The sequence below is a fragment of the Anaerobiospirillum sp. NML120449 genome (genome assembly GCF_023051105.1).
Lineage (GTDB): Bacteria > Pseudomonadota > Gammaproteobacteria > Enterobacterales > Succinivibrionaceae > Anaerobiospirillum.
This window is the reverse complement of sequence record NZ_JALKIL010000015.1, coordinates 1-57,671: the sequence shown is the minus strand read 5'-3', so window position 1 is coordinate 57,671 and position 57,671 is coordinate 1. Positions and strand designations below refer to the sequence as shown.

The following is a 57,671-nucleotide window of genomic DNA, read 5'->3' as shown; positions in this document are numbered from 1 at the left end:
CCAGAACTCAGCTCTGGATGCACGACCCGTAAAAATAAAGGTCTTAAAGATGCATCTGATGCACGCATTTGCTATTGGCATAACGCCTCCTGATAAAACTCTGGCAAAACTGCCACCGCCCCATCCAAAGCCCGGATCTAAACCACAAGCTGGCAATGGCCCTGACCAGGCCAGGCCAGGGCTCAGTATCATGCCCATAGCCCTGGGCTCAGGGCTCAGGCTCAAGCCTGGGACCATGTCCATGCTCAAGCCCTGGCCCGGGGCCAGAGCTACGGCCACAGCTACAGCATATAAAGCTCTGCACTGCACAGCCTGACAGTAATTCATCCATGGCAAGACTGCCCAACAGGTGCTATGACATGAGCAAGGTCGAAGACAGAAGCCAGGTCCGGCTCAATACCTTCATTTAACAGGCAATATTCAGCCCATGCTGTTAACAGTGCATATGCACACAGGCCATGGTGCAAGGGGCTTTGCCGGCATGCAAGGTGAATAAGCCACGTAACAAAGTATGCAGACATAAGCATGAACAGGCAATAGCCCGGCATCTGCCCGAGGCTGCAACAGCATGGTCAAACTCAGCATGACTGAGCTGACAACAGCTCTTCGCACCTGGCTCGGTAAGCCCTCCTCTGAGCTTGTGAAACAGCCGCTAAGATGCCGCAAGCCATATTGTTCAGGCACAAAAAACCCGGACACAGGTCCGGGCTTTCTGTATGGGTATGCGGCATTCAGATGCAGCATTACTGATACGTCTGGGCATAGTATACAGCTTAGTGAAATTTTCTGCCGCTTTTGTCAGACTCATTCTTACCCTGATTTAATGCAGCTTCTACATCCTGCTGTGAGGCCTTGCTGCCCATGGCAACATTGTTCTCCAGATTATTAACGACGCTCATGCTGGAGGCTGCGTCCCGGGAGGCCATGTCTGCAGCATTGTGGGCTGCATTGCTAAGTGCCTGCTGGGCTGCACTCTGAGCAGCCTGATCCTGGCCCTGTTCACCTGCCAGAGGCTGGACCTGAACCTGGCCATGCTCCTGAGTTGATGGGTGTGTGTTCCTGTCTGCAGTCAGGCCCCTGGATAGGGTCATGGTCCTGGCTGCAGTCAGGTCCCTGGATAGGGTCATGGTCCTGGCTGCAGTCAGGTCCCTGGATAGGGTCATGGTCCTGGCTGCAGTCAGGCCGTTTGCTGCAGTCGGGGTCTGACTGTAGTCTGCTGATGCTTATTGGCGGGAGCGGGCAGAGTTGTGCAGCGCTGCGTCAGTTGGGCACAGTATTGCACTGATGAGCCTGGCCAGGCGGCTATTGACGCTGCGGCTGCCATGGTCAGCTTCAGCGCCTGATGTTTTCAGAATGGCTATGGCTGTTTCAGAGATAAAAAAGCCCGGATAAACCGGGCATTTTTATTATTTGCGTTTGGTAGTGCGGCGGGCACGACGTGCCGGTGCAGCCTTGGCAGGTTGCTCTGCAGCTGGCTCAGCGTCAACTGCAGATCTGGCTTTTGCAGCTGACTTTGAGGAGGCAGCGGCTGCCGGAGCAGCTGCGGAGGCATTTGCAGCTTCAGGCTCTACTGGTACAGCCTCTACAGGCACGGCTTCGACCTCAAGAACACTGGCAGATGCGCCGGTCAGGGCAGAGCCGGTAAGCTCGGATGCGGCCATGGTTGAAGGCGCAGCCGGCAGAGCTGGAACTTCCTGAGCCTGAGGTGCGGCCAGAGTACTGTTACCGCTCCAGGCACGCTGCAGGCGTGAGGAGGTGGTAACAATACGGGTACTGGCATTGCCCAGCAGGGTAGCATTGATGAGCTTGTCATCCTTTTCCCTGTCCTCGATGTTCAGGCTCTCGAAGAAATAGTCAGGTGGCAGGGTAACCTGCTGCTGACGCATGAGAGAGCGCATCTCAGGGGTAAGACGACGGCTCATTAAAGAGCGGGCTTCGGCACTGGGCACAAAGGTATTACGCTCATTACGGACAACACGAATGACAGGACCCTGTGCATCCTGAGCCTCCGGTGCCATGGAAATGCTTCCCATAATCAGGGTATTACCCTGGGAAAGAATCTCCTGCTTGAGAGCCTGGCCCTTATCCCTGAGCTCGGCACGCATGGCAACATTAGCCTTGCGCTCCTGCTCCATTACAGCAGCCTGCTCATCATCTTCAGCCATACGGTTACTGCAGATCAGACCTGGGGCCTGCTCTTCAGGAATACTGCCTTCAAGAGTTGATGGCAGAGCCTGAGGTTCAACAGGCTCAGGGGCTGGAAGCTGCTCCTGAGGAACACGGAAAGTAATACGTGTTGATGGGCTGACCTCAAGTGTGGTCTGATTGCTTTTGACCTCTTCGCCACTGCGTACAACCTGAGCCATCAGGCCTGAAGAACGCAGAGTGCTTCCGTCGGCACCAAGACCGGCTGCTGCCATGGAACGTGCAATATGAGCTGCAATACCCATGGTGGTGGAACCGGAAAGCTGGTGTCGGGTGATACGGGCACCGTGCAGTCCTTTATCAACGCTGTTGGACTGGTAGGATGTGTCAGGGGTGATCTGTAACTTGGTCATGGCTGGTGGAGTGCCAATGTGCGGAGCTGGCAGGCACTGGGCATAGGAAGGGCCCTTGCCAAAAGCCGAGCGCACAGGGCTGTTATTTGCCTGAGTGAAGTGATTACGTACTCTGGCATTTTCGCCCCTGGCATATAATGAATTAAATACTTCGTACTTGCCTGGATTACGACGCGACAGCACTGGACCAGGGGCAATGCCAAAGCGGCTGCTGGAGGTGGTGCGACGACGTGACTGTGCATTGCTGACCGGCTGCGCGTTGGCGGCACGTGGCAGAGTGAACAGTCTTGGAACAGGGATATACATGCGGTTACCCTGCTCACCAGTCTGGTGACGGTCATAGGCCAGATCATGAGCGCTGTTGGCTACACGGCGGAATGAACGTGCCATTTCGGTGTACTCAAGACCTGAGAAACCATAAGCAGGAACACGCATTACCGGAGCTCTGAAATTTTCATAGCTGCGCTGGGTAAGACCGGTATTGTGCTTAAGAGAACGAGGTTCGTTGGCAGTTGGAATCCAGGAAGCCGGAGACAGCTCTGCCTGATAGCTCTCAGGAATATTAAGCTCCTGATGAGCAACCTCGGTACCATGTACCTGAGAGGTGAAATCGTCTGTAGAAACCTTGCCTGAAGCAGCACCTGATACCAGACTTGTCCTGTCTGCGTTCAGATTACTGTCAGGATAGCCAAAGGACTCAGAAGCATCTGAAGGTGCATAGGCAGCGTTATCATCAATAGATGAGCCACGTACCGGGCTTATAGACTTGTCAGCAACAGCACTTACTGAACCGCCAGGAATATGCTGTGTTACAGAACTGTAGTCATAGCCTCCAGCACTTAGTGATGGGGCATCTCCACTGTAATGTGCGGCATTGAGGGTCTGCAGGGAGCTGCCATCATCAGAGCTGATACCTGCAAGAGGATTGATCTCATGGGCAGCTGATCCGTAAGCCACTGCTGTACCGGATGACAGCACTGACGAGCCCTTTACTTCAGAGGGGCTGCCGTTCTGTGATGCAGCCTTATCTGAGTAAGACTCCTTGTTCTGGGCCCTCTTACTGCCCTTATTGTCAGCAGTGTTCTGGCTGCTGTGGGCGTCACGGCCGTCATTGCGCTCGCCGGAACGGTCACCAGCGCGGTCGTTATTGTGCTCAGTGGTGCGCTCACCTGCGCGGTCATTGCGATCACTGGCGCGCTGTCCAGAGCGATCGCTGCTGCGACCGCTGTCACGATCTGATGATTTGTCGTGTGACTTCTTGCCCGAACGGGAGGCAGAACCTTCTGAGGCTGATGGGGATGCAGACTGCGCAGCGCCTGCTGATCCGGCGTTTTCTGATGGAGCCTGAGAGCCATAGGTAGGCATGGCGGCAATGCCCTGACCGGCCTGAGCTGCGGCAGCGGCTTCACGGGCCTGCTGCTCACGAAGAATCTGAGCAAGGGCGTTGACAGTCTCGGCTGCGGCCGGGCCGTCTGCTCCATAGGCAAAGTCCTCAACAGCAGCGGTCTCTGTTATTGAGAGATCGTCAAAACCACTGTCTGGCATGCCACCGAAAGACTGACCGTCATCAATCATGGCCTCAAAGCCCGACAGGCTGGAGCCATAAGCTGAATCCTGATAGCTTACAGCAGATCCCAGATCCTGCTGCCAGGACTGTGAGTCTGTTGAGGCTGCGGCAGTGACCTTTCCCTGGTTGCCAGACTGAGAGCCTGAACCTGACCGGGATGAGGCCGCATCAGAGGCAGCATGCTTTTTTCTCTTGTTGCTTCTGTTGTCCTCGTGGGATGCCGATGAGCTTTTTGGCATGTTATTACCTTGTACGGTGCGATTAATCTTTTGCTGAAAAATGAAACCCTGCGCCAGGCAGGGTTAGTCATTCCTGACTGGGGTCAGGACCCGGCGCAGATGCCTCGCTGGCAGCTCCGCCCTTTAGCGAAACAGGCCTGCGGAATATGGGTGCCGCAGGGACAGGGGCAGTAATTGCAGCCCTGTCATATCCATACGGCTGAAAGTCCCGTGAAGTGACTGTGCTGTTATCACCAGGTCAGGTCAAACCTGACGGAAACATCAACCCACCTGGACAATAGTGCTGCAGGTGAGCATATCACTTGATGTGTGAACGGTCTTTGTAGCCGTATTGCCGGAGCGACCGGGCCTGTAAGTTATATCAGGCTCTGCGCTCTCTGCTGGCAGCCTGCTCAGCTTCCTCTTCCTTGTCTTTCTGCTTTTGCAGAGCGACATTGGCCAGCTTGCGGCGCTGTTCGAGATCAGGGTAAGGGTCATTGCCCTTGAGGGTATTTGGACGAACGCCATCAATACCATTTACCTTGATATCGTGAGCCAGAGACTCATCTTCAGAGCCCAGAGCAGTGGCGACCAGAGCCAGTGGCAGACGCTCGATATCAAGACGGATATTGGTGCCGTAGAAACCGTCAAGCAGGCAGCGGTAGAGGTGGGTTTCTGCCTGATTTAAGGCAACAGGTGCGCAGTCATAGGTCTGGGCATCGTTGGCAGTCCAGAGATCCTGGTTGGACAGCAGAGTCTGCTCATCCATTAAGAGGCTCTCGATATTTGGCAGATACAGACGCAGGTTGTGCAGAATGGCAAAGGACTTCAGATCAATGGAGCCCAGATACTGACACTGGCTGTTGGCAACCCAGTCAACCTCACAGACCTCACGAATATGTGAAAGCGGGGTCATGATAGCCATGGTGCCTTTGATTGGAGGCAAAGCCACAGCGGTAGAGATATTGTCCATAAAGACAATACGGTCAGGACGCAGCTGCAGTGAGGCCATTTCGTCAATAGCGCAGGCAAAGAGCTTCATGCCGCCAACACGGGCACGCAGGTCATCATCAAAGAGGACAATACGTACCAGAGATGGTGGCGGAATGATACCGAGCTGGAGAATGTCCTTGCGGTATGGGTTGAGCTCGAGGTAGTCGCGCAGGAAGTCCAGAAGCAGTGGAGTGTACTTCTCAAACCAGGTGGTATCGATACCACGGATAGGAATCTGACGGGTAAGGAAGTTGGAGTCGCGGTTTTCACAGAGCCACTTGGAAACAGCAACCACACGCTCAAAGTCGATCCAGTCAAGATTGGACAGACCATTGATAACGTTGAGGGCAGAGTCGGTAAGCTCTGGAATTTCCTGAAGGATGAGGCTCAGGCAGCGGATAGCAGACTGATACTCAACCAGGTGACCGGCCCAGGTGGCCAGCTCTTCAGGAGTCTCAAATACCAGATGTACCGGAACCTTAACGGCGCCAATATCGTCAAAAGTACGATCTACAAACTCTACATGACCAGCAGGAAGAGGAGCACTCCATTCCTTGCAGAAATTGATAAATGCAGTCTGATTCTCAGCTACATCCTCGTCTCTGGTTGGAGCACCAAGATAAAGGTGGGTAGGAAAATCCTCAGGTACATCACGCTTGTCATTTACATGACTGGCCAGCCAGCTGATCACTTTGGCGCGATAGTAGTTGTTAATCTCGCTGCGAATAATGCTACGGTTTTTCAAAATGAACTTCCTATGGTCTAAACGTGCCCAGGACATCCTGTCAGCTCTGATGCACCACTAAGGCTTAGGTTTAGCAAAGTAGCCTTACCAAACTAAACCAAAGCCTCAGACAGTACCTGCGGAGGCAATACCCTGTAATGGTATCAGGAAAAGGGATTTTTCCCTTTATCCAAATGCTCTCCGGGGCGCGCTGCGCCTGGATCCGTAATGCGGGCGCAGGGAGGCACAATAATCTTCAGTCCAGCAATTATAGCATATGGCCATATCTACAAAACTGCCTGACCGGTAAAAGGCGCTTTACGCCTTTTTTTGCGGCATTCCTCACACTTTTCCCCGTGAAAACACAGTCGCCGCAAAACATCCAGCCCCTTTAAAAGGCTGTCTTCTCCCTTTCCATCAGCATTAGCTCAATCCAGCTCCTTATACAGACAACATAACTTGAGTCGACGGGATAAAGGAGCTTACCAGGTGCTTGTGTGACATATATGGGGATGCGTATTTGCATCGGTAATATATCTGCAAAGATGCAATTACGCTGTCCCCATAGCCCAGCCCTGCAAACGGACCTGTCCAGCCAGGATGAATGCAACAGGGACGGTAACCGGTCATGCATGAAGCAAGGCCAGACATAAGCTGAACAGATTAGAGACAAAAGAACGGCATTATTTTACCTGTTATACGGTCAAAACCAGACAAAGAAAAATACATACAGTATCAGATGTGCACCAGTAATTATCCTGGCCCGTCCCAGCAGGCCCGCCCCCATAAAAGCTCATGAACACAGTCAAAAGCACAAACAATAACATCCCGAAGCACCGTCACGACTAAGACCTTAGCTATGGCCACAGCTACGACAGCCCTTGTCATGACTGTCATCACTGCCACGAACTCAGCCGCCCTGTCCCGCACAGTGCAATACCAGCCACACTGCAAGGCCAACAAGCAGCCAGCCTTGCAGCTGTCATATACATGCGAATGTCACGACTACCTTGATGCGGAAGCTGAAAGTGCCGCTACAGGTCAGGTTCAGGTGCAGTACACATGGAGATGCAGATCCAGATGAATTTAAAGGGGAAGAGTAAAGATGTGCCCTGACCTGCCCATGGCCTTGCTGCCCCTGGTCTTGCTGCCCCTGGTCTTGCTGCCCCTGGCCCAGCCATGCGAGGCAGTGATTATGAGCACAATGCAGTATCTGATTTCGTAATGGATACGGATAAGTGTTGACGGCTATACTGGCAAAGCCCTCTACATCTGTAATGCTGCTGCATTATCAGCAGATTTGCGGGACTGACCATAAGGCCCATGAGAGAGCAGAAAAGTCAGGAGATCAAGGAAGATGTGAGGCTGCAATTTCAGGCAATAAGCACGGGGGCCTGACGCCGGACAAGCTATGGCGCAGCAGAGAAACACTAATAAAGGAGGGTCAGATCAGGCTTACCTGGCAAAGGGGTTATGAGGACGAAAGGGGTTATGAAAGGACGGAATTCAAAGGAAGACTGGATTCCGGGGATGAATGGGGCTGGGAAAGCGAGGCCATGGCTCCTCGTGAACAAGAGGGCTGGCCGGGGAAATACAAATAAAAGCCCCATGGACCGGTGGTGTAAGGGCAGATGTGCTGCTAAAACGGGTTTAGCCATGTGGCCTGACAGACTTGATGCCTGGCAATCCTGCGTCTGTGGCCGGGTTGCAGATATGCAGAAATCGGGTCAGGTCCCACGTCCCACCCTCATCGGCTGCTTCGTCAATACCATGGTAGTAACAATACAACGTGAATTGTGCACCTGTAAGTTATGCTGAGCGTGAATGATAAATAACAAATACTCCGCTCCTGGAGCTTAAACGTGACAGGTTCCTTTTCGACAATACAATGTCGACTCGCTGGTATTCGCCCAAAACAGCAGACTACCGACTGAAAACCGATATGCTGCGCAATGTCAAAGACTAAGGCCTGCCGCCTTGCGGCTTCTGGCACACCATGCTCTGACTGGTCTGTATGAAGTCAGGAGGCCTACTCCTCAATCAGATCAGCACTCCAGTTAAACTGCTGAATGCTGTTGTCCACCTTGCGAAGCTCGGAGCAAAGAATGTCCAGCTTCTGCTGATGGGCCTTGATATCAACAGCAGGCAGAATCTTAATTTCACCGCCTCGGGCACGCATATTACTGGTTCGTGCCACATCAAGAATGTCCCTGCAGTTTCTGATCTTAAGGTTAAGAATGTCACGACGGGACAGGTACCAGGTCACAGGCTTGCCCTCAAGCATGCTGCGGCTGTTGGTCATATTGATTGAATAGATAAGATGCTCAAGACGCTGGTACAGTGACTCAAGCTCGGTAAAAAGTGACTCCGGGTTCTCAAGAGGCTCTGAGCCTTCCTGCATCAGAGCAGCGCTCATGGCTCTGGAACGCAGCTGGTTAATCTGGCGCTGCAGATCAGCTCTTTCCTGAAGTGCTTCAGCGAGTTTCACCTTCATCTACTCCTAATTCAGATGGCACTTACTGCCAGTCAAAAATCCAATTGCCTGAAAGTCCAGGGCCTCGTGACCTCAAGAAAGGCATCTTAAAACAGCATGCCTGCACTCCTGCAATCCTTTATACGGCGTCAGTCACGTACTCATGATCTTCATAAATTAAAACGACTACAGGCAAAAGTCGAACAAACAGAAAAAACGGGCTTACCTCATGATAAGCAGCCCTTTGTTTTTACCTGCAATGTGTTGCTGCACTGCAGGGCCGGAGGGGCCGGACTGGACTGGACTAAAGAGCAATAAGCTCTCATACCAGGACGGGCATTTTAGCATATTATTGCTTTTTAACCATATCGCATCCTGACAGGGGTCCAACCCTCCCTCTTTATATCCATGATGCCCTACCTGCCTGCAGGCAGGCAGCCTGTTCAGTTTCCATACCGGCCCCTCGGTTCTCAAAATTCACTACAGCTTCATCCGGTCCATGTATTAGTGTGCTTTATGTGCACTTTGTGTCATGAACAGATCATTTTGCGATTTCCTATGAACAGTCAGCATGCCTGCGCAGCTCTCTTATAACCTTAAACCATAGTTGCAGTCCCATACCGTTGGGACGGAAAAGAGCTCATTGCTTTTCAAAGCCTGCCTGCAAAGCTATAAGTTTTTTTGCTCTGCCCCTGCTTAAAGTTGCGTGACAAAATTATGGTCATTAGTGCCGAAACAGTGCCTTTTCATATCTATGGAAATTTCATGCGTATTTTGTGATAAATAGCCTTATTGTGCACCAATTTCATGCATGTTGCTATATTTAGGTGCCGTAAACGCTATCCGAAAAAGCCCGCTTTTTATTAAAGTGATTTATTTTTGCTGTTTGGAAACCTGCTGAGGGGCCTTTCCAGAAATTTACTGGTACTTTTCGTCTGATCCTGCAGATAGGGATGCCGTTTTGTGCCATTGATTATGACATGCTTGGATCCAAGTTAAACTACGGATCCTGTCCTGATCTTTTATCCGGGTATGCCTGGGGCTGTAAATAAAAATGGCACAGAAAAAAATCACTCAAAGAGATGTAAAGAGAGCCAGATCACAAATAATGATATTTGTAATGTGGCAATTTTGATGATTGCAGCGCCCGTTTTTCTTATGACCATCTGTATCTGTGCTCTCAAACTTGCGTTATGATGACTGGGAGTCAATAAATCTCTGATGCTGAGTTAGCACCGTACGTGACATCATGTGAAAACGGCTGCAGTGGCAGCTTGTCCGACAGATCACCTCTGCTGGTGAGCGTCAGAGTAACTTTTGGCGGATATACCTTAATTAATATGAAATGCTTTTGCCCGCAGCAGTTTCTGCTTATATGAGGATCAGTCCTTACCGCCTGCGGGAGAGTGTACCGCTGTATGATTGCAACAGGCTCACAGTGCCCTTTCTTGTCTACAAGTCTGCGCTGCCCTGCCTGCCAATCTTCAGAACTGTGAACTACGGTTGTGTGCCAGGAAGCAACTGCTGTTTAAACGATACAGAGCTGTTACTGCGCATAAGGTAATTCCACTTCAGCATAATGGGGGCCCTGCATGGAAGCTTGCCACAGGCAGTTACCCGTACAGGTAAAGCCTGCTTTGCTTCCGGGAATGACGACTGCAGACAGGCGGTAATTAGTTATTGTGTATTGATGGTCAGCTGCTCACATCAGCTGCAAAATCATCTCTGCGCGACAGCTATTGCTGCTGTGCGCCCGTGACAGTCAACTCTGTCCGCTGCGGTTAGCCACTTAGCCATCTGTTCCCAGTATGGTACATATCTTTTCAGGTCTGTTGAAAAACAGACTGTGCTGCCTTTGAGGTCCCGTCCCTGCTTTCTTTCATCCACATCTGGATGTCCTGTGTCCTTCTGTCCTTTCCCAATATCAGGGGGAGTATCTGCATGCTAAGACTGGAGTAAACCATGGTCTTGCCCGGGTATTCCTCACATGGACCGATCGCGCAAAGATCATTTCAGTGTGCGAAAGAGAACAGTTGTTATCATTCAGCAATATGCAGAGCATGAACAGGCTCTGCTACACAGGCGGTCTACAGACGACCTGTCATATGCTTAATGATGCATATGTAATTTCAGCAGGATCAGCTCATAGAGCTGAAAAGACAAGGCCTGAATGAAACGGGAAGCTCTGACGTCAAAGCGAGACATGCTGAAAAACACTTTGTAAAACAGAATGTAAATCAGAATGTCAGGAAGCACAAAATTCCGTATCGGATGCACTTTCGCAGGAAACTGGCACGGGGCCGGGTATGCCCGGTGACCTGAGGAACAGGTCAGAGCCGGAGCGACTGAGGGCAAAAGCTCAAGTGGTGAAGTTATGTCAACCAACGATAATTTAACCCGTAAGGGCATCTTTATAGCTACAGGCTATTTATGTGCCGGCGTAGTGGTTGCAATTTTCGCAAGCCTTTCTCTGTGGGCAACCTTCTTTGACAGAGAGTACACAATTGCTTCAATTGTAGTCAGTGCTACCTTTATCGCCGGTATTATTGCCGGAATGCTGATTTTACGTCCGCTTATTCCAAGGGTAGGCGTAAAGGCTGTATTTGAGCAGGATGTACTGATCATGATGATTGGCCTTCTGTTCATGTCTCTGGCCATGAATCAGGCAATGCTTATCGTTGGCCTGCTCATCAGCGGTGTTGGTATGAGCTGGTACTTCACCGCCAATTTCAACGTTCAGGTAAAGGCTGCCTCCCAGGGCGGCAGTTCAGCCATGTCACTGGCTGCCTGGGCAGTTGGTCCGGTAGTTTCTGTTGCAGTTCTCAATATATTTGACCAGTATGGTCTTCTGACCCTGCGACTTGTTTACGCTCACTTCATCGTAATCGCTTTCTGGGTTTGGGTTCAGCGTCTTGGCCTGCACATCGACTACTCCGATGCACCTAAATTCGTACTTCGTATCCAGAAAGATGGCGTTGACTACAGCCATCACCACAGCAAGCCAAAGTCCAGGCCTTCCCCAGATGCCGATATCAATCTTGATGCCCTGAAGTCCATGGGTGGCTACATTCACTCTGACAGCACTGAAATCAAGGACGGCGATGCAGCTCCACCTGCCCCGAAGCAGAACGACAACAAGCGCATCTGATTAAGCAGTCCGGCTCTTCAGCCTGATTTGAAAACAGGTTCTGATCAGAATCCACGGGTACAGGTCACCACGATTCTTTACCCTGCAATAGATTGATTTTCTGCCTTAAGTACCATCCAGGATACTGTTAATTGCCAGTACATCCCTGATCTGATAACTGCCAGTACAGCCTCGATCGGATCTCTTTTTCAGTACGGGCTTATACATACCACCATGAGGCCTTTGATCCCGTGGTATAGCCTGATGTCAGGGCAGAGCATTTTGTGAAGATTAAATATGCCCCTCTTTAAAATTTTTAGCATGGTGGCGATGTTGCTCGGCATGGCCGGCAGCGCCGCCATGGCCGCAACTGGCGACAGCTCCGCCATTATCACCACTACTACTGTTTACGGCATCCGCTATGAGATGATCATCTTCGGTCTCATCCTCCTTGGTGTAGCCGTGTTTTACAACAAGACCATGCATGTTGCCCTGATAGGTTTGCTGGCTTTGTGTTTCTACAAGTATGAATTCCTTGTTGACTTCTCGGTGATTCATAAGCTTTTTGGTTATACCAACGCCGATGGTGAATGGGTAAAAGGCTCATGGAATACCTACCTCAACCTCGCTCTGATGCTGCCTGGCTTTGCTATTCTGGCTAACATCTTTGAGGAATCCAAGTTCCCTGCCGTGCTGCCACGTTACCTGCCTAAGGGCATGGGCGGTGCCATGGTTCTGTTACTGTTCGTATTCATACTCTCAACCTTCCTTGACAATATTGCTGCTGCAATTATCGGCTGCTCCATGGCCGCAACTCTCTACAAAGGAAAGGTACACATCGGTTATATCGCCGCTATCTGTGCTGCCTCCAATGCAGGTGGTGCAGGATCGGTAGTGGGCGATACTACTACTACCCTGATCTGGATCTTCGGTAAGGATCCACTCGTCCTGGCCCATGCCTTTATCCCTGCAATTTCCGCTTTCATAATACTGGCATTCTTTGGTGCCCGTCAGCAGCATCTGTATACACAGGACGTCTTTGTTCCACAGGGCGGCGTACGTGTCGAGACCCGTCGTATTGCCCTGGTTGGTCTGATTCTGGCCGGTGCCATTATCTTCAACTACTTCCTTGAGTTCCCTGCCCTTGGTATCTGGATCGCCATTCTGATTGGCACTCCTTTTGTGAAGATCAACTTCCGTGAAGGCCTGACCGCCATTGAGTCCACAGTATTCCTTATTGCTCTGGTATTCTGTGCCGAGCTCGTGCCAATCGACTCCGTACCTGACGCTTCCATCCTGTCCACCATGGCCATCGGCTTCGTATCCTCGGTATTCAACAACATACCACTCACCCAGCTTACTCTTATCAAGGGCGGCTACGACTGGGCACTGCTGTCCTATGCTGTAGGATTCGGCGGCTCCATGATGTGGTTTGGCTCCTCTGCCGGCGTTGCCGTATGTAATGTCTTCCCTAAGGCCCGCTCATTCATGAACTGGCTGCGTTACGGCTGGCACATTCCTTTTGCATTCCTTGTTGGCTTTGGCGTCTACCTCATTACTCTTGGCTGGGACCCAATGAAGGGCAACCCACCAGATCAGATGCCTGCTCCTATTACCAGTGAAGAGGCTGTAGGTAACACCCGTATCAACAAGAATGCTCTGCCTGCAGGTGTAACCGTAGCTCCTGAAGCCGCCCCTGCTGCCCCAGCAGCTCAACAGGCCCCAGCAGCTCAACAGGCCCCAGCAGCTCCACAGGCCCCATCCGCTGCCACTCCATCCTCTGAAGCCGGAGCCCAGTAACAAACAGGCGCATTAAAGGCTCATAAGGTCACAATCTCTGGCCAAAAGGCCAACATAAAGGGCTGACCAGCTCAGCCCGCCTTGATTCAGGGCAGCATCACGCTGCCCTTTGTTTTGCCCAAAATCCCGCCCTTCCTCACAACACATTTCCTCCGCTTATCAATCCCAGTACAGGGCAATGATTGCACTGACAGCTGAAGTAACAGCGACTATTTTCAGCCTTTAAATTGAAATTTCCACAAATATTAATTACAAAGACCTGAAACAAGGGCTTCTGATGAAGAGTTTTCCATTCTGAACTGACGAATGTTACACAGAATTTAACAGGATACCGCCCTTAATGGTGTATCTATGGAATCTCCAGTTCAGCCTGTTTTTGTGCCAGCCACACGGCATGTGTATCTATGTATCACTGGTTATAAGGGACCGTTCATAAAGAAGTAAACAACCAGGGAAAAATTCCATGGTGTCACATTTGAAAGTTACTTTTTGTTAAGGAATCTGTCATGGCAGTTTATGTCAATACCAATGTATCGAGCTTGAATGGCCGTAGATATCTCAATAATGTGCAGAATCAGCTGACTACTACATACCAGAGACTCTCCTCAGGTCTGAGAATTAATTCTGCCAAGGATGACGCAGCTGGTTTACAGATTAGCTCCCGTTTAACCACCCAGATTAACGGTCTGAACCAGGGCAACCGCAACAGCTCTGATGGTATTGCCCTTGCCCAGACTGTTGAGGGCGCCATGGACGAAATGGGCAACATGCTGCAGAAGATCCGCACTCTGGCAGTGCAGGCCCGCAACGGCACCAATACTGCCGAGGATCGTACTGCCCTGAGTAAGGAGGCCTCCTCACTGGCTCAGGAAATCACCCGTATTGCTCAGAAGACTACTTTTGGTGGCCAGGTGGTTCTCGACGGCGCCCACGGCCTTCTGACCAAGCCACAGAATGCACAGGGCACCTCAATTGGTGAGCTTACCCTTCAGGTAGGCGCCAATAAAGGCGACACCATTTCATTCCAGATTCAGTCAATGAAGTTCTCTCAGATCGCATTAGGTGGCGGAGTTGATGCTAACAACGGTCTCAAAAAGTATTATGACGACAAAAATGCAAAGATTCTGTTCTCTACTGCTGATAATATCGATGCAGCTATTTCCAGCCTCGACAAAATGATTGCCAAGGTTGAAGGCAGCCGCGCAGACCTAGGTGCAATCCAGAACAGGCTGGAATCTTCCATCAGAAACCAGGCAAATGTTTCTGCCAACCAGGCAGATGCCCGCTCACGTATTCGTGACGCTGACTTCGCCGAAGAGTCCGCCAACCTGAGCCAGCAGTCCATCATTCAGCAGGCTGCTACTTCCATGCTGATGCAGGCTAACACCCGTCCTCAGCTGGGTCTGTCCCTGTTAGGCTAACAGCTCGTCACCGGACAGCACTACCGAGGCGCAGCCTCTGGTGAACACAAGGCCCTCTGCCGCTAAGGCAGGGGGCCTTGTTGCTTTGGAATTACGATATCCTCCACGTGCCAATGAGTTGTCTGCAGAACGCGCCTCTGCCGAAGGAGCAAAGCCCCCAGTCTATTTGAGTCATTTAAAAATGTATATAGACATTTCCATGCATCACAAGTACTTAACGTATGCAAATATTGACATCAACTAAAAAACGCAAAGAAATACGATAGGCACGTGCTCCTGGCACATATTTGCAGTATCTATGAAACCATGCTGATCGGCATATATTTACTAAAATTGCTCACATCATGTATCTATATGTAATGTATCTCGTGTAACCGTTCTCAAACTCGATGATAATCAAGGGCAAGCCCTAATTAATTTCACAGTTGCAAATTACTTTTTGTTAAGGAATCTGTCATGGCAGTTTATGTCAATACAAATGTCTCAAGCCTGAACGGCCGTAGATATCTTAATAATGTGCAGAATCAGCTGACCACTACATACCAGCGCCTGAGCTCAGGTCTGAGAATTAATTCTGCTAAGGATGACGCAGCTGGTCTGCAAATCAGCTCCCGTTTAACCACCCAGATTAACGGTCTGAACCAGGGCAACCGCAACAGCTCTGATGGTATTGCTCTTGCTCAGACCGCCGAAGGTGGTATGGACGAAATCACAGGCATGCTGCAGAAGATCCGTACCCTCGCAGTTCAGGCCAAGAACGGAACCAACACAGGTGATGATCGTAAGGCCCTCGGTAAGGAGGCCTCTGCTCTGGCTGCTGAGGTAAACCGTATTGCCCAGCAGACCACTTTCGGTGGCAAGAAGATCCTGGACGGCGCCGGCGCTGCCTCCTTATTCACAAAGGGTGCAGGCGACTACGAGGGTAAGTTAACCCTGCAGGTAGGTGCAAACAAGGGTGATACTATCGACTTCACCGTAAACGGCATGAAATTCTCCCAGATCGCCAGTAAGGGCGGTATTGAGGCAGCAAAGGTTGAAGACATCATCAAGAATGGCATTGTCCTCCTGTCTGATTCAACCAAGATCGATGGCATTATCGAAGGTATGGACAAGATGATTGCCGCTGTAGATGCCCAGAGAGCCGGCCTAGGTGCAATCCAGAACAGACTGGAATCTTCCATCAGAAATCAGGCAAACGTTTCTGCCAACCAGGCTGATGCCCGTTCACGTATTCGTGACGCAGACTTTGCCGAAGAGTCCGCCAATCTGAGCCAGCAGTCCATTATCCAGCAGGCTGCCACTTCCATGCTGATGCAGGCTAACACCCGTCCTCAGCTGGGTCTGTCCCTGTTAGGCTAATAAGCCATAATAGGACGACTCTACTGGAGGCGTAGCCTCTGGTGCACACAAGGCCCTCTGCCGAAAAGGCAGGGGGCCTTGTTGCTTTCAAGACCATCAGCAAGAACTGACTAACAATCGTTACAGATTTATAATTTTAAAATATTATTTCATTGCGCTGATTACGTAAGTAATAACTATGCATTAATCGTAACGAAGCTCTGGAAATGCTTATTTACGTGGGTTCTTACATCATCTTGTAGCATCTATGCATACGCAAATTTTTGTATGTTTTTGCAACATTTTTGCATCATATTCCTCTATATGTCATATTGGGAAAAGGGTCGTTCATACAGGTAGATGACATTCTGGATTTACCTTAAATGTCATAATTGCAAATACTTTTTGTTAAGGAACCTGTCATGGCAGTTTACGTAAATACCAATGTATCAAGCCTGAATGGCCGCCGCTATCTGAATAATGTGCAGAACCAGCTCACTACTACGTATCAAAGACTCAGTTCTGGCCTGAGAATTAATTCTGCAAAGGATGACGCAGCTGGTCTGCAAATCAGCTCCCGTTTAACCACCCAGATTAACGGTCTTAACCAGGGCAACCGCAACAGCTCTGATGGTATTGCCCTTGCCCAGACCGCTGAAGGTGGTATGGACGAAATCACAGGCATGCTGCAGAAGATCCGTACCCTGGCAGTTCAGGCCAAGAACGGCACCAACACAGCTGAAGACCGTCAGGCCCTTGGTAAGGAGGCCTCAGCACTGGCCGCCGAAGTTAACCGTATTGCCCAGCAGACCACCTTCGGTGGCAAGAAGATCCTGGACGGCGCTGGCGCTGCCTCCTTATTCACAAAGGGAGCAGGCGACTACGAGGGTAAGTTAACCCTGCAGGTAGGTGCAAACAAGGGTGATACTATCGACTTCACCGTTAACGGCATGAAACTCTCGCAGATCGCCAGTAAGGGTGGTATTGATGCTGCTGGCTACGGCAATATCGTTAACAACAAGGGTGTTGTTCTCCTGAGCGACGCAACCAAGATCGATGGCATTATCGAAGCCATGGACAAGATGATTGGTGCTGTTGATGCTCAGAGAGCTGGCCTAGGTGCAATCCAGAACAGACTGGAATCTTCTATCAGAAACCAGGCCAACGTTTCTGCCAACCAGGCTGATGCCCGCTCACGTATTCGTGACGCTGACTTCGCCGAAGAGTCCGCAAACCTGAGCCAGCAGTCCATTATCCAGCAGGCTGCAACCTCTATGCTGATGCAGGCCAACACCCGCCCACAGCTGGGTCTGTCCCTGTTAGGCTAATAAGTCACAATATGACGACTCTACTGGAGGCATTGCCTCTGGTGCACACAAGGCCCTCTGCCGCAAAGGCAGGGGGCTTTGTCGTTTATGTTCTCAATACCCGATAACCCAGGCTCACCGGCACCACTGTACTGGCTGCCATGGAGTTTTGGAGCATGATTATGAGTTCAAACGCGGAGCTCATTAAGAACAAAGGGCAACTTTCCCTGAGGAAGGTTGCCCTTTTATTTAAGCAGTCAGTGACGGCTGAAAACTATTTTGAGTTCTCGCTGTCGACGCTGCGGCAATTGATGTAGCTGATGATACCGGCCAGCAAGTCAGCCATGAAATCAGGTACGGCCTCTGGACCACGGTTATTCAGGTCATGAACAATCATGGTAGCCAGCAGCATCTTGCCTCGGGCTGCAATGGCGCGCTGAGTGAAGTTAAGAGCATCTACCTTGAGGTATTCATACTCATCAGCGGTCAGCGGTACATTGCGCTTGAGGCAGGCACGCTGGTAAATAAGCTCCAGAGTACGCAGCTCCTTTATCTCATCGTCAAGATGCTTCTGGTAGGTATCCTTGATGGCATTACGCTCATTTGAAGAAAGTTTGCCACCAGTTGCAGCTGATGTAACCATGGTAGAAGCTACAGTAGCAGCTGCTGCCTGTGCAGTCACGCGATTGCGCAGATTCTGCGGTACAGGACATGAAGTTGCAGTGTAGCTGCCACCGGCAGCGGTTGCAGCCGGGGTAGCGCCTGACTGAGCAGGATGTCCCTTGAGCATATTGTTGCGCATTACACGGGTCTGCAGCTTCTGATACAGGTTCTTGGCCTGCATGGTAGCTGATCTGACCAGAGATACTGAAGCCGAGAAGCTGGCACGCCATGTTGAATCAGCCATGCTAGGAGCAGATGAGCTGATGGTGTAAGAATCAGCTGCTCTGTCCAGAGCTTTCTTGAGGCGGGCGATATCGTTCATGGTCATGTCATCTGGATTGAAGCCCTGATCAGTAGGGATCTTGAAGGTGTAACGTGCATCACCCTTATCAGACAACAGCTCAGACTCACGGCCACGGGACAGGAGGAAGTCATTGCGTGCCTTAATGTAGACAATTCTCAGTAGAACTGCCAGCTGTGACATTGCGCCCTCAGGCTCATTGGCAATAGTGGAAATAATGCTGTAGAGCTTGTGATCAGGTCCCTGACCGACAAGAGTATCGTCATTGTGTGACTCAATTGGTGACCAGTCTTTCAGTCCCTCAACAAAGCGTGCCTGGGCCTCCTCATGGGCGCGGGCCTGAGCAGCCTGCATACGTGCAGCCTCCTCTGCAGCCTGAGCCTGTGCAGCTGCAGCCTCCTCAGCTGTGGCATCAGCCTCTGCAGCCTGCAGAGCAGCACGGGCAAAGATAGCCTCCTGCGCTTTCTCTACAGCCTTGATCTGGGCCTGCAGAGTATTGCAGCGGCTGCGCATACGCTTGATTTCAGATGCCAGCTTTTCCCTGTAGTTCACAGTGTGCAGGTTTGTCTGGTTGCTGAAAGCAGCCTTGAGGTATACATGAGCAAAGCCATGGTTGAACAGGAAGATTTCAAGCCATGCACCAGGCAGGAACACTACGTGGTTCACGCTGTTGGCCTTGAGAGCAGCAAATCGTGCTGCAATATCATCAGCCTGTGGGAATGCTGCGTTTCCTGCTTCACCGAGACGGTTTAAGTTCTCCATTGCTGAGAGCTGGGCATTATGACGTCTCTTGTCCAGAGAAGCAGGCAGCTCCAGATTCTTAAGCACTGATGAAGCACCCTGATCCTCATCACAGAGAATGAGGTAATCGATACCCATACGCTGAGCCAGCTCAATGAGTATGTTCAGGCTGGTACCTATAAAGCGCACAATGTGCAGACCGGCACGCTTGAGGTTAATACCCATCTCATGAGCCATGTTGGTCAGAGTCAGGGTATCAGTAGAGCCCTCAACGAGCAGCCAGAAACGGGCCTCAAGTGCATCAGGACAGTGGGTGCTGATGAAGCTTGCAGTATTGCTGTCATCGAGAGTAAGACTGAACTCATCACCAAGTGAGTGAACAGTACGGGCTGATGAGAGGTCAACAAAGTCATCGAACTCATCATCCTGATCCTCCTGTTCAACAGCAACGACCATCTCGCTTGCAGCGCCCGCGCCAGTCATTTCAGAACTTTCAGCAGCTTCTGATGCAGGCTCATCGGCTACGCCTGCAATCTCCATAGCAGACTCTGAAGTGGCATCCTGAGCAGCCATCATTGCTGCACCGGCCTCAGCCTCAGCACGCTGCTCCTCTACAGCACCTGCTATAAAGGATGCCTCAGCCTCAGCTGAATTAATAGCCTCAGCAGCTGCATCGATGGCAGCGTTAGCATTTTCAATATCCGCTGCATCGGACTCAACATCAAAGACAGCGTTGTCTTCAGCTGCTGCGACATCCTCACCGGCTATGTCAGATACATACTCAGAATCTTCTGAGTTTGCAACCTCGCAAACAGCCTCTGCAGCCAGCTCTGGATCAGCAGGAATGATAGCTGCGTCTGCCTCAGCCTCATCAGCTTCTTCAGCTTCGGCTGCTGCAATCATGGCGGCGTCTGCTTCGGCCTCAGCACGGGCAGCAGCCTCAGCATCGTAAGGCTCATCGTCAGCCTCAGAGGCATTATCAAGACCGAACTCACCGAGCATTTCCTCAGTGCGCTCTGCAGTCTCGGCAGCCTCAATCATGGCGGCGTCTGCTTCGGCCTCAGCACGGGCAGCAGCATCAGCATCGTAAGGCTCGTCGTCGCCCTCAGCGGCATTATCAAGACCGAACTCACCAAGCATTTCCTCAGTGCGCTCTGCAGTCTCAGCAGCCTCAATCATGGCGGCGTCAGCTTCAGCCTCGGCACGGGCAGCGGCTTCAGCATCGTAAGGCTCATCATCACCCTCAGAGGCACTCTCAAGACCGAACTCACCAAGCATTTCCTCAGTGCGCTCTGCAGTCTCAGCAGCCTCGATCATGGCGGCGTCAGCTTCAGCCTCAGCACGGGCAGCAGCCTCAGCGTCGAATGGCTCGTCATCGCTCTCGGCAGCATTCTCAAGACCGAACTCACCAAGCATTTCCTCAGTGCGCTCTGCAGTCTCGGCAGCCTCAATCATGGCGGCGTCTGCCTCAGCCTCAGCGCGGGCTGCAGCATCAGCATCGTAAGGCTCGTCGTCGCCATCAGCGGCATTCTCAAGACCGAACTCACCAAGCATTTCCTCAGTGCGCTCTGCAGTCTCAGCAGCCTCGATCATGGCGGCGTCAGCTTCAGCCTCGGCACGGGCAGCGGCTTCAGCATCGTAAGGCTCATCATCACCCTCAGAGGCATTCTCAAGGCCGAACTCACCGAGCATTTCCTCAGTGCGCTCTGCAGTCTCAGCAGCCTCAATCATGGCGGCGTCAGCTTCAGCCTCAGCACGGGCAGCAGCCTCAGCATCGTAAGGCTCGTCGTTAGCCTCAGAGGCATTCTCAAGACCGAACTCACCGAGCATTTCCTCAGTGCGCTCTGCAGTCTCGGCAGCCTCAATCATGGCGGTGTCAGCTTCAGCCTCAGCACGGGCAGCAGCCTCAGCGTCGAATGGCTCGTCGTCAGCCTCAGAGGCATTCTCAAGACCGAACTCACCGAGCATTTCCTCAGTGCGCTCTGCAGTCTCAGCAGCCTCAATCATGGCGGCGTCAGCTTCAGCCTCGGCACGGGCCTCTGCCTCAGGATCAGAAAGGGTATCAACCACATCCTCACTGTCAAAGCCCAGTGATGCCAGAGCATCATCCTCTGCTTCAGACTGACCCTGTGCAAGCTCTTCAACAGCACAGAGAGCATCAGCACCTGCAAGGTCCTCAGATTCAACTGCAGTGGCAGCTGGAGCCTCAACATCAGACATCAGATCATCTGTAGCTGACGCAGCTGGCTGGGCCAGAGCCTCAGAAGCCCCCTCAACAGGCTCTCCATTTTCAGATACCAGGTCCTCACGTGCCTCTTTGTAAACGGCATAGGCTGTGACCATGGCAATGCTGGCAGCCTCGTCAACAATCTTCTTAGGAACTTCCTTGTCACCTGACTTGATGACAGGCTTTTCTTCACCAGTCAGCACGCCACGGGACTGTTCGTATACGGCAAAAGAGGCCTCAATAGCAGGCTCACCTTCGGTAAGGGTCTCCTTGGCATCCTTATATACTGCATAGGCTGCATCAATAGCCGGATTAGCAGACTGTGAAGGACTTTCAACTGAAGGAATGAAGTCATCCTGAGCAGTCTCAGCAGCCGGCTTGTCCTCAGCAGGCTCCTCAACTTCATTTTCCTTGAGGAAGTTGGCTGCAGCTGCAAGATCAGCAGGCAACTCAGCTGAGGCAGCTGACTCATCACCCATTACATCAGCCATAAGGTCTGCGCTATCTGCCTCACCCAAGGCATCTGCCATGGTGTCAGCCATCAGGTCAGCAGATTCATCTGTGTCCATGAGGTCGGCAGTTGCTGCGGCGGCCTCAGCAGTCTCTTCCATCAGGGCAGCTTCATCATCGGCCATGAGGTCTGCGCTATCTGCGCTGTCGGCATCACCCATGGCATCTGCCATGGCGTCAGCCATCAGGTCAGCAGATTCATCTGTGACCATGATGTCATCAGTTGCTGCGGCGGCCTCAGCAGTCTCTTCCATCAGGGAGGCTTCATCACCGGCCATGAGGTCTGCGCTGTCTGAGCTGTCGGCATCACCCATGGCATCTGCCATGGCGTCAGCCATCAGATCAGCAGATTCATCTGAGTCCATGAGGTCGGCAGTTGCTGCGGCAGCCTCAGCTGTCTCTTCCATCAGGGCAGCTTCTTCACCGGCCATGAGGTCTGCGCTGTCTGCGCTATCGGCCTCACCCATGGCATCTGACATTGCGTCAGTCATCAGGTCAGCAGATTCATCTGAGTCCATGAGGTCGGCAGTTGCTGCAGCGGCCTCTGCTGTCTCTTCCATCAGGGCAGATTCATCACCGGCCATGAGGTCTGCTCTGTCGTCCTCACCCATGGCATCGGCCATGGCATCGGCCATGGCGTCAGCCATCAGGTCAGCAGATTCATCTGCGCCCATGAGAGCGTCAGCTGAGTCCTCCTCAGATGCCATATCGTCGCCAATCAGCTCAGCAGCTTCATCGGCAGCTTCCTCTACAGCAGCCTCAGCAATGGCAGCCAGCTCTTCCTGAGCCTCAATCTGAGCCTCTAACACATCGTCAGTGCTGATTGCTTCGTCAATTATGTCAGCAGCAGCATCGGCAGCACTCTCAAGGTCAATGCTGTCTTCTGCCAGATCAGCAGCTGGATCCTGGTCCTGAGCAGCAAGCTCAGGCTCATCCATGAGCTCCTGCTCTGTATCTGCCATGTTGTCGCAGACTGATTCATCCATGAGGTCAGCAGTGCTGTCTGCCATATCCATGGACAGATCCTGAGCACTCTCATCAGCAGGCTCGCTGTCCTGAAGACCGGCAGCCTCAGCCATGGCCTGAGCTACGCTCTCCATGGTTACTGACTCAGCTGGACGTGCATTCTCTTCAGCCAGCACCAGGTCTTCAGGCATGATCATGTCGCCATCATCGCCCTCTTCGAGCAGATCCATGTCGTCAGTCATGGCAACAGACTTGCTGACCTGTCCGGCATGTGCAGGTATCTCGCCTGATACGGCAGCATCAAACTCGGCGGCGGCAATCTGGGCAAAGTCCTCATCTTCACTCATGATGGCAGCCTGATGTGCCTCAACGGCATCATTGGCTTCCTCACGAATGGCAGCCTTTCTGGCAGCAGCGGCAGCCTTGATGGCGGCCATGCGCTCAGCCATATCATTACTGCTGATTTCGCTGTGTGAGGAGGTGTCACTTTCCATATCGCTGTCAACAGCAGAAAGGTCAGTCTGTTCGCCATCAGAGGCAGCGTCTCCGACAAAGGTCTCACCGGCGACAGGATCAGCGGCCAGCTCATCTGCTGGCATGGTGTCTGAGGCCAGGGCTTCATCGAACTGAGCGGCACCTTCCTGAGAACTGGCAAGGTTGTCCGGCATGATGAGATCATCATCTTCATCGTCCAGATCAAGCTCACGGGCCATGATCAGCTCGTCTTCTTCATCAGCTGCATCTGCAAGATCAAGCTCATCACGAACTTCTTCTTCCTCAACGATCTTTCCAAGTATGCCGTTCTCGCCGGAGGCCGCAGCTTCAAACTCTTCGGCAGCAAGCTGAGCATAATCTTCGTCTTCTTCAATGATGGCAGACTGCTCAGCCTCTACAGCCTCAACAGCTTCTGCATCCAGAGCAGCTTTACGCGCAGCTGCAGCTGCCTTAATGGCGGCCATGCGCTCGGCCATGTCCACGCCTTGAACTGCAGATTCACCGCCAGAGCTGTGCTCTGCAGTATTGTTCTCATCTTCAGTTTCTTCAGCTGGTACATCCTGAGCACTGGCATTCATATCATCGATGCTGGCAGATGCACTGGCAGCCATGTCATCGTCAGCGGACTCAAATGCACCTTCCTGAGCATCAGCTGAAATGTCATCACTGACAGCCATGGTATCAGCATCGCTTTCACTAAGCTCGTCACTGGCTGCAGCAGCTTGCTGGTCAGCACTGTGCTGGTCATCAGTCATGGCAAATAAGCCGTCCTGAGCAGCACCGACATCGGCTGAGAGCTCTACTGTGTCAGCAAGACCGGCCTTGCGGGCGGCTGCAGCGGCCTTAATGGCAGCCATACGTACAGCCATGTTAATACCACGGCCATGATCTTCAGAATCACCTGCCATAGTATCCTCATCAGAAGACTCATCTTCATCAAAGACATCACCGGCAAGGTCGGAATCTGAATCATCAGCCTCTGCACATTCACTGTCCAGAGACATGTCATGGGTTGCAGTGAGTTCATCTGACTGATCCTCAGGCTCAGGAGCACCATCACCGGCAAGTTCATCAACAGCGTCAAGTGCACCGGCAGCCTCAGCTACCAGGGATACCAGATCGTCTGCACTCTGAGCGCCTGGGTCAGCAGACTCAATGGCATTTTCCAGCTCAGGAGCATCTTCAGGCTCATCGACTGCAGCAATTGCCATTGCAGCACCTTCTGACTCATCGTCAGCCTGATCAGCTGCCGGGGCATCACAATCCTGGAGGTCAGCCTGCACGGCTTCATCCTGAGGGGCACTGATGTCATGGATGATATCTGCACCGAGCTGACCTTCAGGCTGATCCTGAGGGGCAAGGCTGACATCAATGGCAGGTGGCATATCAGACTGATCACTGGCACTGTCGTCAGTGACCGCAATAGCCTTTTCCAGCTGGGCTGAAAGTTCAGTGCTTACTGACTCCATAACTGGCTGTGCGGTCAGTACAGGGTGGGCTTCACCTGACTTGCGGGCGGCAGCAGCTGCCTTGATGGCGGCCATGCGCTCGGCCATGTTCACACCCTTAGTTCCTGATCCGGCAGGTCTGTGACTGTCCTTTTGCTCAGCAGCTACAGCTGCATCAAAGGCTGCAGCACTGTCGGAGGCAAAGTTTTCATCCTCCATAATGCATGCATCTGCCTTGAACTTTCCTGAAAGCTCATCATTGACACTTTTATCTTTATCCTGACGGGATCTGATCGCATCTTCATGAGAGATTTCCACAGCCGCTTCGGCATCCATCTTCGGATCTTCAAGAACACCACTTATGGAATCAAGACCGGCCTCATCGGCAAAAGCCGCAATGTCTGACAGATCAGGGGCATCTGTCAGCCCGTCCAGATCATCGCCAGCTGCAAACTTGTCAGCCATCTCATCGGCAGGAACAGAGTCATTAAGCTCCATGGCAGGTTCTGATGCCATATCTGTCTCAGATGACAGGTCATCATCAGTATTCCCGGCATCCATGGCAGCCTTACGTGCAGCTGCAGCGGCCTTAACGGCGGCCATGCGCTCTGCCATGCTCGTCTTCCTGGCCGGCTGCTCCTGGCCCATATCAGGAATATCCATTGCTTCACTTGCTGCCAGCGCGGCTGCACCAGCATCGGCAACATCATCAACAGCCTGATGGGATGCATCACCTGCCTGAGCATCTGCATCACCTGCCTGAGCGGCAGTATCACCAGCACCCTGGGCCTCAGTCTCAGCATCAGAAGGTGCACAGGCAGAAACATCATCAGCTGGCAGCTCAGGAGTGTCCTCTGCAGCTGCTTCACTGAGACTGTCAAGGGTAAGCCCCATATCCATATCAGGCTCATCATGAGCCTCCATGGCTGCCTTACGGGCGGCAGCAGCGGCTTTGACCGCAGCCATGCGCTCAGCCATGCTGATCTTCTTTGCAGCAGGTGCCTCCTGGGCCATATCAGGAATATCCATTGCTTCACTTGCTGCCAGTGCGGCTGCGCCAGCATCATCGACAGCTTCACCAGCCTGATCGGCTGCATCACCTGCCTGAGCATCTGCATCAACTTCCTGAGCGGCAGTATCTCCAGCACCCTGGGCCTCAGTCTCAGCATCAGAAGGTGCACAGGCAGAAATATCATCAGCTGGCAGCTCAGGAGTATCCTCTGCAGCTACTTCACTGAGACTGTCAAGGGTAAGACCCATATCCATATCAGGCTCATCATGAGCCTCCATGGCTGCCTTACGGGCGGCTGCAGCGGCTTTGACCGCAGCCATGCGCTCAGCCATGCTGATCTTCTTTGCAGCAGGAGCCTCCTGGGCCATCTCTGGCATTTCCATATCATCAGCAGCAGCTACAGCAGCAAGAGCGCTGCTGTCTGCAGTCTCTTCAAACTCATCAGCACTGCCGGCATCAACAGCCAGATCGTCATCGGCAACCAGGGCAGACTCATCAGCCTCTACAATATCAGCAGGCTCGCCGCCCAGATCCATTACAGGCTCTTCACTGAGAGCACTTTGAGCTGAATCAGGATCACTAAGGTCCTCTGTCAGGTCCTCTGTCAGGCCATCTGGCATGCTTTCAGACACTGACTCACTCACAGCCCCATCAGCATCGCTCACAGTCTCGGACATGACTTCCTCCATGGAGCCTGTCAGAGACTCATCAGCAGTCTCAGTCATGCTGTCTTCCATGGCAGCACTGTCTAATCCATCAGCTGCCTGAATCTGACCGGCTGCATCAGCAACAGCATTTTCGTCATCGCCACCTGCCTGAGCTGCAGGTTCAATCTCCAGCCCTGTGTTCAGTTCAGCAAGAGACAGCTCACAGTCATCATCTGCTGTGGCAGCTGTGCTTAACTCAGCATCGGCTGCATCAGAAGCACCGGCTGCATCAGAGGCAGCGGCGACCTCGAGCTCCAGCTCAGCACTGACCAGAGCACTTTCGGCAGCAGCAGCCAGTAAATCATCTTCTGCTGACAGAGACTGAGTCTGAGTATCGTCACTACTGTCAGCGGCAAGTGCGCTCAGTTCAGACTGCTCATCCATACCCTCAACAGACCCAGCGTCAAGGCTGTCATCAAGACCGACATCAGCATCGGCCATTGCATCCATATCAGCAGCATCGGCCATAGCATCCATAGCAGCATCGGCTGTATCTTCAACAGCCGGGGCAGTGACTGTACTGTCCAGATCAATCTCGGCAAGCGCCTGAGCAGCATGTGCTACAGCGTCAGCAACTGCTCCCATGTCCAGAGACTGCTCATCTGCACCAGCAGACAGGTCGCCTGCACTGGCGGCAGCATCAGCGGTGGCTGCCTCACTGCCCTCATCAGCACTTAATGCAGCATCAAAAGCAGCAGAGGCATCGGAAGCAAAATCTTCTTCTTGAGCAAGGGCCTCTTCCTTTGCAGCCTGCTGCTCACCAAACTCCTGAGCCAGTTCGGCTTCACGGGCGGCCTTACGGGCAGAGGCAGCAGCCTTGATGGCAGCCATACGCTCAGCCATGGTCTTTGGCCTGTTACCGTTTGTCTCCTCACTGTGCTTATCTGCACTGGCCACTCCACCGGCAGCCCCGGCAGTGGCCTCGCCGGCAGCCCCGGCAGTGGCCTCGCCGGCAGCAGCGTCGGCGGCAGAGGACTGCTCATCGACCTCAGCCGGAGCAGCAGCGGCACTGACTGCGGCGGCTGCGGCTTCTTCAAAGGCAGCAGCCTGGGCATGATCCTCCTTGCAGGCCTGGTTGGTGGCCTCGCGGAAGGCATTGGAAGTTTCATCACGGGCAATGGCCGCAGCAATCATGGCAGCATTGGCAGCATCTTCTCGTGCCTGTGAGGCATGCTGAGCGGCATTGCTGGCGCAGCTTACGGCAGCAGCAGCCATTTCAGCTGAATCAAAATCGTCATTGTCAGATGGGGATATGCCCAGATTTACCGGACAGGCATCAGGCACATTGAGAACATCAGCGGCATCAAGAGCTGCATCAAGCAGATCACCCTCCAGAGAGTCGGCACCATCAGATGCAGTTGCGCAAATATCAGGCATCACCAGATCACTGTCATCCGATTCATCAAAGAGTTCCTCATTAAAGAGCTCCTCATCGCGGTCCTGACTGAGCTGTGCCTCTGACTTGCTGACTGCGCCAAGATCTACAGGACAGGCATCAGGCACTACGAGATCATCGGCCGCATCAAGAGCGGAGGAAAATTCTTCATCCTGAGCTACAGCACGTACAGCACTGATATCCACTGCACAGGCATCTGCACCATCAGTCCCATAAAGAGTACCCACTCCATCTGTAACGCCGTCAAAAAGGTCATCGTCAGCAGCCTCGTCGGCACCGGCAGCCATTTGGGCAAGGCTGTCAGCTTCATCAGGCAGCTCCAAGTCATTGGCATCAAGGTCAATGCCGTCGAGCAGATCACCGCCGTCATCCTTAGCGTCAATACCAGCGAGCAGGTCAGCTGAATCATCAGCTGCGCTCAGATTCAGATCAGGGGCAGACTCGTTGAGCACTTCCTCTTCTTCCTCTTCCTCTTCGATCTCAATGCCAAATTCACCAAGCAGATCATCCATCATGTCCTGCTCGCCTTCATCTTCCTCACCTGCAAGCTCAGCGCTCTGAGCGCCAGCGGTATCAGCGGCGAAAGCATCAGCATCAACTTCGTTACCTGCGCTGGCTGCAGCTTCGCTCTCTGCCCCGGCCATGCCTGTAGCATCAGAATTTGCTGTCAGCTCATCATCTGGCATATCAATACCCATATCACCAAGGACATCAGCCATGATGTCAGCAGCACTGGCTGCGCTGGCTGCAGCTGCAGCACCGGTGGCAGCGCCTGCCGATCCTGCGGCAGCTGCTGCGGCCCCAGCACTGGCAGGAGCACCACCCTGAGACTGAGCAAGGCCCTCAAGAGAGCCGTGCTCCAGATACCATCGCTCACGGAGCAGATTGGTGCCCCAGGCTGGCAGTTTGTTATCAGAGTGCTTCTGGGAGCTCTTGAGCTTGATGCTGAAGCGGCGGTCAACCTTGCTGACAGGGCCAATCAGACGCCACTGGGCGCCAGGATAGAAAATCAGTTCTTCTGTGCCTGAGGACAGAGCAATAATCTGAGAGGCCAGATGATCGATATGGTCGTTGACCTCACATGGAATAGTTTTGTTATGAGCACGGCGGCACTTCTGCTCGGCCAGAGTCTGAACTTCATCCTCATCATAGGAAATAAAGCGCAGCAGAGAGTTGTAACCGGCATTGTCCTCACGCACCTGATCAAGGGTCTTGCCCTTGCGGCTGCAGAAAGCACCGAGCATCAGGCACTGAGGCACAGGGTAGCGTGGGCCTACGCCACTGAGCCAGCTGAGCACTTCATCACGCTCAGCCTCACTTACAGCAATCAGGCGACGTGCTGCCCCGACAGCACCTGCGGCGCCTGAGCCGGCAGCCTGGGCAGCAGTCTGTTCTGCCTGAGCGCCCTCATCGCCGGCAACATCAGCTGCAGCATCTTCAGCAGCGCCTGCACAGGCGGCACCAGCTGCAGCTTCGGCAGCCTCAGCTTCGGCAGCCTCAGCCTGATTCCTGCAGTCCTCACAGCTGCTGATGATTTCATGAACGCTTACCTGACAGTGCACCCCGCGACTGTCCAGAGAGGCATTGATGCAGGCAGCATCCCTGGCATCAACAGTCGGAGTGACGCCCTCGTTAACACGGCGATCCCCCTCAAAGACCACAACATTGCGGCGCTCCGGACGATCAAAGTCATATGGCAGGGTAATGCCCTCAGCGCCGGCAACAGCACCCTGAGCACAGGCTGCAGCTGCTCCGCCCTGTAAAGAACCATCACAGCTGTCGGTACCCTCGACAGCCTGATCGGATCCCTGCATGGTCAGATTAAGAGTTACCAGCCAGGTGCGATCACCACGAACCACCTCAAAGCTGATTACCGGGCCACGGCGCAGCATGGAACCCAGCTTGCTGTCAGACAGGACTGGTCTGTCAGCAAGGGCTCTGCCGGGCAGTACGCCCTGCAGGGCAGGACTTAGGGACTGCATGAGACCGGCATGAGATTTATGGGTAACCTGCAGACTGATATCAGGAGCATCTGAATTACGTGAACGCACTGTAATCTGCTCACGGATCACATCAGCACCGGCAATAAAGGCACGGCTGACCTCAGCCTCGGCATAATCCTGGCTGGAGCCATCGCCCTTTGGGGCAATGTGAACAGCTACCTGAGAATAGCCATGAGCTGTATTGGACTCAGGCTCATATACACCTGAGGTCACCATTAAGGACAGCTTCTGCGGACCCTCAGGGTTTACGCGCGAGAGCTGATAGGTACCGGCATTGCGGTGACGTGACTTGATGGAGACGTCATAGCGGGCAGTATCAAGATGCTGATCATCAGCCATGAACTTGAACTCCAGCATGTCCTTGATGCCGCTTTCGTGCTCACTGCCGCTCTTGACAGTTACATTACCGGCGCTCTGTGCGTCACTGTCGCCCAGGCCCTCACTGTCAGTGCCCTGAGCACTGTCACAGTGACCTGCACAGTCAACGCCAGCGCCGACACCGACGCCAGAACCTGCAACAGCACCTGCGGCACGCTCACAATGACCCTGTGCACAGCCGCAGTCATTACCACAGCCGTCCGGGCCGCTGTGCTCACAGCAGCTTTCATCATCTGCTGAAAGCTCATCGCAGCAGCCTGAGCTGCAGCTGCTGCCGCAGCCGGCGTCAACATCATGCTCAGGGTGAGCATCAACGGACTGGGACGGCAGAGCCAGCGGACGGCCGCATGGACCGAGGCGGCCCACTACAGTCTGATGGGACAGAGCGCAGTTGCTCTGCAGCAGAGCTCTGGCAAGGTCAGGACTTTCTGACGGTACCAGGGCCTGAGCCGGATTGTTCAGCAGGGTAATTTTGTTGATGGCGGCCATGAGATCCAGCTGAGCGGCAGCCGGAATAGGCGCGATGATAGTGGAGTCATCATTGAGACTCAAATCAAAGAAGTGCAGGGAGCGGAAGCGCTCGATATGTAAATGCCTGATTAGCATGCAGAGTAGTCCTGTCTGTGCAGCTGGTAATAAGCTTTCACGGCGATCCTTTCCCTGAAAAACAGGTCAGAGCCGGAAAAATTTTGAGCCGATCAAATGGGTACGCGGATCGGCTCATCCTTAATTATAGTGGCAATGGGCAGCTTAGGCCACTTTTTGGGCACGTTTGGCGCCCTCAAAGGCCCCCTTATTGCCAGTACCGTGCGCCCGGTCTCATATTAAAAAGAGCAGAGACAGGCCAAAATTCGCCGCTGCCCCATCACAAGGCAGCCCCCTTGATACATAATCTGCCCCTCAACAGGGCAAAAACACCATAAGAATTAATATCTATCAACCCGCCCCATCCCCAGCCTGTCACGATTCCTCCAGCCGCCACTGCACAGTGGCGACCGTAGCCCCTGCCACAGTGACGATCATGGCCACCGTAGCCAACATGGCAGCCATGATCAGCCCGCAGATGCCGCGAAGCCTGAAGCCACGATACCTCGAGGCCACGAGGGCATAACTGCTCTCACGTAGCGCAAGTCCATCTCATAAGGCAGCCGCACCAAAGACAGCAGCTCAGAGCACAAAATGAAAGCAGCGGCAGCAGCACCATACTGCAGATCATCGCAGCACCGGCTACAGCGATGCACCAGTTACAGCGAAGCACCGGCTCCACAGGACAAAGGTCACGGGTGCACCGGACAGGCAGTGCCCGATCCATTCGGGCAGCAGCACACGTGCTCACTGCCCAGCTGCGCCAGCCCGATCAAGACCTGCCTTACCGGTCCGCCATTAAATCAGCTCGTGAGCAGACGCTCAGCCTCCGAGCGTAGTGAAACCTGTCTTAGCTGTGCTTGCCTGCGCAGCTCGCAAAGAGTGGCCAGGTGCCTTCAGTCTGCCTGACTGGCTGGCCGACTGGCCAACTGACTGCCTTACTGACTGGCTGCCTGACTGGCCAACTGACTGCCTTACTGACTGGCTGCCTGACTGGCTGCCTGACTGGCTAAATGGATGGCTGGCCTGAGCAAGGCGCAGCAGCGCCCGCCCAGGAGAGGTCGCAATCAGTGCCAATGAGCCTGCGGGCTCCTGACGGACTGCAGGCAGAGATTATGGTCAGGCAATGTGGGGCGCAAGTGCGCGAAAAAGCGTGCCACTTTTGCACGCAGGGCCGTATTTTTCCCTGGCGCCGCCGTGGTCGTGCACCCAGGATAATTCACGCTCCCTTTTGGTGCCCATGATGTTGCGCTGGTGCAGACAAGAATGGCAGCTTGATTATGAGAGCTTAATTTGTCTAGTATGGGTCCATGCTAAATCGCCCCAGGCCTCACTATGGTCTTAAGGGCTGATTTGACACAAAACAATACTGATAATTACTGAAAGTACCTTCCTTATTTATATTGTCTCCACGCAAAAACCGGTCACAAACATGCAAGGTCTTCAATACATTACCTGTTAAACGTCCCGTCAAAGGTATTCCCCATGAGTCAAGAGACAAAACAGCCTGTAGATGCTCAGGTTCCTGCCCCTGAGCACAGTGCCCAGCAAACTCCCGCCACCACAGCCGCCGCCAGCAGTGCCCCGTCATCGGCACAGCCTGGTGCTGCCCCGGCCCCACAGGCCTCTGAAAAGTCACCTGCAGGCGCCCCGGGCGCAGCTGCTGCCGGTGCCGCTGCTGCCGGTGCCACAGCCAGTGCCGCTGGCGCCCCTGGCGCTGCCGCCGGCCCTGAGCCAAAGCTCAAGCATCTGCCAGTTAACATGTACGCCATTGTTATGGGTCTGGCCGGCTTTTCGCTCACCTGCCATGCTGTAATAGGCAATGCCACCCTCGATCTCATTACCGGACTGCTGGCTTCAGCGGTATTTGTTGTCCTGACCATTCTTTATGGCATTAAAATCATCAAATACCCTGGTGCTGTGGTTCAGGAGGCCAGTCACCCGGTCAAGCTCTCCTTCTTCCCGGCTTTTTCCATCAGCCTGCTGCTGCTTTCCTCAGTATGGCTCAAGTATGATTTTGCCAGGTACCTGTGGCTGGCCGGCTGTACTATGCAGCTGTTCCTCACTTTATTTGTGCTGTACTCTCTGGTTCACAAGAGCTTTAACATCAACCACGTCAATCCTGCCTGGTTTATCCCGGTAGCAGGTCCTCTGATTGTGCCTCTGGCAGGTATTCAGATGGGGTACGGCTTTATTTCATCAATTGCCTATCCTGTCGGCTTCCTGTTCTGGATTCTGCTCTTTACCATTTTGCTCTACCGTCTGGTATTCCACGATCCTCTGCCTCCAAAGCTGGTTCCAATGCTGTGCATCATGCTGGCTCCGCCATCAGTTGCTGCCCTGTCATATCACGCCATTGACGGCTTCTATGCCGTTCCAGAGGCCGCTCCCTCTCCTGTAGTGCTGATGCTTTACGGTATTGCCTGGTTCGTCTTCGTCTTCCTGCTTACCAATATCAGGCGTTTTATGAAGGCTCCTTTCTTCCTGTCAGCATGGGCCTACTCATTCCCTGTAGCTGCCTTTATTCTGGCTACCAGAAAGCTGGTTCCAGAGTTTGCCGACCCGGCCTACAAGGGCGTGCTCGAAATTATTGATTACACCCTGTGGGGCCTGTTTACCATGCTGATCCTCTGGCTGGCAGTAAGAACAGTTGGTCTGATTGCCAAAGGCAAGATCTGCGTTCCTGAATAAAACCCCGGGCTGCCTCGCGCAGCCCCCAGCCCTGCCTGAGAACCAGCAGCGTAGCTGACCTGGCATGTAATCTCAAACTCTTCGCTGCACAGCTGTACTTTTAAGCACAACACAACAGCACAGCACTGCTCTGCGCATTACTGTCCCGTCCCGGCAGGCAGGTATTAAATATCTCAGCACGAGCTGATCTCACAAATAGAGCACCTGGCTTTCCGTCCGGTGCTCATTTTATTTCTGCAGCCTCACTAACCGCTCTGAGCCCAGCCCGCTGGCCCCAGGTCCAGGTCCAGGTCTCCGCTCAGGTCTACGCCCAGGCCCGCGTGTCAGCGCTGGCAACCACGTTACAGGCTGCCATGCTCCATAACCGTCCTCTGTACAGGCCCTCGTGTCAGTGCCGCCCCCACACCATGACCAGACGCAACACAGGCCTGCATTTAAGAGCATACTCCCGCCGGAGCATGCAGCCCTGCACCATGTCCGACTGGGGGCATGACCATTGGACACAAAGCTCCCTGGCACCCTGGCGCCCAGGCTGACATTACATGACCTGAACTGGCAACAGGCGCTCTCGCCTGGCACTGTGAGAGCAACCGGATCAGGCAAAGGCCAGTTTGCTACTGGCCCTGAGTTCAGACCTGTCTCCACTGCACCAAAGCAAAAAAGCGCAGCCATGGGGATGACTGCGCCTGAAGGTGTTTAGTGTATAGAAGGTAATCGCGGGTTATGACCTTGCCCGGGGCGGCCCCAACTCGGTGAGCCTGCGACAGGCATTTCAGGTCAATGGCCCTGTTGAGGTCCATTGTCCTTTTGAGCAAAGGGGCCTGCAGGGGGCCAGTTTCCTTTTGTGGTCAACGGTCCTGTAGGGGCAGGTGTCCTCTTCAGGGCCGTTGTCCTGTCAGGGGCAGCTGAACGGTGAGATGCAGCTGTCCGTGATCTTAGATTTTGGCGGTGATATTGAACTCACCACGGTTAATCTTTTCAACCAGTTCGGCATGCTGCTCTTCGTTGAAGGTGTACATCTTGAGCAGAATAATGCGTACTACAGTACCAAGAGCCGGTAACAGAGCGATGCAGAAGAAGATACCGTCCATGGTCTCGATGCTCTGAGCCTCATTTGGCATATAGCCCAGTATGGTCAGGAGCACACCGGAGAAACCGCCGGCAATGGCAACTGACAGCTTGCCAGTGAAGGTCTGGCCGGCAAAGGTAATGGCGGCACAGCGCTTGCCGGTGTGGTAGTAGGAGTACTCTACGGTATCGGCAATCATGGCGGACACTAACGGATTGGTCATCATGAAGATGATGTTCACTACGGACAGCCAGATAATAACCTCGGTAACTGAGTCATAGCCGCTCATATAGAAGCCGATACGGGCAGCAATCTCAAGCACGCACAGGACGATGAAAATATCGCGCTTGCGGAAGCGGGCAGTGAGGAAAGGAGTTACCAGACAGGCAATGGAGCAGCAGATAGTAATGGTGCCTACTGCAGCTACCAGAGAGCCGTTACCCATATTGTAGGTAAAGAAGTACAGGTAGAGATTGTTGGCAATATTACCGAAGACATTCATGGAGAAAATGCCCAGGATAATAAAGAGCGGCTTGTTGGTCTTTACCACCTTGAAAGTCTGCAGCAGGGTAACTTTGGCAGCATCGCCCTCTGGACGGACCTTATATATGCAGCTTTTCACCAAAAAACAGCCCTGCTGCCACTGCTCAGGCAAAAATTTTTTAAAAAAAGCTTGCATGCACGTTAAATTTCTATATAATGAGCACCGTTCCAGCGACGGAGCTGAATAGAAAAGCTTCGTAGCAGCAGCGGTGAGATGTCCGAGTGGCTGAAGGAGCACGCCTGGAAAGCGTGTATACGGTAACTCCGTATCGGGGGTTCGAATCCCCCTCTCACCGCCATGATTAAGCAGCGCAAGCTGCTTTTTTATTGCCCGCTTCATAGATACATCATATCAGGTTCAGCCGCTGCCTTACCAAACTGGCCTGTCCCCTCTTCGTTTTATCTCATCCCCAATAAACATCTGATTTATCTGGCGCAACCATTATGATGGCATTGATCTGCAGCCATGCTTATCTGCCTCCGTCGTCACCATTCCCCTGATCCCGATACCATGCTCGCCGTTCCCATAGCCAGTAAGGCCAGCCTGAGTAAAGCCCGCTTAAGTAAGGCCGCCTCAGTTAGCCAGCAGCGGTCAGCCCCTGCGCTGTTCCTCCCGTGTGGAGCCATCGTAAGTTGCTGTGCCTGACCTCCCGACCCTCAACAGTTCCGAGCATAATGCTCTCAGGTCCATACCAGGCCGATGGTATAAGAATCCCTGCGCTTAGACAGCTCTGACACCAATACGTGACCAACGACATGAGCCTGCATGTCCGCTCCCAAATCATTTCCTATACCGCTCCTGCAGCTCTGTCAGCTCTTCCAGACCTTTAAGACAACCTCAGCAAGCACATCTCAAAATATTTTAGATATGCATCTCCGCCTGCAAAGCAAAGCGGCATCCATGAGGCAGCACAGCCCACTGCCAAATATTTCCTGCACATTTGTACATGCCTCTGAAGCCCTGCAACCTCTGCCCCGCTAATATCTTTAAGACGCTCATCAAACTCTTTTATATAAGCAACTGTAACTGAAAGTGGCAGAAAGCGGCACAGTACGTTTATTGACCCAACATCTTTCAGTTAGAGCATCATTAATACTCTTTACCCCGGCATACCATCGTCCCTTGTCCATTTGTCTCTGCTAAGCCTGACAACTTGTTGATCACGCTCTCTTTTCTGGCTTCAGGTGCCAATATGCATAACTCCTGTCTCCTTTTACCATGCCAAAGCTTATGCTGCTGCTTTACCCCTGTCACGCTGCTGTATTTGCTTCACCTCTGTTGTTCTGTTGAGGGTGATACCACTGTTTGTGTGCATAGACAGCTGTTGCTCGTTGAGGCTGATGCCGCGCTTGCATGCGTGGCAGCTGTTGCTTCGTTGGGGCTGACGCCGCTGCTTGCACGCAGTTGCTGCTGTTGCCCTGTTGACTGATCATGCAATACACAGCATAATGTTGAACGTACCCAAAATATCAAAATTCGTTTTTCCCTGTTTTCACTCAAAGACGGTGCGATATCGGATGTACCTGAGATCCGGTTTTAACAACTGGATCTGGTTTTACGAGCTGTAATAACTCTTTGCGCTATTTCATGAGGGGACCCTGCGTTGCAGGCTTTCCGGCCACATATACATATGTGAGCTCTGTGCGCATCGAATCTGCTTTTAAAGTACTGACTTTTGCTTTATAAAGCTTTTGGATCCATATAAGTAAATGATGTCAGTAATGAGCATTACACCATGCCCAATCAGGGGATGGCTATGCATGAGCCTGATCTCAGATCTCAAGTCTGCTCTCAGAGCTGCAAATAAGCAGATATTTAGCATGTCCTTACCCGGGGATGGTAAGTCTTTACTTACTGTTACGGCATGCATTCATTAATCACAGGCACATGGTAAGGCTTATCTGTCTTACTGTTGAGTATCTCTTCACAGAATACTTTTGTGCCTGCCTGCAGCTACGTTACAGGGGGATAATTATATCCTCCACCTGCCCAGGTCTTAAGACCAGGCAGCAGGGCCTGCGCGGTTGCCCAACCGTGCCGGTCGGACGGAAAGCAATGATAAATGCTCTTGATGTATCGATAATACGTATCCGTCCGGGTCAGTTAAGGCTTGTCCATGATCTGCACACTCTTTTCAGAATGTTCAGATCTCTATGCTGTTTCATTTTGCAGCATGTATTTTCTCAGCGACAGAAGTACTGTCATGCAAGGCCAGGCCATATCACGCCATGATATGCCTTATCACGCAAGGCCAAGGTATGCATTCCACACTGTCCAGAGCCAGGCAGGTTCAACACAGAGAGTCCTGCCAGCTCCAGCAGGCCTTAACTGTCACGGTCAGCTGATACTCTGCTGTTTACAGTAATGGCAGAACAGTCCCGGAACATTAATTTATTATCCGGCCTCAACTTCGAGGCCAGCTGCAGTACCTGCCTGTCAGGACCACTGCAACATGTGCCGTCCTGATTGATTTCAGGACGGCTTTTTGTCTTTATCCCTTCAATTCTTTATCAGCAAGTGGGCAAGATATGAGCTCACTGCCCGCCCCACAGCTGACTGCATTCTGTATTTGCCCGCACCCGGCATCTGAAAGCATCCTGCATCTGTCCGCAACCAAAATCTGAATGCATCTTCACCTGACCTCATCTATGTCAACGACACACCATCATCTGTCGTACTGACTGACTAACTGCCAGCTGCTGCTCCATCTACAGCATCGACATTGGCATTGGCATTGGCATAGGCATCGGCATTGGCATCGGCATTGGCATCGACATTGGCATTGGCATTGGCATTGGCATCGGCAACAGTACCTGTGCATTCTTATACATATCCGTAAGCCTGGGCAGCATTACAGGCATGCGCCCGCTTTTTCAGGCGAAGCTCTCCCTGCAGTCATTAACTGCGTGTGATGGTACGGGGCCGTAATGCATGTCTGCATAGCTGACTTTTGTTAAGTACTTCACGGTACATGACATGCTTTCTAAAACTGTAAATAGTGAATAAATTGATACAGGCAGTTGGCAGCAGCTGCAGCTCTTTGTGCTGCCTGCCACGCAGTCCATTATTATGAAAACGGCTGATGCATTTGCAGTCTTATTGCTGACAGGAGCTGGTGCCGCAGGTGCTGACAGAGCCAGGCCAGGCACCTGGACAGTAAGGGATTGGACTTGATTGTATTGGCCAGGTGGGTATTAGCCAGAAAAGATGAGATGCGATGCAATGCGACAGGATGAGGCTGGCAGAGTCTGTATGAGCGCGGACAGCTGCCGGGCAGGGAGCGGGGCTAATATTGAAGTTCAGGGCGAAAAAAAGGCCCCCGGCAAGTGCCGGGGGCCTTCTTTATCGTGCAGGTCCTGAATCGCTCTCAGGCTGCCTTGGGGGCTGAGCCCTGGCGCCCTGGCGCAATGGGGCACTGGTGAGCCAGTGCGCCGGGAGCCGGGGCGCCTTATCAGGCGGTGAAGAGCGGAATCAGACCGTAGATGAAGATAGTAACGATGATTACCGGAATGATATAGCGTACGTAGTGGAACCAGGCATTGTAGAGCACGCCCTTGAGCTCATGCTGATTGGTAAGCTCGTTGATGGAGTGCTCCTTTAACTGCCAGCCCACGAAAACAGTGGCACCCAGAGCGGTGATAACAAAGCAGATATTGCCTGAGAAGAAGTCATAAGCATCGAATATGGACTTGTTTAAAATGGTGATATCAGACAGCGGTCCATTGGACAGGATGCATGGAATGTTGCCCAGAACAAAAATGCTCAGCAGAGTAATGTTAATGGCACCTTTATAACGGATATGGAACTTCTCGTAGAGAACGGAAATGATTACCTGATAGATAGTCAGAGAGGTGGTCAGAGCAGCAATTACCAGCAGCATGAAGAACACAATGGCAAAGAAATTACCAAAGGCCATATTAGAGAAGGCAATAGGCAGGGTCTTGAACACCAGGGAAGGACCGGCATCAGGGCTCAGACCGGCACTGAACAGTGAAGGGAAAATCATAAAGCCGGCCAGCACAGCAATGGCGGTATTGATAAGACCGGTAATCACAGCGGTACGGGCCATATTCTCGTGACGGTTCAGGTGTGAAGACAGGGTAATCATGACACCAAAACCAAGAGAAAGAGCAAAGAATACCTGACCTAAAACATCAAGAAGCAGCTTGCCACTGAGCTTGGAGAAATCAGGGGTAAGATAGAATTTTACGCCCTCAAGTGCGCCATCAAGGGTAAGATTACGGCCCACCATGATAATCAGGCAGATAAAGAGCATAGGCATGAGGAACTTAACGGAGCGCTCAATGCCGGCAATAATGCCTTTGCCCAGGATAAACCAGTTGGCCACCACAAAAAGACCGGTACAGACAGTGATGGTCAGAGGGGAGTTTTCAATCTGTTCGGTATAGAAAGCACTGGTCAGCTCTTTGGATACAGGAGCTGACAGATCAAGGCCGCCTGCTACACCCATCATGCCAAGGAAGACATGGTAAATATAGGAAATAACCCAGCCGCCAATAGGCATGTAATAGGACAGAATACCAAAGGATCCCAGCAGACCCATATAGCCAAAGAACTTCCAGGCAGGATTGTGAGTGGCGCCGGCCGGGAAGAAAGCGTCAACACTGTTAGTCTGGGCACGACGGCCAATGACATTCTCTACCAGAATGATAGGAATGCCCACCAGGAGCATAACCAGAATAAACATCAAAACATAAGCGCCGCCGCCATTCTCGCCTACCAGGTAGGGAAAGCGCCAGGTGGCACCAAATCCGATTGTAGCGCCGGCTACTGTCAGAATGTAAGTAAGTCGGCTGCTCCAGGTCTGTCTGGACATTGTAATTCCTCAAAAATTAAAACCGCATTGCTCTCAATGGCTACCAGATCCTGATCTGCATGACCTTGCCTCTGGGGCCTGCAGTGCATGCACACTGCACCTGTGTCCTGCCTGTGGCTGACTGGCTCAGCAGCTGCATCAGGATGACTGCCTCAGGCGCCCGCCTGATGATCACTGCCTCAGGCAGCCTCAGGCAGCCTCAGACAGCCACAGGCAGTGCGTGGCCGGACAATTGAGCTCAGATTGCAGGGCTGAGCCTGACAGGCATGACTGCATCTGCCGTAACCTGTTGCCAGGCAGGATCACAGACAGACAGCGCAAAGTCATGTAAAGGCCTTCCTGTCTGACTCTCATGCTCTTTTGACATCATGATGTCAGATGGATACGGCATCACCGGCCTTACGTACTGTGTCAGCCTGGCGCCGCTGCCCGGAAATCAAAGTCCTCAGGGAGCTGCACTGTCGGAGCTTATCTGAACGCTCAGCAGAACTGCTGTTGCGCTGGCCACTGGTGATAGCGGACTGGTAATAACGGTGCACGGGCCCCTGGGAAGAGAGCCTTGCGCACTGGGAGCACTGTGCAGCCTTAAGGCATAAAGCAGCGCTTCCATAAGGCAATGCGTACTGTCTGCACGCCCGAAAAGGGAGCGGGCAAGTAAACTTACCGGCCCTGCTGTCCGGACATATGCTGACAGCAATTAACTGTCCTGAACTTCTGAGGAAAAATAGCGCTAACGCTCAGCCCACCATGTGCGGGGCGCTTGCGCTATGTTTCAGCGCAGATCACCCGGGAGGCTGTAACTGCAGGGCAGTTTCAGCCCCTGACAATGATCTCAGCAAGTCAGGCAGCATCATAATAAAAACCTGCCCTTACCATGTCCCTGGATCCAGACCACGTCCATCACCAGACCTGATAAACAGGCACGCCGTGCGCCATTGTAAACGATATAACCACTCATTACAAAATTACCGGAGCACACACCCGCCCCATGCTCCGCTCTGACGCATGGGCATGCATAAAAATGTGCTTTTTCATCAGCAACGCTTAACCTCCATGCCCCTGCCACACCTCCCTCCACATCACATACCCCTCTCCCAACGGCTGCGCCCCAGTCTTGCTGCAGCTGAGCTGTGATGGACTGCAAATTACCCGGCCAGCCAGCCCCGGCATCATGAGCAGCTCCGCGCTGCCGACAGGGCAATTAAACTGTACTCTGCCATGCCGCAATCGCCGCATGAGGCCACGCAGTGGTCACGCCTCCGGGAACTGGGGCAGGCTTGAGCTGGTGCCTTGCAGTTTGCAGCTGGTGCCCCACCTGCGCCATACCGACTGCGCCATACCGGCTTTTTGCTGCCATGCGCGGACCACCGCGTGCAGGCAGCCGTGCGCGGGCTGGCTGGGGGATGCCGCGCTCGGGCAGGCTGGGGGTTGCTGTGCCGGTGCCACACATCATAATTACTAACCATGACCAGGCCCACGTGTCCGACAGTACCGACAAGCTTGCTATACAGTCAGGACAGACATTCCAGACAGAAAGTACCGACGCGCCCGACAGTAGCGACAGCAGTGCCCGGGCGCCAGGTATGGCCAGGAATATCTGCCATGGCAGGCCGTACTGGTAAGGCGGCGCCGTTTGCCGGGCCGAATTGCCCGTCCTTGCAGATGCCGGGACTAATTTGGTGATGGTGCTGTACCGGGTTGTGGTGTACTGTGCTGAATTTTGCACAGGCGGGCGTGATTTTTGCCTGTATCCTGTATACTGCCAGGCCCTGCCAGGTTCCTCCATGAGAGCACAGCCACAGCACAAAGCGCTGTGCTTTGGGGCCGGGGCGGCATTTCAGCTATAATGAAAAAGTTATTGTGTATAGGCAAAAGCCCGTTTGGCCGGGAGGGGGACTGTTTCCTCTCTGTTTTTTACGTCCGGGGCGATACATTTGAGATTGAGCAATGTCAAAGCAAATCAAAATAAACCTTGATGATAAAGTCTTTGAAGCGCTGGCTGCCCTGTCGTCACAACAGGGACAGAGCCTGCAGGAACGCCTGAGCAGTGCCTTAAACAGCCTGCTTGATCCGGCTGCACCTGCTCCAGCTGACAGCTCCTCTCAAAATACACCTGGCAACTCCCGCCGCAGCCCGGATAAGGCAGCCGGTCAGGCAGGCGCAGCTCAAAATGCAGCCCGCCCTGCCCCCGGCGCAGCTGATGACGATGCCGCTGCAGCCCCGCCTCCAAGACGCAGAGGGCGGCCACCCAAGGCCGCTACTCTGGCCGCACGTGCTGCTGCAGCCATGAATACTGCAGCATCAGCCCACAGTCCAGCTCCGGCCACCCGCGCAGCAGCTCCAGCAGCTGCACCTGCCGCCGCCAGGGCTGCAGTGGCTGGTGCTCCTTCAGCGGCCGCCTCAGCAAACGGCGCGCCGGTCAAGCGTGGTCGTGGACGTCCACGCAAGTATCCTCTGCCTGAATCTGCAGGTCAGAGAGCAACCGGCGCCCGCGCAGCTCAGATTGCGGCCGCTGCCGCAAAGGCTGCACGCCCGGCTGCTCCATCAGCTGCCCCGGCAGCTGCTGCAGGTGCTGCGGCTGCAGGTGCTGCTCCAGCTGCTCAGGCCGGCGCAGCGACACCTGTGCGCAAGTCACGCGCTCCAAGAAATCGCTCTACTCCGGGCTACCGTCGTGGCCCTGAGAGTATTGCTCTTGCCATTGCCAATGGTCATCCTCACCCTTACTGGCGTGAAGGCGCCCAGCCAGGCCAGTACCGTTTTATCGATCTCTTTGCCGGTATTGGCGGTATGCACCTGGCCTTTGAAACTGCCGGTGCCTTCTGCGCCTATGCCAATGAGTGGAACAAGTACAGCCGTACTACCTACTTTGCCAACTTTGGCATGGAACCCCAGGACGATATCACCATGGTCCCGGTAAGCGATATTCCTCAGCATGACATTCTGGTAGCAGGTTTTCCCTGCCAGCCATTTTCCATTGCCGGTGTCTCCAAGAAAAACAGCATGGGCCGCGCTACCGGCTTTGCTGACAAGACCCAGGGCACGCTCTTTTTCGATGTCTGCCGCATCATAGCCGGACACCGTCCCCGTGCTTTTATGCTGGAGAATGTCAAAAATCTCTGCTCCCACGACCGTGGACGCACTTTCAGCATCATTAAGGAAGCCCTGCATGATCTCAATTATGAGGTCTTCTATGCCGTGCTCGATGGCCGCTTTTATGTCCCTCAGCACCGTGAGCGTATTGTTATCGTGGGCTTTGACCGCAAGCGCTATGGTCAGGGAATTGATTTTGCCTTCAACCTGCGTCCAAGCGAGCGCACCCTGGTGGTACGTGACATTCTGGAAAAGCAGGTAGCTGACAAGTACACCCTGTCTGACCGTCTGTGGAGCTTCTTACAGCGCTATGCCGCCAAGCACCGCGCCGCCGGTAACGGCTTTGGCTACGGCCTTGCTCCGCTCGATGGCATTACCCGTACTATCAGCGCCCGCTATTACAAGGACGGCTCGGAAATTCTCATTGCTCAGCCAGGCCGCAATCCACGCCGCCTGACTCCACGCGAGTGCGCCCGTCTGCAGGGCTTTCCTGACAGCTTTACCATCCCGGTTTCCGATACCCAGGCCTACCGTCAGTTTGGCAACTCAGTAGTAGTGCCTTTGATGGCAGATGTGGCCCGTCTGGTCATCGAAAAGCTTACTGAGCTCGATGCCATTCCGGCCGATCAAATTGTACCTGCCATTGATCCGTCTCAGATCAGTGCCGCCTTTACCAGCCACTCCTGTCCGGGCAATGTCTTTGTTTCAGGCGAGGGCAACACCCTTTCAGGCTTTGATGACTTTGACAGCGCAAGCCAGGACATTGAGGACTACGATGCCTCCAGCTACCAGGATTCTGATGAATCATCAGCTGACATGGCATCTGACGAAACCTCAGATAACTTCGCTGAGGGTGACGAAGGCAGCTACGACTATGCCGACTATGATGAGGCCGATGCTGACTATGCTGATGCCGATGCCGTCGAAGCCAGTGCTGATGTCGACTATGATGAGGCCGATGCTGACTATGCTGATGCCGATGCCGTCGAAGCCAGTGCTGATGTCGACTATGCTGATGCCGATGCTGACTATGCTGAGACTGACGACCAGCAGTGGGAGAGTGATCCTGATTACCAGGAGCAGGTCGACTATGATTTTGGAGCTGACTACGATGAAGCGTATGCAGCTCATCAGTCTGACTACGCAGCTGATGCCGATGCTGCTGATGAAGCAGAGTCCCAGGAGTACTATGCTGCCGATGATGATGGCTATGCAATGGCTGATGCAGAGGCTGAAGCCTATGCAGATGATGATGGCTATGACCAGTCAGATGACGGCTACGATCAGCAGGAAGATTACGACTCTGAGTATGAGGATTATGACTACGCTGATTCAGAGTCTGACAGCCAGGCAGATGACCAGTATGAAGAGGACGCTGACTATGTTGCCTCAGCTGACAACTACAGCCTGCCTGAAGCCCAGCCTGCGGCTAATGCCAGTCTGCCTGCAGTTGCAGTAACCGATGCTCAGGCCGCCGCCAGTGCCGCACTGAGCGATATTGAGGCTCTGAAAAACATGGGAGCCAGTCAGGAGCTTAATGCTGCTCTCAAGAACACTGCAGATGAGCTCAATGCCGCTCTGGCCCGTGCCCGTGAGGCCATTTCCGCCCTTAACAGCGAGACTCAGGCCCTGAGCAAATTTGGCAATACCGTATCTGCTGTTGTGCCAGTCTTTACCGACATGGCTCAGCTCATGCTCACCAGCATTAATGCCATGGAGGGCAAGTCAGCTGCCCAGCCTTTAGATGTAACTGCCCAGGAGATCAGGACCGCTCAGGACGACACCCAGGCCCACAGCTCACCTGCCGCCCCGGCTGAAAAGCAGATCAGAAACTCTGCCCGACCAGCACGCGCCCGAGCTGCTCTCAGCACTGCACCGGGCAAAACCGCAGCTGCCCCATCAGCTCAGAGGCGATCTGATTCTGTAAGATCCGCCCCGGCAACACACAAGGACAATCAGCAGGCCAGGTCCCCGGCCCAGGCTCAGCCGCATGCTCCGGCTAAAGCCCCGGCCCAGGCTAAGCCACAGGCCCCGGCTCAGCCACAGGCTTCGGCTAAGGCCCCGGCCCAGGTTAAGTCACAGGCCCCGGCCCAGCCACAGGCTTCGGCTAAGGCCCCGGCCCAGCCACAGGTCAGAGCTCAGAGCCGATCCCCGGCGGCTGCAGCGACCACAGCAAGAGCTAATACCAAAGCTCCAGCAAGGTCTCAGGCAACTTCAGAAGCATCTGCCCAGGCATCACAGCCGGTCCCGGTCCGTGCCCCATCAGCAGGCAATGCTGCCTCCCGGCCAGCTGCCAGAACTCCAGCACGTGCGGCAGCCCCTGCGCCAGCCGCCCCAAAGACCAGAGCTGCCCAGCCTCAGGTCCAGGCAAAGGATCAGTCTCAGTCCCCTGCAGCTGCGCAGGGCGCTGCAGCCAGACCGGCTGCAAAAGCTTCTGCCAGCGCCCGCACCGAAGCCCGCAGTGGCTCCGTGGACAGCCGTGCAGGCAAAACACAGGCCCCGGCACAGGCCCAGCCAAAGGCACGCGCCCAAAGTGATGATCAGGCCGCCGCAGCCAGCCGCGCAGCTTCAGCCGCTCCGGCAAAGAAGCCGGCAGCTGCGGGCACTGCCAAAGCAGCCGCCGCCAAAGGTGTGCCTCAGAGTGCTGCTGCAGGCGCCGCTCCTGCAGTCAGGAGCACCAGGGCACGCCCTGCTGTTAAAGGAAAGGTCAAAAACATTCCGGCTGCAGATACTGTAGACACTGATCCAATGGCAGATATCTTTGAGGAAGATGAAATCTTCAGTCTCGTTCCTCAGGGCATGGACTTTGACGATCAGTAAGCACAGCCTCACTGTCAGTAATGGCCGCCCAGTCTGACTGCAGATACGCTCAAAGCTGTACCTGCAAAGCAGTGAGCAAGGCCGTACAGCCGGCACAGAGCCCCGCACCTGAGGTAGCGGGGCTCTGCTTTTCTGGCCCATGAAAGTCAGGCGCTTTACAATCAGCCACCAGGCCCACAACTTCCCCCTCGCCCGCCAGGCGCACACATTCAGCCACCTGGCTGCAACTGCAGCAGCTGTTGCAGCCCAAAGGCCATACAGCTCCCAAACCGGCGCCTGCACCGGCTCATATCCAGGCATTAAAACTACACTGTTTTTCTGTCACCTGTACTGCATAAAAAGCCCGCCCGTGCGGGCTTTGCCGCCTTATTGACATATGGCTGTGGAACATAATTTGCTGTGCAATGCCCTTAAGGTCAAATTCTGACCATTATGCATTTTCCGGCTTCTGTACAGTTACCTGGGGACAAAATAAGCCCTTCCAGGCACAGGCCAGGCTTTATGGCTTATGCTCAGATCAGCATGGTCACAGACCTGCAGCTGACAGCTGTCTTACAGCCTGTGCACGCGCACTGTCCGCCTGACTCACTTATAAGGCAGGTCAGCCATAAACAGTCTGCAGCCATCAGGGCTGTGCCTACAGTGCTGTCAGCACTGCGCCGTGGCCGCTGTCCTCTGGGAAGCGGTACGATGCCATGCCCGGTCGGAAAACGAGTTTTATCGGTACCCTGTTATCTGGTACCTCTGGAGTTTGTATGATTAAGAGCAAGTTCTTTTTACCATTTGCCGTGGCCTGCGCTGCCATGGTGACCGGATGTGTCTCCTCATCCTCCTCTTCAGATCTTTCTGCCACCGGTAACAGCACTGTACCGGAGAAGATCTCCACCCCTGAGGAGTTCATGGATGCCTCCATCAAGGAGCTCTACTCCACCGTCCAGAAGGTCTACCAGACCGAGTACTTTGCCCTTGGCATCCCTGATGGCTGGAATGTTGTAACTTTCAACAACGCCCCGCTTGATTCATCCATCTCTGTTGAGAAGGCTGACAAGTCCACCATGGTAACTGTCCGCATCAACAAGGCCGTACGTCCTACCATCAAGGAGACCTGCGATCTTGCTGCCGAGGGCTACCGTGCCAATGGTGTTGAATTCACCTCCAAGCCGGAAGTTGCCTACGGTACCTGCATTATTGAGGGCCGTGAGAGCGAGCAGGACGTAGCTCTGTGGCTGCGCCAGTACGATGATGACAACTCTATCTACACCATCAACTACACCGGCTCTCTGGAAAACGTAGGACAGCTGCTGGGCTACCTTACCGGTAATGAAAAGCTCATGCAGCTGATGGTACGCCCAATTGGCGGCGGTGCTCTCTAAGCACAAAAGGCCACGATGACCGCCATGCCAGGCCATACCATGTAATGCCCGGCCGTACCATGTAATGCCAGGCCATACACGAGCCACAAAGCCTCTGCAGCTGTCTGAGCCGGCAAATGCAAGTCTCCGTCCCTGGAACCTGCAGCCCCTGCATTCCCTGACCAGGCCTTATCTGCCAGGACAGAGTTCACATCAGATATGCTTACAGGGAAACTCACAGAACATACAGTGAGGCAGAGCTAAAGCTCAGGGCGCACAGCAGAGCTTATGGCATAGCAGCAATACAACCACAGTGACCGCAGCTCCGGCAGCGCCGCAGGGCCTGCATGACCGGGCAGCAGCCACTGACCTTCAGGGCAGCAGTATCGACACTCGATCTGCTGCCCTGCTGCTTTTTAAGGCCCTGAAAAACACCTGGACAGTGATTTTGAGGTGATTTGCAGCAATGCGACTCAATCTGGATGCGGTCATCCTGAGCACAGAATGGCGTCAGACTGCAGGGATATGCATTGCAGTGCACAGATATGCATATGACCAGCGACCATGCTTCAGCACTTTGAAAAAGCCATCAGCATCACCGTACAGGCAGGCTGGGCCGGGCATGCGGCAGATTCACAGGACAGCTCTTGCAACGCCAGGCATGAGGCAGACTCACAGTACCGCCCCTGCAGCGCCGGGCATGCGGCAGACTCACAGTACCGCCCTTGCGGACCGTAAGTTTCCTGTGAGCAGATGACATGTATGAGAGGGTGGTAGGGGAATCTGAGCAGACGGCAGGGCTCTTAAGCAGGGGATGTGGGGCTTGAGCGGCCTCTCAGTAAGGCATTGGCAGAGCACGCACTGTAATGCCGGGGAGCGACAGTTATCAGAAAAAATTGCATCAGGGCCTGAGGACGTGTCGGGCCGGTGCCTGGTGCTATACAATACAGTCCATGGAAGACAGGGATATCTGTGAGCAACAATACCCTTAAGCTTTCAGCTTCGCCCACCTAATGGAGAATTGCTATGACACAGCCAGCCGAGCAGAAAAAGACCGTACGTGTAGCTGCTGCTCTGATTGTTCAGGATGACCGTTTTCTAATTGCCCGCCGCTCCGAGGGCCGTCATCTGGCCGGGTACTGGGAATTTCCCGGCGGCAAGATTGAGGCTGGCGAAAGCGCCCAGTCTGCCTGCTCCCGTGAGGTCCATGAAGAGCTGGGCTGCGTAATTGCCGTGGACAGCTACTTCCTGACCTGCAACCACGAATACGATGAATTTAACCTCTCAATGGATGTCTACATCTGTCACATGATGCCCGGTGAAAAGGTCACAGCCTCAGAGGCTCACTCCGAGCTGCGCTGGATTACCCCTGATGAAATGGACAGTGTGGAATTTGCCCCTGCAGATATCGCATTCCTGCCGAATATCCGCAAATTCATGCAGGCTCATACCAGTGTCACCACAGCCAAAGGGCGCTCCATAGCCTCATAGAGCCCAAAGACATAGCGGCTGCCCCCTGTCAGGCCCATAGCACTCAGGCCCATACCATGGCTTTTTAGCCAGCGCCGCCCACCAGGCATGGACGCTCCGGGCTGATAGCTGAGGCAGGGCCCTGAGAGCAATGCCGCCCTCAGGCCGGCTGCATCTGACTGCCTGAGCCCGGACAGCGGCGGCCCCGGACAGGCCATCTTTGACAAAGCCACACCCCCTCAAGGTGTGGCTTTGCTCTTTTGAGCAGGACCACACGGCCCGGCAGACCATACCAGTCTCAGCCTAAGGCACAGCCGGCTGCCATGCACAAGGCACAGGCACAGAGACAGGCACAGCATGCTGCCATGCACGGCCATAGTCTGTGTCTGACAGTAAGCGCAGGCTGCATTGAGGTGTGCAGCTGCAGGCAGGACGGCACTCATGCAGCAAGGCTCGCTGTCTTTCATGCAGGAAAGCCTCACGCCCAGTGATCGTGTTCCAAAGTCCGGGCAGCCCCGGCAAAGACCTGTGCTCTGTGACGGGTACTACAGCAAAGAGCAGTGCCCTGTGTCAGGTACTGCAGCAAAGAGCTGTGCCCTGTGTCAGGTACTACAGCAAAGAGCTGCTGCAAATATCAGCCTGCCAGAGTCTGAGCAGTTTTTCTTTGGCGCTGGTGCCCAGCACAAAGCCTCCCGGGTTAAAGCTGCTGCCAGATGGCACCACCATATGGCAGGGTATGAGCAGGAGTACAGGATTGTTCTTCAAAGCCATGGCTACGGCCCTGTGATGTACTGGTACAGAAGTGGCGGGCTCGCTCTCAAGGCCATTAACAGCTCTGTTCCCGGTCACCATATCAGGTCCGGGACTGACTTCACAGCCATACTCCTGAGCTTTTGAGTTAACCAGCCGGGCAAGCTCCTTATAGGTAAGGGTTCGCCGGGGACAGCAGCGACTGAATCTTATCAGGGCATGCAGAACAGCTGCGCTTGTGGGTGAGACCAGCTTATCTGGGCATAAAGTCAGCTGCAGAGCATAGAGCTCAGAGGCAAAGCTGCAGGCTGTTCTGGACTTTCTGCCACGTCCCATATCCTCTATGAGACTTACCGCTCCTGCAACCCTGGCTGCAACAACCTGAAGTTTCTCTGTATGAACTGCACAGCGCCCGGCTCTGCTCCTGGCTGCATATTCAGCCTCACAATTCCTGAGAGACAAAAGAACAGATTCGCCTGGACCTGCCATGTCAGCAAGCTCTTTTACGCTGATCTCAACTGGCTCGTTGCCATTATCAAGTTTGCTTATTCTGGTAGACAGCAAGGCAGCACGCTCAGCCGAGTGCAGCACATGAACTCCCTGCCATGAAAAGATAATGCTCATGGTCCCCAGCACAGTTTCAAAAGTGCACATAAAGGATCTGTCTGATAAGTCCGCGTTTTCAGCCATTGACGTCTCACAACTAAAATATTAAAGAGAGTGTTATTTCATACCTCAGCCGCCCTGCGCGGTCGCTCATGATACGCAAGGGGGCCTGCCCACATGCCCGCCCCTGACTCAGGCAGTAACACAGTAACTGCATGAAAGTATAAGCTGACTGCAGCAGTATTACAGGTCTTCAAGGTATGAGCTCCGATAAAGGCGTGCACTTGTACCAGCAAACACCGGGTCGCACATAGCAGGATCACATTGTCCATTATCACCTGACCTCAAGACAGTCATGCAGACAGCTCAATGGAGCAAGATCACAGCACTGCTGCAAAGCCCCCTCAACTTGCTTGCATATTCTCGATAATCACAACGCTCCTGCCGGAGAAAACAGTAAATACAATGCAGGGACAAAGGCAAGTTCAAAAACAAAAGCAAGGGCGGGGCAGAGGCAAGGGCCGGGGGCAAGAACTAAGGGAATGTAATGCAAGGTCAGAGACAACAGCCATGTCAGCAGCCAGAGAATGGCAAGGATACAGCTACAGGCACAGGATCGATCTAAGGGATGGATTGGCTCTCAGGCATGTTCCATCTTATCAATGGCGGAAAGGGCTCACAGCCTGAAGAGCTGAAAAGACGGTGAAGATAGCACAGGCAGAGCGATGTTGCTGGCCATAATCATGGCAACGGCACATGAACCCGCTGGGACCATGGCCAGGGTGAGACCATGCCATGCCAGGCCAGGCCTGCATGCCATGCAGGATAGCGAGAGTATGGACAGCTCAGATATACGACGACAGGGCATATGACCATAGCAAGGCCAGCGTAAAGGCTTGCTGTTCTGGGCTATACGGCATGGGTATGGGCAGAGGATGCTGGCGCAGGTGAAAGACCTGGAGGCCTGTAAACTCACAGACATGCCAGTGATGACAGGTAGTTGCTGTAAAGGGAGCTGTGGGGGAGGTGAGGGCGCACCTGGAAAACGCAAAGACAAAAGCTCCGACCTTCATGATTTGTTTGACTGGTAATCATGCAGGTCAGAGTAGCATTCAGAAACTGAATTCTGATAAGAAGGCCTGTAAGCAAGAAGACATTGCCAGGCTTCTGCACCCGTAGTGAATGGTTATCAGCACTGTGGCTGACAGGTGATGTAGAGTTTTAGCTGCCAGAGCATGGAACCCACTTAATGAAGCTCATGCTGGCCTGATAAGAACTGTCAGTGCTTAGGAAAGGCCCCTCACGTTTGGAGAGGCCCAGCGCTACCAGGTAGCTTACCTGACAGCATTAACGTCAACACTAATTGGAGTAAATTCTACCATATGAATTACGCCTAAAACGTTATTTTCTGTGAGAAAACTCACAATATCAGCGCCACGCAGCATGAGTATTGATATATGCTTTGTTTGCAATATATCAATGATATATCTAGTAAGGAACCCCTTAAATATGTCGATTTTCATAAAATCAGCATAAAATTAGGGAATGTGTTCAATATATTTACGCACATGGCATTGTTTTGAATCAGACAATAATTAAGTCATAAATTCCGCGAGCACAAATCTGTATTCTCATATTTGCGGTTTCCACATTAAAATTCACGCATGAGCAATAATGTCTATTGAAAAGTGAACATAACAATTGTTTTGCGGCTTGGGGCTTGAGCACATTTCCAGGCCCCAGCCCGCGTCCCTCCCCCTGGATCTGACCATTTTGAGCTCTGCCCTCCTATAAGATGCACGCCCTCCATAACCGGCCTCAACCACAGTCGCAGCATTTGCCGCAGGCTGGCCTTATCCCGGGCAGTGCTGTGGTGAATCACTCCTGCTCACATAATGGGTATACATAAAGAAAGAGCGCCATCCCGTTTAACCTCACCGGGCAGACAGGTTAGATAAGGCGGCAATACTGACTCCTGCAGGTCAGATTGACAGGCCAGCCCAATATGCCTCAAGGCCCCCTTGATTAATCAGACAGCAAGATGCCTGCTTGCTGAGAGTGATGATGCAGCACGAGTGCACAACGTCTAATCTCAGAATGGATGAATGGATGAATGGGTGAGGTGCGTCGAGGTGATGCGATGCTATGCGATGATGTGATAAATGAATGCTGCAAGCACGCATGCATGCACGCCTGCCTGCATACATGCCTGTCTGACTGCATGCATAAACGCATATGTGGCAGTGCCTCCCTTGCAGCTTCAGCTCTTATAACTATGCTGGCATGCGACTTAGCTCTTTTATGTCCTGCATGCTACTTCTCTCCAGCATGCCGTTGTGCCCAAGGTTATTCATAAGGGTGGCGCTTACGCAGGTGCCAGACAGACGCTGACTGATTACACATGAGATGTGTCCGCCGGAAGAAATGATAAGTATTGCTTATGCGGCTGTTTATATCGCAGGCCAAACCGCTCACCGCTGACAAGCTGCCGACCAGGACTGCAAGTAAAAATAATTCTTTACAAAATATTATGTCGGACGTAAAGATAAATCAGGGAAAAGAATACAAAGTAAGAACACAAGGATAAAGTGCAGTTGCAGACCAGGATCGATACGATGTGCAGGGACGGGAATATGCCAGACAGGGCGCTGTAACGTGGGCGTTAATATGGGCGTAAAAATTGCCCAGATATGGGCTTTCAGGCCAGCTGTAGCTGTTACAGAGATAATTTGCCGGTACAGTAAGCCTCAAGGTCCAATGTTACCGGTTGCACCATTGTCGCCGGAGCTTCTCTGCTTGCCTGTAATGACATTGAAGATTTGACGGTCTGCTGCTAATATATGCGGCCTGCAAGCCTGTTGCAGACAATTCACATGCTGGAATAATGAGCCGGAAAACAGCGTCTATACACACTGCTGCGAAGCTTTGTGTTACGCGTCACATCCATAATCACACATACTTGACTGTTTAACTTTTCTTTTGCACATTATTCCGCACCAAGATAAACACAAATACCTCAATATGGCAGCTTATCACTGCCCGCTATCTTGTTGCGCATCCCTTTCACATGCCGGGATGAACTTGCCGCTGTGCCCGTACACACACCGGGCATCAGGATTTACTGTTACGCCTGCACTCACACCGGGCATCAGGATTTACTGTTACGCCTGCACTCACACCGGGCATCTGAATTTACTGTTACGCCTGCACTCACACCGGGCATCTGAATTTACTGTTACGCCTGCACTCACACCGGGCATCTGAATTTACTGTTACGCCTGCACTCACACCGGGCTTTCAGGATCTGGAAAACTGTTCTTAGGAGAGATTTCATGGCCTCTGAGCAAAATAAGGAAAGGAAAGCATCCTGTACTTTAGCCAGATGGGTTGATGGCTGGAAGGACTGGATGAAGCATGAAGGCTATGACTCCAACACCATCTCCAAGTATGTCCAGTCCATGGACTGCTTCCTTGAGTTCTGCGAATACAAGAACGTATCCCGGGTTTCTTTCAATACTGCGAAGATCGACCTTGAGTTCTTCAATGACTGGCTGAAGTGGCAGCTGGAGCAAAAGGAGCTTTCTGCATCATCAGTTAATACCCGTCTCAACGGTCTGCGTAACTACTTCAAATTTGTCCGCTACTATCATGCAGAGACAGACTGCTCTCGTCTGTACTTTGATCTGCTCAATGTCAGCACCATCAGACGTCCTCCACCTCCTGATGAGTATCTCAATAATGACCGCATCTCCCTGCTGATGTCTGCTTTCCCTGATACCCGTATTGGTCACAAGAACAGATTTATGGTTCTGTTCATGTACATTACCGGTGTCAGAGCCAATGAGCTCATCAGTCTTACCGTAGGCGATCTGCATCTGGACGGCGACATGCCTTATCTGCATATCCACGGTGAGTTCGATCAGCAAAGAGACATAAGACTGGACAGTGACATGATTGAGCAGATCCGTATCTTCCTCAAGGAGCAGCACGGCGACGTACTCAATCCCGATGATCCGCTGTTCTTCGTCAACAGAAAAGGAGAGCGTGCCCGCACCGGCTCGGCAGCTGTTTTACAGATCCTCAAGACCTACTCTCACAAGCTGCAAAAAGACCATCCAGACTTCCCGGCGGTCAATACTCTGCTAATCCGCCGCAGCTGTGCTGAACGCCTTTATGAAGACGGCGTTCCTGTTGAGGCCATTGCTCTGTACATGGGACATAACTCTCTGGTCAGCACTACCCGTGTTATCGACCATAACAGGCTGACCAACGCACGCAGCACCCGCACGCTGATGCGCAGACTAAGCTCACTGATGTCTGACAGTACCAAAGACTCAAAGAACCAGTCCTGACAGCTGCAGAGCTGACCAGGTACGGCCTGCCACACAAATGACACGACAACGGCAGCCAGCCTCTCAACGGCCAGGGCCACACCAATGGTGTGGCCCTGTGCTTTTGGGGCTGTACAGGTGCTGCATACATGCAAAAACGCACGGCATACGACAGACACAGCTGCCGTGCCTGAGCACCACGCAACACAACGACACTGCCAGTCTGTGCACTTCGTACCAGGCCGCTCATCCCGACTGAATCCATGCAAGGCAAAGTCAGGCAGAGGCATGCGGTGTCAGGCAGAGTTATGCGGACTCAGGCATGGCCACGCCGGGCCACTACGCAGAGCAGGACGTAGCAGGTTCTGCCAGTCAGACCAGGGATGACAGGAACACCTGAGGCTATATTACAGTGGAATCGGATTGTAAGAGCAACTGATATCAGTGAAGAGGAAGTAAGGTTTGGATAACTGGAAGGACGACAGGATGACAGGGATTTTGTTGTGCGGGCGCTGACAGAGTAAAAGTCATACTGTCCTGATGGCAGGAGTTAAACCCGGGAGCAGGATCTGGATTTAATGATGGGGGAAAAGTGGCTCGCAGGTGATATGAAAAGTCCAGGTTAAAAGCTGATTATCACGCGCCGTGCCCGTGCGTTCGTGCTACGTACCATAGATATGGAAAAAGCAAAAGTGCTTTTTCAGCCCCCTCGAACTTCCATGTTAACGCCATTTTACAGCACTTTTCAAGGCTTATATTTGCTTAATTTACACTCCCGAATATTGAAAAAACGTGCCTGTGTGCTATCATGTAATCACGGTAGCAATACCGGCTAATGGTTTCTAGTATGTTCGCCAGCAAGTTTTGCCCTGAGCCGATAATTACAGATTGGGCCGTCTTCTTGAGCTCCGTTGTGCACGCCTAAACTATTCAGCCAACTGGGTAGTCCCTTGAGAAGCCTTAAGAGCCACAGGTAGCCCACCTTGAACTTCTGGTTCAAGGAGCTGAACACGGCAGCGACATGGCCGGGGCCATTAGTTATATATTCTCCAAGCAAAATTACCAGAGCTTTCTCTGGTTTTTTTGTATCTGAACTTCCTGCCTGCATTACACACTTCTGCCATAACGCAGCCCCGACACTGCTCTTCTTGCTCACTGCCTGTTACGGCGCTGTCAACTCCCTCCCAATCCCATACCGACCTCAACAGCTCCAGCCAGCCGGCTTCACCATGCCTGCAGCCTGACAAAGAACATACAGCCCTTCAGACCTGCTGCTGACGTTGAGCATACCGACTTTTATACCTGCTGCTGACTCCGAACATACTCCTCTTCAGACGTGCTGCTGACGTTGAGCATGCTGCCATTAATGTCTGCTGCCTGACAAAGACCAAAATTCTGTTCGTGCCCGGCCAGGCTGCATATTTCAGGGTACAGGGCATAACGTGATCGCATACCTTAAACAAGCCTGCGTCAGGGCCATGATCTTACAGGTAGAATATACAATGGCATCTGAACTGAGCTCCGCACTGAGGCACAATAAGCGGGTCATCCTGACCACGCCGCACGTGCTGATGCATCAGTACTATGACTTATCGGCCGGACTGTTCCTTATGACCCGGCCTATGCCTTATGTCCCTTATGTGTTTAAGCAGGAGAATTTGTTGTGACATCGCCAAACGCTGCTGAGCTTACCTTGCCAGGTGAGGGTCTGTTTTTCACTTCTGATACACACTTTGGCCATGCCAATATCATCAAATACTGCAGCCGTCCTTTTAACAGTGCCACGCATATGGATGAGATGCTGATTAGCAACTGGAATGAAACCGTAGGGCCTGAGGACACAGTCTTTCACCTTGGTGACTTCTGCTTTGGCAAGCCGCAAAAGTGGCTTAGTATTCTGGAGCGTCTGAACGGCCGTATCTACCTTATTGTCGGCAACCATGATGACAGGGGACTTAATGATAAGGTGGTATCCCGCTTTGCTGCTGTCAGCATGCAGATGCGCATCAGGGTCGATGGCCAGAAAATCTATCTGAACCATTTCCCATTCCTGTGCTTTGATGGCGGCTACAGCAACGTCTGGCAGCTCTTTGGCCATGTGCACAGCAAGGCCGGCATGACAGGCATGGAGTCCTCAAGGTTAATGCACCTTTACCCTACCCAGTATGACGTTGGAGTAGACAATAACGACTACCGCCCGGTTTCATTTTCCCGTATCTGCTCTGTCATAAACGCCCAGATTAAGGCAGCAAATGGTGAGCCCCAGTCAGATTAATAGCATCGCTCTGATCTTTACCCTCATCTCTCAGCCACATCTGCAAAAGCCCGCGCTTTCCATAATGCTTTCTAAAACGATAAAGATAAGCAATGACAGTGCCCAACAGTCGGCACTGTCTGTGGTGCAGCCTTTTATTAAGTGGATGCTGCGCACACCTCTATGCAGCTGCAATACAGGACCATCTGCCGTTCAATAGACAGCCTCCCTGACCTGAACCTCACCCATACAGGCTGCCCCATTTCCTTGCACGATAACCTCTACCAGAGCCTCGACTTGCACCTCAGCCTGTACCTGAAGCTTTACCCACCTATAAACACTCTACCATAAGATTTGTAATGCATGTTTGCATGTCAACTGATGATGCTGTCTATCATTTTTGCATTGTTACAGGTTACCAGAGCAAAGATATTCATTCCATTACGTTTTGTATATTGTTTTTGCATCAGCATTCCTCTAACTGTCATGTCATATCATTTTTCCCTGATATGAGCGAATTTCTGTGCCTGTACTTCTTACTACCTTGAATGTGGAGGTGGAGCTGTAAATTACAGTCACAGCTTTACAGTTTTATAAAGTATTATTTACAGTAATTGCACTGCATAAACCTGTGTTTGCCGCATCTCAAGGCCTGCTGATGCACTCAGAAGCTTTACAGTGGAGGCATTTTGCTGTTCGATTGCGGCTCAATGAAATGCATTAGCATTACGCAGTGGCCAGATTGATGTACATTGCACATGCAACTGAGAGAGTACGTACTTTCTGAGTGTGGGGTGTGATGATTTAGCTGATTTATATAAGATTCCTGCATGTTCCATAACATACAGGAGACGTATATGGGCGTTAAAAATGACGCAGCTGTGCCATCGTGCAAAAGG

At 52.9% G+C, this 57,671-nt stretch carries 20 protein-coding genes, 1 tRNA gene and 1 other RNA gene (1 of these 22 running past the window's edge); 13 read left to right on the top strand and 9 right to left on the bottom strand.

The window, feature by feature from the left end:
• The 5 genes from MXE41_RS06215 to MXE41_RS06195 form a co-directional block, all read right to left on the bottom strand.
• Positions 1-81 carry the 5' portion of a DUF805 domain-containing protein gene (locus MXE41_RS06215; protein ID WP_281503552.1) on the bottom strand. 2,118 nt of this gene lie to the left of the window's left edge, so 81 of the gene's 2,199 nt are visible here — the first part of the coding sequence; its start codon is at positions 79-81; the stop codon falls past the left edge of the window.
• Positions 82-773: 692 nt separating this feature from the next.
• Positions 774-1,163, bottom strand: a complete 390-nt coding sequence (locus tag MXE41_RS06210) for a hypothetical protein (RefSeq protein WP_247099860.1) — start codon at positions 1,161-1,163, stop codon at positions 774-776.
• 243 nt (positions 1,164-1,406) lie between these two features.
• Positions 1,407-4,364 (bottom strand): hypothetical protein, encoded by a 2,958-nt coding sequence (locus MXE41_RS06205; protein WP_247099858.1) that lies wholly within the window; start codon positions 4,362-4,364, stop codon positions 1,407-1,409.
• 361 nt (positions 4,365-4,725) lie between these two features.
• The gene (locus MXE41_RS06200; protein ID WP_246978647.1) at positions 4,726-6,081 is read right to left on the bottom strand and encodes a Wadjet anti-phage system protein JetD domain-containing protein; all 1,356 of its coding nucleotides are present in this window, start codon (positions 6,079-6,081) and stop codon (positions 4,726-4,728) included.
• A 2,008-nt stretch (positions 6,082-8,089) separates the two neighbouring features.
• Positions 8,090-8,554, bottom strand: coding sequence for a DIP1984 family protein (locus tag MXE41_RS06195; protein WP_247099856.1), 465 nt, complete (start codon positions 8,552-8,554; stop codon positions 8,090-8,092).
• 2,353 nt (positions 8,555-10,907) lie between these two features.
• On the opposite strand from MXE41_RS06195, the gene MXE41_RS06190 reads away from it, so the two are divergent.
• The 5 genes from MXE41_RS06190 to MXE41_RS06170 all read left to right on the top strand — a co-directional run bounded on the left by MXE41_RS06190 (position 10,908) and on the right by MXE41_RS06170 (position 17,547).
• Entirely contained in the window at positions 10,908-11,681 is a 774-nt protein-coding gene (locus tag MXE41_RS06190) for a hypothetical protein (RefSeq protein ID WP_247099855.1), read from the top strand.
• A gap of 300 nt (positions 11,682-11,981) precedes the next feature.
• Positions 11,982-13,460, top strand: coding sequence for a citrate transporter (locus MXE41_RS06185; RefSeq protein WP_247099853.1), 1,479 nt, complete (start codon positions 11,982-11,984; stop codon positions 13,458-13,460).
• A 506-nt stretch (positions 13,461-13,966) separates the two neighbouring features.
• Positions 13,967-14,881, top strand: coding sequence for a flagellin (locus tag MXE41_RS06180; RefSeq protein WP_247099851.1), 915 nt, complete (start codon positions 13,967-13,969; stop codon positions 14,879-14,881).
• Between the two features lie 456 nt (positions 14,882-15,337).
• The gene (locus MXE41_RS06175; protein ID WP_246978653.1) at positions 15,338-16,240 is read left to right on the top strand and encodes a flagellin; all 903 of its coding nucleotides are present in this window, start codon (positions 15,338-15,340) and stop codon (positions 16,238-16,240) included.
• Between the two features lie 401 nt (positions 16,241-16,641).
• Entirely contained in the window at positions 16,642-17,547 is a 906-nt protein-coding gene (locus tag MXE41_RS06170) for a flagellin (RefSeq protein ID WP_247099850.1), read from the top strand.
• A 253-nt stretch (positions 17,548-17,800) separates the two neighbouring features.
• Here the strand turns inward: MXE41_RS06170 and MXE41_RS06165 are convergent, their stop codons facing one another.
• The gene (locus MXE41_RS06165; protein WP_247099848.1) at positions 17,801-30,979 is read right to left on the bottom strand and encodes a TOPRIM nucleotidyl transferase/hydrolase domain-containing protein; all 13,179 of its coding nucleotides are present in this window, start codon (positions 30,977-30,979) and stop codon (positions 17,801-17,803) included.
• A 1,464-nt stretch (positions 30,980-32,443) separates the two neighbouring features.
• Between MXE41_RS06165 and MXE41_RS06160 the strand changes: the two genes are divergently transcribed.
• Positions 32,444-33,649, top strand: coding sequence for an SLAC1 anion channel family protein (locus MXE41_RS06160; protein WP_247099847.1), 1,206 nt, complete (start codon positions 32,444-32,446; stop codon positions 33,647-33,649).
• A gap of 935 nt (positions 33,650-34,584) precedes the next feature.
• Here MXE41_RS06160 and MXE41_RS06155 read toward each other — a convergent pair.
• Entirely contained in the window at positions 34,585-35,340 is a 756-nt protein-coding gene (locus tag MXE41_RS06155; RefSeq protein WP_247099845.1) for an MFS transporter, read from the bottom strand.
• A 129-nt stretch (positions 35,341-35,469) separates the two neighbouring features.
• Here MXE41_RS06155 and MXE41_RS06150 point away from each other — a divergent pair.
• A tRNA-Ser gene (locus MXE41_RS06150) sits at positions 35,470-35,560 on the top strand.
• A 3,153-nt stretch (positions 35,561-38,713) separates the two neighbouring features.
• On the opposite strand, the gene MXE41_RS06145 is transcribed toward MXE41_RS06150, so the two are convergent.
• Positions 38,714-40,099: a sodium-dependent transporter gene (locus tag MXE41_RS06145; protein WP_247099842.1), complete on the bottom strand. Its 1,386-nt coding sequence runs from the start codon at positions 40,097-40,099 to the stop codon at positions 38,714-38,716.
• Positions 40,100-42,046: 1,947 nt separating this feature from the next.
• Here MXE41_RS06145 and dcm point away from each other — a divergent pair.
• From dcm to MXE41_RS06130, 3 genes are all read left to right on the top strand, one after another.
• Positions 42,047-46,009 carry a DNA (cytosine-5-)-methyltransferase gene (dcm, locus tag MXE41_RS06140; RefSeq protein ID WP_247099840.1) on the top strand — a complete coding sequence of 1,321 codons (3,963 nt, stop codon included), beginning with the start codon at positions 42,047-42,049 and terminating at the stop codon, positions 46,007-46,009.
• 755 nt (positions 46,010-46,764) lie between these two features.
• Positions 46,765-47,382, top strand: coding sequence for a hypothetical protein (locus MXE41_RS06135; RefSeq protein ID WP_246977832.1), 618 nt, complete (start codon positions 46,765-46,767; stop codon positions 47,380-47,382).
• A 1,005-nt stretch (positions 47,383-48,387) separates the two neighbouring features.
• Positions 48,388-48,852 carry a (deoxy)nucleoside triphosphate pyrophosphohydrolase gene (locus tag MXE41_RS06130; protein WP_247099837.1) on the top strand — a complete coding sequence of 155 codons (465 nt, stop codon included), beginning with the start codon at positions 48,388-48,390 and terminating at the stop codon, positions 48,850-48,852.
• A 588-nt stretch (positions 48,853-49,440) separates the two neighbouring features.
• On the opposite strand, the gene MXE41_RS06125 is transcribed toward MXE41_RS06130, so the two are convergent.
• Positions 49,441-50,205 (bottom strand): MGMT family protein, encoded by a 765-nt coding sequence (locus tag MXE41_RS06125; protein WP_247099834.1) that lies wholly within the window; start codon positions 50,203-50,205, stop codon positions 49,441-49,443.
• Positions 50,206-53,519: 3,314 nt separating this feature from the next.
• On the opposite strand from MXE41_RS06125, the gene MXE41_RS06120 reads away from it, so the two are divergent.
• The 3 genes from MXE41_RS06120 (at position 53,520) to MXE41_RS06110 (ending at position 56,793) form a co-directional block, all read left to right on the top strand.
• Positions 53,520-54,539 carry a tyrosine-type recombinase/integrase gene (locus MXE41_RS06120; protein WP_247099832.1) on the top strand — a complete coding sequence of 340 codons (1,020 nt, stop codon included), beginning with the start codon at positions 53,520-53,522 and terminating at the stop codon, positions 54,537-54,539.
• 815 nt (positions 54,540-55,354) lie between these two features.
• A non-coding RNA gene (gene ssrS, locus MXE41_RS06115) (6S RNA) lies at positions 55,355-55,554 on the top strand.
• A 627-nt stretch (positions 55,555-56,181) separates the two neighbouring features.
• On the top strand, positions 56,182-56,793 hold the full coding sequence (locus tag MXE41_RS06110; RefSeq protein WP_247099829.1) for a metallophosphoesterase: 612 nt from the start codon (positions 56,182-56,184) through the stop codon (positions 56,791-56,793).
• Positions 56,794-57,671: the final 878 nt, after the last annotated feature.

What these genes read in the sequence shown, in the direction of transcription:
- MXE41_RS06210 (WP_247099860.1), bottom strand. Translation starts at nt 1,163, where the DNA reads ATGACCCTATCCAGGGACCTGACTGCAGCCAGGACCATGACCCTATCC.
- MXE41_RS06205 (WP_247099858.1), bottom strand. Translation starts at nt 4,364, where the DNA reads ATGCCAAAAAGCTCATCGGCATCCCACGAGGACAACAGAAGCAACAAG.
- MXE41_RS06195 (WP_247099856.1), bottom strand. Translation starts at nt 8,554, where the DNA reads ATGAAGGTGAAACTCGCTGAAGCACTTCAGGAAAGAGCTGATCTGCAG.
- MXE41_RS06190 (WP_247099855.1), top strand. Translation starts at nt 10,908, where the DNA reads ATGTCAACCAACGATAATTTAACCCGTAAGGGCATCTTTATAGCTACA.
- MXE41_RS06185 (WP_247099853.1), top strand. Translation starts at nt 11,982, where the DNA reads ATGGTGGCGATGTTGCTCGGCATGGCCGGCAGCGCCGCCATGGCCGCA.
- MXE41_RS06180 (WP_247099851.1), top strand. Translation starts at nt 13,967, where the DNA reads ATGGCAGTTTATGTCAATACCAATGTATCGAGCTTGAATGGCCGTAGA.
- MXE41_RS06175 (WP_246978653.1), top strand. Translation starts at nt 15,338, where the DNA reads ATGGCAGTTTATGTCAATACAAATGTCTCAAGCCTGAACGGCCGTAGA.
- MXE41_RS06170 (WP_247099850.1), top strand. Translation starts at nt 16,642, where the DNA reads ATGGCAGTTTACGTAAATACCAATGTATCAAGCCTGAATGGCCGCCGC.
- MXE41_RS06165 (WP_247099848.1), bottom strand. Translation starts at nt 30,979, where the DNA reads ATGCTAATCAGGCATTTACATATCGAGCGCTTCCGCTCCCTGCACTTC.
- MXE41_RS06160 (WP_247099847.1), top strand. Translation starts at nt 32,444, where the DNA reads ATGAGTCAAGAGACAAAACAGCCTGTAGATGCTCAGGTTCCTGCCCCT.
- MXE41_RS06145 (WP_247099842.1), bottom strand. Translation starts at nt 40,099, where the DNA reads ATGTCCAGACAGACCTGGAGCAGCCGACTTACTTACATTCTGACAGTA.
- dcm (WP_247099840.1), top strand. Translation starts at nt 42,047, where the DNA reads ATGTCAAAGCAAATCAAAATAAACCTTGATGATAAAGTCTTTGAAGCG.
- MXE41_RS06135 (WP_246977832.1), top strand. Translation starts at nt 46,765, where the DNA reads ATGATTAAGAGCAAGTTCTTTTTACCATTTGCCGTGGCCTGCGCTGCC.
- MXE41_RS06130 (WP_247099837.1), top strand. Translation starts at nt 48,388, where the DNA reads ATGACACAGCCAGCCGAGCAGAAAAAGACCGTACGTGTAGCTGCTGCT.
- MXE41_RS06125 (WP_247099834.1), bottom strand. Translation starts at nt 50,205, where the DNA reads ATGAGCATTATCTTTTCATGGCAGGGAGTTCATGTGCTGCACTCGGCT.
- MXE41_RS06120 (WP_247099832.1), top strand. Translation starts at nt 53,520, where the DNA reads ATGGCCTCTGAGCAAAATAAGGAAAGGAAAGCATCCTGTACTTTAGCC.